Origin of the sequence: Natronoarchaeum mannanilyticum, from assembly GCF_039522665.1 — an archaeon.
GTDB lineage: Archaea > Halobacteriota > Halobacteria > Halobacteriales > Natronoarchaeaceae > Natronoarchaeum > Natronoarchaeum mannanilyticum.
Window position 1 is genome coordinate 218,951 of record NZ_BAAADV010000001.1, and the last position, 53,551, is coordinate 272,501.

Sequence of the window (53,551 nt, forward strand, 5' to 3'; positions counted from 1 at the left end):
CGGGACACGATCCCGCCCGGCGAGCGCGAGCGGGTCGATCGGGCGAAGAAGAACCTGCGACGCGAGCGCCTGGAGCGCCGCCAGAAGATCGAGGAGGGCGACATCACGTTCGAGGAGGGCGAGCGCCTCGTGCGGTCGATCGTCGGCATCGACCGGGCGCTCAACGGGTTAGAGAGCCTCGGCCCGACCGACCTCGAACGAGAACAGCAGGCGCAGGAGGCCGCCGACCGGAAGCGCTGGATGTCGTTCCTCAAGCAGGCGCTGGGCCACGAGGACGCCAGCTCCGGACGCCTCGGCGGGGGCGCCGGACGGGGGCGCGGCGGATGACGACCGACGACGCGGTCGCCGGCGCCCTCGAAGAGATGGCCGACCTGCTGGAGGCCAAGGACGTGGCGTACAAACCGAGAGCCTATCGCAAGGCCGCGGAGAACATCCGAGACCATCCCGCCTCGGTCGCCGACCTCGCCGCTGAAGATCCCGACCAGCTGGACGACATCGACGGCGTCGGCGACGCCATCGCGGACAAGATCGTCGAGTACGTCGAGACGGGCACGATCGGCGAGTTGGAGGAACTGCGCGACGAACTCCCCGTCGAGATGGGGGCGCTCACGCGCGTCGAGGGCGTCGGCCCGAAGACGGTGGGGACGCTGTACCGCGAGCTCGGCGTCCGGACGCTCGCCGACCTCGACCGAGCGGCCCGCGAGGAAAAGATTCAGGAGGTGTCGGGCTTCGGCGCCAAGACCGAACAGAACATCCTGGAGAACATCGAGTTCGCGAAGTCCGCCCGCGAGCGCGAGCTGCTGGGCGACGGCCGACCGCTCGCCGACGCCCTGCTGAACCACCTCCGAGCCCGCGAGACGGTCGAGCGCTGCGAGGTCGCGGGCTCGATCCGGCGCTGGAAAGCCACGGTGGGCGACGTCGACGTGCTCGCCGCGAGCGAAGACGGCGAGGCCGTCGTCGAGGCCTTCAGCGACTGGGAGCGCGTCGAGGACGTGATCGAGGCCGGCGAGCACAAGGCCAGCGTCCGCGCGGGCGGCGGCGTCCGCGTCGACCTGCGCGTCGTCGTCCCCGAGGAGTTCGGCAGCGCGCTCCAGTACTTCACGGGGAGCAAGGACCACAACGTCACCCTGCGAAACTACGCGCTCGACCGGGACGTCAAGCTCAACGAGTACGGCGCGTTCGACATCTCCGACGTCGAAGATCCCGATAGCGGCCAGCGCGTCGGCGAGCGCATCGGCGGCGAGACCGAGGAGAGCATGTACGACGCGCTCGGGCTGCCTCAGATGCCGCCGGAGCTCCGCGAGGATCTCGGCGAGATCGAGGCCGCCGCCGAGGGCGACCTGCCCGACCTCGTGACCCAGAACGAGATCCGGAGCGACCTGCACACCCACAGCGACTGGTCCGACGGCGGCTACGCGATCGAGGAGATGGTCGCCGCGGCCGCCGAGTTCGGCCACGACTACCTCGCGGTGACCGACCACGCCAGCGGGCCCGGCATCTTCGGCGACACCGGCCTGGACGACGACGAACTGCTGGAGCAGATCGACGTCGTGCGCGAGGTCGCCGAAGACGCCGAGATCGACGTGCTGACCGGCGTCGAGGCGAACATCGACGCCGAGGGCGACCTCTCGACCGGCGACGACGTGCTCGACGAGCTCGACGTCGTGATCGCGTCGCCCCACAGCGCGCTCGACGCCGGTATCGACGAGGCAACCGACCGCCTCGTCAGGGCGGTCGAACACCCGTCGGTGGACGTGCTGGGTCATCCCCACGGCCGGCTGCTCAACCAGCGCTCGGGACTGGATCTGGACGTGCCGGAACTCGCCGCCGCCGCGGCCGAAGCGGGGACCGCCCTGGAGATCAACAGCAACCCCGCGCGCCTCGACCTCTGGGGCCGGACGGTCAAAGCGGCGATCGACGAGGGCGCCGCGATCGCCGTCAACACCGACGCCCACAGCCCCGGCGAGTTCGAGCACGTCCGCTACGGCGTCCACACCGCGCGTCGCGGCTGGGCCGAACAGGACGACGTGCTCAACGCCTGGTCGGTCGAGGAACTGCGCGAGTTCCTCCACTGAGAGCCCGGTCGATGGCTCGCATCCTCCTGGACGCGATGTGCGGCGGCCTGCGCGGGTTTCTCCGGATGTGCGGGCACGACGCCGCGTACGCTCTCGATCGCGGTGTCGAGGAGGACAAAGCCGTCCTCACCATTGCAGACGCCGAAGATCGAACGGTCGTTACGCGCGACGAGCGACTCGCCGCCCGCGCCGACGACGCCATCCTGCTGACCGAGCGCGAGCCGGTCGACCAACTCGTCGAACTCGCCGCCGCGGGACTCGACCTGACGCTCGACGCCGAACCGTCGCGCTGCGGGCGGTGCAACGGTCGACTGGAGCGCGTCGCGGAGGGCGACGCCAACGATGCCGACCGCACCGCCCGCCCCGACTACGTCCCGGACGATACCGACGACCTGTGGCGCTGTGCGAGCTGCGGACAGTACTTCTGGAAGGGAAGCCACTGGGAGCGCGTCGAGCGGACGCTCGCGGAGGTTCGAGGGCGTGCGGAAGAATAGCTGCTGTCGAGGCCCGATCAGCTGTTGGGCTCCCACTCCTCGCAGGCGTCCATGTCGTCCATGACGGTGCCGTGGTAGCCGCAGTAGGGCTGCATCCCCTCGCTCGATCGCTCGTACCGGAAGTGCTCGCAGTTGCCGCAGTACCGATCCGCCAGATCGCGGTTCTGGTTCGTGCCGTCGGCGTCGGACTGCTCGTCGAGCGGGAACGAGACGTCCGCGCTCGTCGCGCCGCCGTCGCTCGCCGTCCCGCCGCGGGTCGCGCCGTACGCGCCCCTGCCGTCGCGGCGGCCGTTCGATCCGGTCCCGGTCGTGTCGCCCGCGGTCGATCCGGACCGGTTCGACGCGCCCCCCGCCGTCGATCGGTCCGCGCTCGATCGCCCGCTCGAACGTCCCGACTGGCCGGTCGATCGCCCGCGGCCGCCACTGTCGGAACGGGCGCTCCCCGGCCGATTCGTCTGGGTCTCGACGTCGCCGTCCGGCGTCCCGCCGAGCATGCCGACGCCGCCGAGGCCGCCGTCCTGAACTTCGGAGCGGTCGACTTCGACGACTCTGGTTTCGCCCTCCTCGGTGGTGTACTGCACCGAGACGGTTCCGCCGGGGGAGTTTCGCTCCTTGAAGTTGGCGATGCCGACGAACAGGCAGCCCAGCGTCGAGATCACGCCCAGGAAGTAGACGCCGATCACGACGAGCGTCAGGTTCTGGCCGTAGCCGTCCCAGTGGGCGGGGTAGGCGTACCAGAACAGCGCGACGCCCAGTAGCGTGACGCTGGATCCGATGACGGCGGCCGCGCGAAGCCGCGCGCTGGCCGGCAGGACGGTCGAGACGCCGACGAAGATGGCGGGGACGCCCAGGCCCGCCAGCAGGCCGGCGTAGCGGTACGGTGCGAACTGGCCGTCGATGCCCACGAGCGAAGCGAGGCCGGTCGTCGCGACGAGCATCCCCACGACGGTCACCACCGCGCCCGCGAGGAACAGGCCCGTGCCGAGGTAGAGCCGCCGGACGTTCCGGACCTCCCCGACGTGGCCCTCGTAAACGTCAGCGAGGCTGGTCATGCTCGACGCATTGTTGCTCCGGGTACATAACACTACGTCAGACGCTCACTCGCCCGCGGCGCCGTCGCGTATTGGCCGAGGGCGTCGATCCTGAAACAAAACCGGCGCGAGCGGTCGAATCGCCCCCTCGGGCGGCCGAACGCCGATCCGGCGAGCCGAGAATCGTACCCGCTCGGCGCCGTCGCCGAGGTGGAGAAACGAAAAGCATAATCGCCGCCCCGACGAAGCCGACCACATGTCAGACGACGCCGAGGAGGACGAGGAGGAGTCGCCCGCCGTCGAACTCGGCGAGCGCACGCCGGTCGAGGGCGCGCCGCTCGCGCGGGTCGCCTCCCGACTCGAGTGGCCGATCCAGAAGAGCGAGGTCGTCCGCAAGGAGGGCGACGTCGCGATCCGGACCCCCGACGGCCCGCAAGAACTGAGCGACGTGCTCGACGACGTGGAGACGACGTACTTCTCGCGGCGACAGGAGTTCGTCGACGACGTCGAGGGCGTCGTCGGCACCGGCCCCGTCCAGACGAGCTGAGACTCACCGTTCGTGACGAGTTTCACCCGAACCGCTCGCAGCCGCGTCGAAGCGCTCACCTGGGTCCAGCGGGCGTTCCTCGGAGCGGCGCTGATCCTCTTTGCCTACGTGCGTTGGCAGACCGACACGCTCGACGAGCGGGTCGTCCACGACGTCCTCCTGTACATCGTCGGCCCGCTCGCGCTGGGCCTGACTCACGGTCGGCGTATCGGCTGGACGGTGGATCGGACGGCGGTCCGCAACACCGTCCTGCTCGCGCTGTTCGTGCTCCCCTTCTACGTCGTCGGCTCGTCGCTCCCCTCGATCCGGACGTTCTACCCGCTCTGGGAGACGACGCTGGCGCCCGGCGACTTTCTCCCCCACGCGATCAAGTTGTTCCTGCTCGCGCTGGCGACCGAGACGTACTTCCGGGGGCTGCTCTGCGTCGGCGTCCGCGATCTGGGCCCGAAGGCGGTGTTCGTCAGCCCCGTCGTCTACGCGCTGTTGCACTCGGGGAAGCCGCCGATCGAGCTGGCGCTGTCGGGGCCGACCGACGTGCTGTTCGGCGCCGTCGACTACGCCAGCGACTCGATCCTGCCCTCCGTCGTCGCCCACGGCTGCGGGCTGGTGCTGCTCGACTACCTCGTGCTTCGTCCGCCCGTGTTCCCGCCCGAGGCCGTGTTGCGCTGGCTGCGGTGGGTGCCGGTGCCGCTCTGAGAACGCATTCAAAAACGGTCGAGCCGCCTACTCCGGCTCGAACTGCCCCTGCTTCAGCCCGCGGCGCACCGGTTCGTGCTCGGCGTCGGTCGGCGGCGGCGCCGTCACGAGCGTCGCCTCCAGTCCCGCGTCGCCGGCTTTGATCCCCCGGTCCTCGTCGGCCGGCACGACGACGACGTCGCCCTGCTCGACCGAACGGTCCTCGTCGCCGTCGCGGACGATCCCCGAGCCCTCGACGATCGTGACGACCAGGTCGCTGCTCGGCGCGTGGACCGGGATGAACTGCTCGGGCCGGAAGAACCCGAGGACGACCTTCACCCGGTCGTTCCTGTAGACTGGTTGCGCTGAAAAGCCCTCCTCGAACTCTCGCTCGGCGTCGAAGTCGGTCGCGACCATACCCGACACTCGGGGCCTGCCGTCGGTAGGGGTTCGGGGGAAGATGTTCGGCAGCCCTCGGGTTGGCAAAGCGGCGCCGTCACAGCGGCGTCCCGACGCCGCAACGGGGGGCGCCGCCGCTGGAACCGAAGGTCGCCGACGGACGCCGATCACCGCCGTTGGCGCATCGGCGCCGGCGCCTCCTCGCCGGCGCCCGCGAACTCCTTGACGATCTTCTCCTCGGCGCGGTGGAGCGTCTCGCTGATCGTCGAGGGCGCCATGTCCAGCTGCTCCGCGAGCTCGGTCAGCGTACACTCTCGGGGCGTGTCGTAGTAGCCCCGCTCGATCGCCTCGTCGACCAGCTCGGACTGGGTGTCGGTCAGCAGCTGGCGCAGGTCGACGTTCTGCTGGACGTGGTGGACCTCGAAGGGGATGCCCAGCTCTTCAAATAGCGTCGCGAGCTCCGAGAGCCGCTCGTGGGGCGCCGTGATCTCCCAGTCGAGTTCGCCGTTCGAGATCGTGAAGGGGAGCTGGATCGGGATGCCGGTGCGCTGGATCGGCACGAGCAGGAGCGGCTCCGTGGTGCGGAACTGCACCAGGGCGCGCCCGTCGTGAACCTCGAACACCTCGACGGCGGTGACCGACGCCTCGGCGCGCATCGCCTCGACGATCGACTCGGCGTCGGGGTGCAGGATCTCGACGTGGCCGACGCCGACGTCGTCGTCCGGTAGCGCCGCCAGTACGCGGATCTCCGCCTCGGGGTTGGCCCGCGAGAGGTCGCCGATCCAGACCCCCTCGGGCAGTGTGATGGTAAAGGCCGCCGTCGCCATTGGTATCGCACCTAGTCGGCGACACAATGCGTAGCCTCGGCCGAACGTGTTCGGTCGGGATGCGGGGGTCGACGTCCGTCGCCGGGGGCTGCCGGCGTCAGCCGCCCCGGGCTCGCCGCCCCAGATTGCGAAGCCGCAGCGGCAGGTTCGACAGCGCCGTCGCGACGCGCTCGTGTGGCGCCTCGGGGACGCGTTCGAGCGACCAGCCGAAGTCCTCGCAGTCGTGATCCGCCCGCAGGTGGTCGGCCACCGCCGAGACGGAGTCGCGCTCGTACCCGCAGCGCGCGCAGCGGAATCTCACGCTCGACCGTCGGCGCCGCTTCCGCGTCACTCTGATCCCGAATATGTCCGGGCGTCGAGGACGGACGCGTCGCCGGACGCTACGCGAACATGTTGGGGGACAGCGCTACCCGGCGAGCGAACTCACTTTCGGGTATGGCGGGCTTCCCATCGCCGTTCGGCGGCGGCGACGACGACGCGCTGTTCGACGGGTACGACGAGTTCGTCCCGGAGCACGTCCCGGATCCGGGGCCGTTTATCGAAGAACAGGACGTCCTGACGGACGAGGACCATCTCGCGTTCCACGAGATCACCCGGGAGTTGTTCGAGGAGCGCACGGTGTACGACATGACGTTCAACTACAACCTCGCCCGGCTGAACCTCGACACTCGACACACCACGGCGGGCTACCGCTACGCCGAGGAGACGGCGCCCGACGCCGACGTTCTCGAGGCGGGCGACCGGTCGGTGCTCCGCGCGGAGTTCACGCCGACGACGCCCTTTTGCCCGCAGACGCACACGCTGACGATCGGCTCGTTCCGGGCCTGGAACGGCCTCGCCGAGCGCCACGACTACGATCTGGTGCGGGTGCGCGCCGCGCCGATGCACCACCAGAGCGTGGCGATCAACGAACAACTGGAGAATCTCGAAGCGGAGTTCATCGAGACGGGCGAGGTGCCGGAGGGCGACGGAACTGACGGCCTCGGCGCGATGCCCGAGGACGATTCGATCGACGATGACGCCGTTCCGGGGCCGAGCGCGCCGTTCTGAACGCTGCCCCTCACCGGTTGCACTCTCGCGTCTCCTCGATAGTCAGTGGATTCTGCCTGAAACGCCGTTCCGCCGATCACGCCACACCGACAGGAGCGCCAACCCAAAGAACGTCATAAATCCGCCGAGCAGCAGAACCGCGGCCGTGAGTCCGACGAGACGGGGAATCGGAACGAGTGAGCCCGCGTATACACCGATTGTCAGCTGAAATGCGAACCAGCAGAGAAAGCTTGCGAGAAAATAGTACCAGCTCCGGTGTGGATTGGCGTAGGCCCTGATCAGCAACAGCGAGATGACGCCGAGCACCGGTACTGCGAGATTCACGAGGGTCGTTTCTCCACCGATCCAATCCATCGTCCTGCCAATTCAGGAACGAATCTCTTATCGGTTGTGCTCGGACGCGGCGGCAGCTTCGGCGTCCGCCTCACCGCCATTGGTCCCGACGCCGAACAGCAGCCCGCGGAACGTGTGCGGGCCGTGCTCGTACAGGACCAGCACGACGTTCACGACAAACACGCTGGCGCCCAGCGTCGCGAGGACGCCGCCGACCGGCACCAGCCAGTCGGGCGCCGCCAGCGCCGCGGCGCCGAGCGCGCCGCCCGCGAGCCACTCGGAGACCGAGATCGCCGCGAAGCCGACAAACAGCAGCGCGAAGTCGGCCGCCGCGAGCCGGTCGTCGTACAGATCGTCGATCATCGGCACGTCCTCGAACCCAAGCAGGTCGCTGTACCGGTGGACCCAGACGATAAAGGGGACGACGTGGTACACCGTCCCGAGCACGACGAAGCCGACGACGCCGAACGCCAGCAGGTGAGCGGCGCCGGGCGCGCCGAAGCGCACCGCGGGATCGAGCGGCGTCCGGAGCCACGCCGGCAGCGTCGCGAGCGCCCACAGCGCCATCGCCGGCGCGGCGACGGCGTACCGCGAGAGCATCGGCGTCCACTCGACGCGCGTCTCGTAGAGCCGCTGCGCGAGGATGCCGGCGACGCCCAGCAGACTTAGGGCGACGAGCGCGCCGCCGAGACGAGCCAGCGGTGCTGACGCGAGCAGCCGGCCGGCCGCGAGTGTCAGGACGCCGAAGGGGTAGGCGACCTCCTCGAACCGCCGAATTTTGAGGTCGACGCCGCGGAGCTCGGTCTGGGTGAACATCGTCGCGAGCTGGTAGAGCGCGCCGATCACGGTCGTCAGGACGGCGCCGAACACCGCTAGCGTGGCGTGGGCCGCGACGACGCCGCCCCGGTCGATCCCGCGCTCGAACAGGAAGGGATTCGCGAAATCCAGCGCGAGGACGAATCCGAGCAGCGTGAGTAGGACGAAGAATCCGAGGGCGGCCGCGAAGTGGCGCTCGGTGACGTCGTAGTCCTCGACCGCCGCGAGCGTCCGGCCGACGTTGTACGCGAACGTCCAGAACCCCAGCAGCATCAGCCCGCCGAACCAGGGAAGCAGAGCGGGACGCCACTGCAGGAGGCCGACGACGAATCCGACGAGGCCGACGACGACCAGCCAGAGCTGGGCGACCGCGAGGCGCCGGGAGTGCAGCTCGACGCCGGACCAGACCGGCACGAACTGGGTCATCGCGCCCATGATCGTCACGCAGACCCAGCCCGCCAGCAGCAGGTGGACGTGGGCGAGCGACGCCATTCCGGGGACGTTTCCGCGCGCAGCGCCGACGCCCAGCGCCGTCCCCGCCAGCAGAAAGGCCAGCGCGACGACGAAGTGGCGCAGCGGCACGGTCATCGGGGGCTGCCGGTCGGTGTCTACGTTCCCGGGGACGGCGCTCATGCCCGCCTCTAGCGTCCGGATTTCCGTCCGGGTGGCCCCGAACATATTCGGCGCAGCTCGTCCGGTCGTCAACATCGTCGCGGTGCCCGTCTTCGGCATCGAGACGCCGACGCGGAGCCGACTGCGATCCTCGCGTCGGCGTCACCGCGCATCCTTTTGACGGTTGCCGACCAACCAGCAGTCATGAGTCTGCCCATCGACCCCCAGAAGCTGACCGAGGAGGACGTCGGCGAGAAGCGCGCGACCCTGGAGATGGACCACGAGGACGCCGTCGAGTTCGTCCGCGAGACCTGCGAGGACGTCGGCTTCGGAATCCCCGTGGAGTTCTCGCCCTCCGAGCTGCTCAACGAGAAGGTCGACGCCGACCGGGACCCCTACTACGTGCTCGGCGCGTGCAACCCCGCCGTCGCGGATCGGGCGCTCGACGTCACGAAGTCGATCGGCGGCCTGTTTCCCTGCAACGTGATCATCTGGGAGGAAGAGCCGGGCAAGCAGGTCGTGTACCACGTTTCGATCATGCGGATCGCCCGGCTGACCGGGCTGGCACCCGAGGAGAGCGAGGAGTGGGACGCGATACTGGAGGACACCGGCGAGCTGGCCGAGGAGCTGTTCGAGAAACTCGAATCGGCGGCCTGAGTCTCACTCGAACGTCGCGACGAGCTTGCCGTCGTCCAGTAGTTCCGGAAGCTGTTCGACCAGCCCGCGGGGGTCGGCGCCCTGCTCGTCAGGCACTTGGGCTCTGGCCGTCCCGGTCTCGTCGACGCCGTACACCACGCCGCGAAACCCCAGATCGGCGGCCCACTCGATTCCGTCCTCGGTGACGCCGCTGCTCGCGCCGCCGGCGTAGTAGAGGTAGACGGCGGTGGCTTCGCCGTCCAAGTCGAGCGCCTCGCTGTTTTCGACGCTGTACGCGACCTCGAGAATGGCGTCCGAACTCTCGCAGATCGCGTCGTGTCGCACGTACGCCGCCTCGAACGATTCGACGTAGTCGAGGACGGCCTCGTCGTCGAACGACGACGGCGGGTCGGGATAGGGGATCGTTTCGGCGGTTTCTCTCTGCTCGGTTTCGTCGCCGCGATTCACGGTGACGGTTTCTGACTCGCGTTCACACTCCGGTCGGGTCGGTTCTCCCCCGAAGTGGTCTCGGATACTGTCGGAGGTCCAGTCGCCGTCTTCTCCGCTATCACCGTTTTCCGAGCCAGGAGCGGTGGCGTCGCCTAGACAGCCGGCGAGCGCAGCCGTCGCTGTGCCGGCGGCGGCGGTCATGAGGGTTCGCCGTTTCATACCACTACGTTTCTCGGCCGGCGTATAAGGCGTGATGTTGGGTGAAACGGGCGCTGTAGTCTCCCGGGCGTTAGTCAAGGCGTCTCCAGGCAGTCGAACTGACTTCTCCGACCACGGTAACGCTTATGCAGGTGTGGGTACAACGTAATTACAGAGGGTGCGAACGGGATGGGAACGAGACACGTCAACTTCCGGCTGCCCGACGAACTGCTAGAGAAAGCCGACGTCGCCGCCGAAGTCACTCACAAAAATCGGACGGAGATCGTCACCGAAGCGCTCCGGGAGTACCTCAATACGGTCGAGGACGACGAGGCGTTCCGCGAGGCGGTCGTCGAACTGTATCTGGACGACGAGATCGAATTCTCGACCCTGAAGGAGTTCGTCGGCCGGCAGGACGCCGAAGCCGTTCGATCCTCGAAGGCGCTGCTTGACCAGGGCGAGGAATTGGCCGAGGAGCTCGCTGACCTGTAGATGATCGTCGCCGACACGAGCGCCCTGCTCTCGCTGGCTACCGGCGAGATCGTCGAAACCGTTCTCGACGAGTTCGATGTCTATACCACCGAACGCATCGTCGAAGAACTCGAAGAAACTGGGGAGTACGACGACGAGCACGGCGCGGCCGCGCGGACGGTCCTCGACTGTCGAGACCGCCTGACCGTCTGCACTGTCGACGACCCGCGCGTCACGTCCACGCGAATCGACGCAGGCGAAGCGAGCTGTGCGGCGCTCGTCGACGAGCGCGACGCCGACTTTCTGGTGACCGACGACCTTCGCGCGCTTCCCGAGTTACAGCCCCTCGTCGACGCGAAAGTCGCCATCTCGCCGATCGTCCTCCGGGCGCTCGTCGAGCGCGGCGTCCTCGACGGCGACGAGGCCAGAACCCGGTTAGAGACGATCGCGGAACAACGGGACTGGCTCGGCGCGCCGATCTTCCGGCGCGCCGAGCAGCTGTTCGAGGATCTGGACGACGAGTAGTGGCCAGTCCGCTCAGAAGTCGGTCAGCTGTGCCTGCAACCCCGCAACCATATCCGATTTCCGCCGGAGGTCGGCGATCGAGACCGGCAGCCGCGGGCCGAGCCCCTTGATCGCGTCGTGGAAGCTCTCCGCCGTCGCGTACTCCCCCGCAAGCTCCGGCGGCGTCTCCGGGCCGGCGGGCGACTCGCGGCCGGCGTCGGGGTCGAACGCGTTCCGGACGCTCTCGCGGATCTGCCAGACGCCGACGGGCGCCCAGTAGTCGTCGGTGACCTCCCGAAGCACGATGCACTTGGCCTGGCGGTCCTCGTCGACGAGGTGTTCGAGGACGCCCAGCCGGGAAGCGTAGTACGCGCCGGCGGTCTCGTCGACGTAGCCGGTCCGGCCCTCGTACCCCTCCGAGGCGCTGGACATCCAGTAGCCGGTGTCGGTGTTTGGGTTCCAGACGCTGCCCGGCGCCTTCATCTCGACCAGCTCGAACTCCCACTGACCGGGAGAAAGAACGATCCAGAACCGGTTGCCCATGAACTCGTTGTACCAGACCTGCGTCTCGTCGATCGACGGCGAGTTTCGAATCTTGCCACGCAGGTACTGGCCGATCGTGTCGTCGACCGCGGTGATCGACCAGCGCGTCGGGACGAGCTTGCGATTTTCCCCCTGTCCGAGCGCGCCGGCCGAAAGGATCTTGTTGATGTCGTACACGTCGAACCCGCGCCGGTAGAGGTACGTCATCGCGCCCTGAGCCTGCCAGTCGTCGTCTTCCAACGTCTTCTTGACCGGTCGCGGGACGTAGGGGTTCTCCGTGAGATCGACCGACTCGGCCGAGACGTTCGGCCCGGTCGGCGCGGCGATCTCGTCGACGTCCATGTCCAGTTCGGGCCGGCCGTCCAGTCCGATCTCGACGTCGACCGGGCGATCGGCGATGGCGACCTCGCGCTGGGCGCCGACAAAGCCGTCCCAGACGTCCTCGACGTCGACTTTCGAGCGTCGCTGGGAGTTCATCAGCCCCGTCCGGCGCTGGAACACGTCGTCGATCGAGTACCCCTGCTGGTACCAGTTCCCGTCGGTGACGTAGTCCTCGGCGTCCTCCTCGTCGCCGACCGGCGAGAGCACGCCCGTCGAGACGTCCGGGTAGCCCGATCGGCCCACGAAGATCGAGGGCGACGTCGAGCCGACCAGCGAGTCGCCCGTCACCACGTCGTCGAAGCGGTCCTCGACGCGGTCGATGTAGTCGGTGATCTCGTAGGACTTCTCCTCGGCCAGGCGCCGCCGCTCGGCGGCCTCGTCGTACCCCAGTCCCTCGACGAACTCGTCGAGCCGCATTCGCCCGTAGTTGGGGCGTGGCGACTATGAATGTTCGTTTCGCGACATCGATCTGAACCGGGTGTCCGCAAAGTTATTAGATATAGAACATAAACGTCGGCCCGTGAGACGAGCCCTCCTGCTCGCGGTAGTACTCGTGGTCGCAGCCGCCGGGATGTCGCTGGCCGGCGCGGGACCGTTCCAGGGCGATCCGGATCCGGACCGCCCGCCGGCGATCGGGTCGTTCGAGATCACCGATCGCGGCTGTCAGGACGAGGTCCGCGAGTTCGCTAGCTCGAACAGCGCCGGCGACGGCGACGGCGTCGACGCCGGAACGATCGACACGGACTCGCCCGAGACGGAGCTATCCGCGGAGATGCGTCGGACCTCGCCGGAGAGCGCGGCGGTCGTTACCTACCGGATCGACCTGCGAACGCACGAGCCCGCCGGCGCGAACGAGAGCTGCGCCGGCCGCATCGCGTATCGGGTCGAGTACGACGCGCCCGTCAGCGAGGCCGCCGTCGGTCATCGAGTCGCACTGACCGTCGACGGTCGGACCAAAAGCTGCGGCGGGAGCACGTCCGGCCCGGACTTGGGCTGTCACCGACTGATGACCGAGACGACGACCCACTACACGAACGCGTCCGACGCCGCGGCGTGAGCGGGGCGACGCCGAACCTCGGGCATTGACGCCGAAACTGAGCGGCGCGACGCCGACGCGGACTCGGTGCAAGACGACACCGAACCGGCCCGAACGCCAGCGGGTGCTACGAAGCGGGAAAGCCGCGAGGAAAGCGGGAGCGGAACTAGCTGTGGATGCCCATCGCCTCGATCTGCTCCTGGTAGCGGTTCCGGATCGTGACTTCCGTCACCTGAGCGACGTCGGCGACTTCGCGCTGGGTCTTCTTCTCGTTGCACAGCAGCGAGGCGGCGTAGATGGCCGCGGCGGCGTAGCCGGTCGGGGATTTGCCGGAGAGGAGCCCTTCCTCGGCCGTGGTCTCGATGATCTCGTTGGCCTTCGTCTGGACTTCCTCGGAGAGTTCGAGTTCAGAACAGAACCGCGGGACGTACTTCTTCGGGTCGACGGGTTTCATCTCCAGGCCGAGTTCCTGGGAGATGTATCGATACGTACGGCCGATTTCCTTCCGTTCGACGCGGGAGACTTCCGAGATCTCTTCGAGGCTGCGCGGGATGCCTTCCTTGCGGCAGGCGGCGTACAGCGCCGAGGTGGCGACGCCCTCGATCGAGCGTCCCCGAATCAGGTCCTCCTTGAGCGCGCGCCGATAGATGACCGACGCGACCTCGCGTACCGAGCGGGGCACCCCCAGCGCGGAGGCCATGCGGTCGATCTCGCTGAGCGCGAACTGCAGGTTGCGCTCGCCGGCGTCCTTGGTCCTGATGCGCTCTTGCCACTTGCGCAGGCGGTGCATCTGGCTGCGCTTCTTCGAGGAGATCGAGCGACCGTAGGCGTCCTTGTCCTTCCAGTCGATCGTCGTCGTCAGGCCCTTGTCGTGCATCGTCTGCGTCGTCGGCGCGCCGACGCGCGACTTCTCCTGACGCTCCTGATGATTAAAGGCGCGCCACTCCGGACCCGGGTCGATCTTCTCCTCCTCGACCACGAGGCCGCAGTCGTTACAGACGAGTTCGCCCCTGTCGGAGCTCTTGACGAGGTTGTCGGAATCACACTCCGGACATTCCCGGACCCCCTCTTCCTCCTCGTCTCCTTGCTCCGTCTCGTGTTCGCGCTCCCGCTGGCGGGTGGACCGTGTCATCGCACTTTTATAGTAGTATCACGGACACACTTAAACCCTCGGTCGGGTGCGTTCGACCGCCGTTTCGTCGGGATCGGTCTGACGGCCCGAATCGCAAGACTACGGCGTGTTGCCGGCGGTAACGGCCGTCCCAAAACGGAAACACATATATTCCGGATAGCTTGACCTACGGTCAATGCCGACGATCGAATGCGACGCGGAGCGAGCCCGCGAGCGGCTTCGCGACGCCGGCGTCGAGGTCGAGGACGGCAACACCGACCACGAGCGCTGGCGCGCGTCGCGGGGCGACGCCACCGCGGTCGCCTACGACGGGAAAGTCGTGATCCAGGGGTCGAACCCGCAGGACGTGGAGGCGATCCTGCGCGAGGAGGGCGGGCGCGCCCACGTCTACTTCGACGGGGCGAGCCGGGGGAACCCCGGCCCCGCGGCGGTCGGCTGGGCGATCGTCAACAGCGACGGCATCGTCGCCGAAGGGGGCGAACGCATCGGCGAGACGACCAACAATCGCGCGGAGTACGAGGCGCTCGCGCGCGCCCTCGAAATGGCCCGCGACTACGGCTTCGACGAGGTCGACGTGCGGGGCGACTCGGAGCTGATCGTCAAGCAGGTCAACGGCGCGTGGTCCGCGAACGACCCGGGGATGCAGGAACGGCGCGTGCGCGTCCGATCGTTGCTCGAGGAGTTCGACTCCTGGTCGCTCGAACACGTACCGCGGGAGATAAACGAGCGCGCCGACGAGATGGCCAACGAAGCGCTGGACGGCAACTGACCGCCCGCGATCCACTACGATGTCAGAACTACCGGACGACGTCAGCGAGGAGGTCGAGCGACTCACTCGGCTCGCCCGCGAAGCCGTCGACGCCGACGAGGCCGCGGCGTACCGACGCCGCCGCGAGGATCGACTCGACGAGCACGGGTTCACCGCCAGGGTCCGCGAGGACGACGACGGCGACGTGCTCGTCTTGCATCCCGAGGAGTGGATCGACGACGGCGACATCCACCCCGACCGCATCGAGGACACCGGCCGGGCCGTCGAGATCCGGCTCGAAGGGGTCGGCGACCCGGACGAGTGGGACGAGGTCCGCGAGCACAACGACCGGATCGTCGAGCAGGTTCGCGAGGCCCACGGCGACGTCCACGGCGACAACGCCGCGGCGTTCGCCGACTTCATGCACAATCACCTCGCGAAACCCGTCGAGTCGGCGACCGCCGAGGAGATTCGAACTTTCCGCTCGGAGTACTTCCCGCGCAACGCCTGGCCTACGGAGGAGCAGCTCGCCGTCCTCGATCGGTCGATAGAAGTAGTGTTCGAAACCGCCGACGCCCGCGTCCCCGAGTTCTAAAGCTGGTCGTCGACGATCGTCCGGACGTCCTCGGCCCGGTCATCGTCGGTGACGACCTTCGAGAGCGCCCACTCGAACTGGTCGAACACCGCCGCCTCGCCCTCGTCGGTGAGCTCGTACTGGTTGGTGCGCTTGTCGAGTTCGCTCTTCTCGACGAAGCCCAGCTCGACGAGTTCGTCGAGGTTCGGGTACAGGCGCCCGTGGTTCACTTCGCCGCCGTAGTACTCCTCCAGCTCCCGCTTGATCGCGAGCCCGTACATCGGCTCCTTCGAGAGGATGATCAGTATATTTCGCTGGAACGCGGTCAGGTCGCGCGCGGCCTCCGCTTCCGTGATTGTCCGTGCCTCTGACATGGCTGGCTGTGTGAATGAAGCCAGGATATTTAACACTTCTTAACTATTCTCCGATATTGTTGCGTAATATACAGCGCAGCGGCTCTCGAACCGACGGACTGCGAGCCGGCACGCCGGACACGCCGCTGTGATTCCAGCGCTACGCCCGTCCCCGACGTCGTCGCAATGCCGAAAATGCTTTTTGGCCGCCTCGCCGATCCGTACCTGCAATGACGAACCTCTGGGAAGATCTGGAAACCGGACCGAACCCGCCGGAAGAGATCTACGCCGTCGTGGAGTGTCTCAAGGGCGAGCGCAACAAGTACGAGTACGACAAGGACGTGCCCGGCGTCGTGCTCGACCGCGTGCTGCACTCGAACGTCCACTACCCCTCGGACTACGGGTTCATCCCGCGGTCGTACTACGACGACGAGGACCCCTTCGACGTGCTCGTGCTCGTCGAGGACCAGACGTTCCCCGGCTGCGTGATCGAGGCCCGCCCCGTCGCCCTGATGAAGATGGACGACGACGGCGAGCAGGACGACAAGGTCATCGCCGTCCCCACCGAGGACCCCCGCTACGACCACGTCGAGGGGCTGGAGGATCTCTCGGACCAGCAGCTCGACGAGATCGAGGAGTTCTTCGAGACCTACAAGAATCTCGAGGCGGGCAAGGAAGTCGAGACGCTCGGCTGGGAGGACAAGGAGTCGGCCAAGGAGGCCATCGAGCACGCGATGGACCTCTACGACGAGAACTTCGACAGCCCGCGTAACTGACGGCGTCCGCGCTTTTTCGATCTGCGCTTTTGGCGGTTGCTTCGTTCGAGTTGGCGCCGCGCAGCGGCGTCTCCGGCGCCGACATCGGAAAGCGTCGCGGCAACGTCGACGCCGCGGTTCGGCGCGACGCCGCTCTCGAACCGGCGATACCCGGCGATAATACTCGGCCGCTCGGCTCATGTGTTATGATCATGGGTAATCTTTTGGGCGTCGCGGGCCTACTACGATATGAGATGGCAACGAGAACGCCTCCGTCGGACGATCGTCGCGAGGACGGCCCCAGCGTCGGAATGGCCCACCCCACAGTCGTCCCGGTCAACTTCGACCCCGAGGCGACGGACGACGAGGAGTGACTGTCTTCCGAACGCCAGGGGTGCCAACGGTTGGCGTACCACCGGGGGAACCTTTCTTTACCACACCCACACTCTTCCGGTATGGGACGACCGTCTGACGGCGAGCTAACGCCAGCCGACGTCGATTTCTACTACCACCAGCAGGTCATCGACGTCTGGCAGGCAGTACACGCCTGCGTGTCGACTTCCTCGGAGGAAGATCGATTCGAGAGCGTCTGCGGGTTGACGTCCGGGCACGTTCACGATCTCGATGACGCGTCAGTGTATGACTCCCTGAGTACCGCGCTCGGCTGCGATTGCAACCCCTGTGCCCTCTGTAGAGAGTCGGGTGCGTTCGACGTTCGCGACGGCGGCAACGGCGAGTGATCCGCTGACTCGTGGGGCGTCTGCGGCGTCGGGCGGTGAGCTGCGAACCGGAGGGGCGATTTGCGACGGTCCCCGCAAATTGTGCCGGAATCCGCGACGATCGGCGGTTCCGGCCGCCGAAAAGAAGGTTCTTGTATCCGGTCGCTCAAGGGGGCAACATGGGTCTCTTCGATCGGTTGCGCGGCGACGACGCCCCGCGCGTCGCCTTCTTCGGCATCGACGGCGTGCCGTACAGTTTGCTCGCGGACCACTACGACGAATTCGAGAACTTCGCGGCGCTGGCCGACGAGGGCGCCGCCGGGCCGATTGACAGCATCGTCCCGCCCGAATCCTCGGCGTGCTGGCCGAGCCTGACGACCGGGAAGAACCCCGGCGAGACGGGCGTCTACGGGTTCCAGGACCGCGAGGTCGGCTCCTACGACACGTACGTTCCGATGGGCCGGGACGTTCAGGCCGACCGGGTCTGGGACATCGCGACCGAGGAAGGACGGGACGCGACGGTGATGAACGTCCCCGTCACGTTCCCGCCCCAGCGCAACGTCCAGCGGATGGTCTCGGGCTTCCTTTCGCCGGGCATCGAGAAGGCCGCCTACCCCGAAGATCTCGCGGAGTATCTGGAGGGTATCGACTACAAGATCGACGCCAACGCCAAGCTCGGCCACTCCGAGGACAAATCGGAGTTCATCGAGAACGCCCACGAGACGCTCGACGCGCGCTTCGAAGCGTTCTCGAACTACATCGAGCAGGACGACTGGGATCTGTTCTTCGGCGTCTTCATGACGACCGACCGGGTCAACCACTTCCTGTTCGAGCACTACGAGAAGGACGGCGAGTACAAGGAGGAGTTCCTCGACTTCTACCGCAAGCTCGACGACTACATCGGCCAGCTGCGCGAGCAGCTCGACGACGACACCACGATGGTCGTCGCCTCCGACCACGGGTTCACGACCCTGGAGCACGAGGTCCACTTCAACGCCTGGCTCCAGGAGGAGGGGTGGCTCGACTTCGAGGACGACGACCACGAGGAACTGGGCGACATCTCCGAGGACACCACGGCGTACTCGCTGATCCCCGGCCGATTCTACATCAACCTCGAAGGGCGGGAGCCCCGCGGGAGCGTCCCCGAGGAGGACTACGAGGAGGTCCGCCAGGAGCTCAAAGAGGAGCTCGAAGCGCTCGAAGGCCCCCACGGGCCGGTCGCGGACCGCGTGGTCGAAAAGGAAGACGCGTTCCGCGGCGACCACGACGACATCGCGCCGGACCTGGTCGTGATCCCGAACCACGGCTACGATCTCAAGGCCGGCTTCAAGGGCCACGACGACGTGTTCGGCAAGGGCCCGCGCAACGGGATGCACAGCTTCGATAACGCCTGCCTGTTCGTCGACGACGCCGACGCGACGATCAAGGAGGCCGACCTGTTCGACATCACGCCGACGCTGCTGGACCTGCTCGACATCGAGTACGGGCGGGCCGACTTCGACGGCGCGACGCTGCTGTAGGCCGCGATCTCGATTCTGCCGATTCTCGATCGACCGACCAGCGGCGTCGTCACCGAACCAGTGCATCCAGCCCGACTAACGGCGTCGCTCGACGCCGAAGCCGACGCGTCGAAATTCTGTAGCGGCCGGATGCCGACCCCCCGGCCGAATCAGTCGACGCCGAAATCCGGCGTCAGAACAATCCGTCGAGCTCGTCGTTCTGGAACTGCTCGGCGGGATCGCGGTCCGGTTCGTTTTCGGCCTTCTGGGCCTGCTTGGCCCGCTCCATGAACGCGTCGATCCGGTCGGAGCGCTCGACGCCGCCGAGCAGCACCAGCGCGGCGAGCTGGTCGGATTCCAGCGGGAAGTCGCCGCCCCGGACCTGCAGGCTGCCCGTCTCGTCCTCGACCAGCCGGCGGGCGCGCTCGACGCCTTTGCGGGGGATGGCCTCGGGCTTGCCGGCGACGACCAGCAGCGCGGCGTCGGCCGTGTTCGCGTCGGGGAGGCTCGTCCCGGTAAAGAGCGCCTTCCGGGCCGTGCTCGTGACGGTGTTGATGTTGTCTGCGCTGTCGTCGCTGGCGGCGGCGCTGGCGTAGCCCAGCGCGGCGATGCCGCCCTCGCGCAAGGTGTTGATCACCTCGCTGGAGTCGACGACGCTCTCGCCGACGCCCTCAGTCGCTTCGCCCGAGGCCAGCAGCAGGCCGACGCGGCGCGCGATCTCCTGGTTGATGGCGTCGAACGCCCCCTCGACGCTCTCGCCGGCGTCGTGCCAGGCGTCGTTGTCGATCAACAGCGTCGCGTCGGCCTCCCGAGCGAGCGTCATGAGCGAGCGGCCGGCGTTGGCCTGGTAGAGCGACCCCTCGTCGCGGCCCGGCAAGATGCCCAGCGCGTAGACGGGAACGCTGTACACGCGGGAGAGCTCCCGTGCGAGCACGGGCGCGCCGCCGCTACCGGTTCCCCCGCCCAGCCCGGCGACGACGAAGATCGCCTCGGCTTCGGCGGTGATCCGGCCGTCGAGCGACCCCATCACCTGATCGACGTCGGACTGCATCACCTCGGCGCCGAGTTCGTTGTCGCCGCCCACACCGTGGCCTTTCACCCTGTCCTGGCCGATCAGCACCGTGTCGAGCGAGAGCGACTGGAGGTCCGCCTCCGCGCTGTTGACCGCGAGCGCGCCCCGCACCGCCCCGAACTCCATGCGGTCGTCGAACGCGGCGATGGCCTCGGTCACCTTGCCACCGGCCTGTCCGACGCCGACGAGAGCGACTTTCATACAGTTGCCATTTCCGCCCGCCGGCATCAACCTTGTGCTACGCCCCCTCGCGGCGACGCCCTCCGAGACGACGCTACCCCACCGGACACGACACCCTTTTGACGGATCGGACGGCGATGCGGGCTCCGTGACAGATATCGACGCGATCGAGGAGCGACTCAGAGCCGTCGAGCGGGCGGTCGCCGACGGAGAGGTGGAGCTCTCGGACTCGACGGGGGAACTGGAGTCGCGCATCGACGAACTGGAATCGACCACGACCGAACTCGAATCCGGTCTCCAGGCGGTCCGCGGGTACGTCGGCCGGGTCAAGTCGGTCGACGACGAGATCGAGCAACGGGCCGACGCAGCCGCGACGGCCGTCGACGACGTGGAGGATCGGGTCGCGGCGCTGGAGCGGCGTCTCGACGGCGAGGGCGCCGACGCCGACGACGCCGAGCCGGCGCCTGATGAGGACCAGCGCCATTCCGACGGCGTCGATCAGCGGGGCCACGACGAAGCCCGCCGTGCCCAACAACGCGACCGTGCCGAGGTCGCCGCGTCCGGCGATCAGCGGAGTCGTGACAGTAACTCGGCGTCCCGTGGGCGACCGGAGCGACGAGCGACGCGTCGGCGTCCTGACGAGCCTGCGAGTCAGGGCACAGTGAGCGAAGCTCAGCGGCGTCCCGCCGCCGCAGCGTCCCAGCCGGCTCGGGCGCACCCACAGACCGACCCCGACACTCACGACCGGAACTCCGGGTGCCCGCACTGCGGCGCCGTTGCGAGCCAATCGGGCGGAAGCGATCACGAGCGGACGACACGACGACCCCGGACGGTCGACGTCGACGACTCGCCCGACGGCGACCCGGTCGACGACGTCGACGAGCGGAGCGTCGTCGCCCGGCTCAGGGACGCGCTGTGATCCGGCGGACGCTGCTAGCCGCCCTGCTATCGACCGCACTGGCGGCCGCGGCGACGCCGGGAATCGACCACGCGCGGGTGCGACGCTCGAACGGCCGGATCGAGTCGGTCGTCGCGTCGGTCGAGGCCGCCGCGCGCTCGCTGGCGGGCGACGAGGCGGTTCCGGCGGGCCGTCCGGGCGCCCGCCGAGTCGTCACAGTTACCCTGCCCGGCGCGGCGTGGGACGAAGCCGCGGTCGACGGCGTGCGTCTCGCAACCCCCGCGGAGCGCACGCTGACGCTGCGCTACCGGATCGCTGGCGGCGGTCGGCGCAGCCGGACGATCCGCTTTCCGGAACCGGTGCAGACCGCCGACGGAAATCCGATCGATCTCGATGGCGACGGCCCCCACGAGCTCGCGCTCTCGCTGCGAGGAGACGAGCGTCGCCGCCGAATCCTCGTCGAGCGCGTTTCGGCGGGCGCGTAGTCGGTCTGGCGCCGCGGCCCCAGGTTTATCCCGGATGTCGCGGCGAGAGCGGGCCATGCGGGAGCTACTCGACCGACTTCGAGGTGGGGACGCCGATTCGGAGGGCTACTGCGACTGTCGCCCGGCGTTCGATGACGAGGCGCTCGCGGTCGACGCCGAGGACTGTGCGGGCGCCGGCGCGCTCGCCGAGAGCGAGGCGTGTCGCGCGACGGTCGTCGACGCGCTGACCGAGCAGGACGCCGAGCGCGTGGTGACCCGCTCTGGGGGCATGGAGCGGGCCTACGAGGACGGCGCGGCGGCCCTGCTGGTCGCCGCCGGCCGATTCGCCGAGCGCATCGCGTTCCGCGACGAGCGGCTTGCCGAGCGAGCGCGGCGCGACCCGCTGCGGGCCAGCCGGGACGCCGAAGCGCGGACCGCGACGATCGCGACCGTGGCCGCCGAGACCGGACTCGCCGCGGTCGCCGAGTCGGTCGACGGCTACGAGACGGCGCTGCGGCCCTACGTCGGGCCGACCGTCGCGAGCGCGCGAGTGGCGGCGCGGCCGCCGGCGAACGGCCGGCTCGTCGAGACCAGATCACTCGCTACGAGGAGCGACGCCGATACCGGGAGCGATGTCGACGCCGGGGGCGAGCCCGGCACCGGCGGCGATGCCGACGCCGGGGGCGAGCCCGGCACCGGCGGCGATGCCGACGCCGGGGGCGAGCCCGGCACCGGCGGCGATGCCGACTCCGGCAGCGAGGCGCGGATCTACGAGCGACCGGGCGGCGACCGCACCTACCACTTGCTGCCGGCGGCGTGGCGGCTTGACGCCGACTCGCAGGCGACGCTCGCGGCGGCCTACCGGCTGCTCGCGACCGGCGGGGTCGACGGCGAGGAGCGCGCCCCTGGCCGGGCCGTCCGGCGCGTTGCGGCCGAGAACGACCCGGTCACCGAGCTGACTGCGATCCTCGAAAAACACACGCGGGGGTTCGGCGCCGTCTCCGATCTGCTGTCCGATCCCGCCGTCTCGGACGTGTTCGCGACCGCGCCCGTCGAGGAGAACCCGGTGCGCGTGCTGTTCGACGGCGATCGGCTGGCGACGAACGTCCGGCTCACGGACGGCGGCGCCGCAGCGCTGGCGTCGCGGTTCCGCCGCGCAAGCGGTCGCGCGTTCTCCAGAGCCAGCCCGACGCTCGCCGCGACGGCCGACGCCGGCGGTGACCGATCGGTGCGGGTTGCGGGCGTCACCGAGCCGGTCAGCGACGGCGAGGCGTTCGTCTTCCGCGATCAGGCCGACGAGCCGCTGACGATCCCGGCGCTCGTCGCGAACGGCACGCTCCCGTCCGACGCCGCCGCGCTGCTGTCGGTCGCCGTCGAGCGCGCCTGTGCGGGCCTGATCGCCGGGACGCGCGGCGCGGGCAAGACGACGCTGCTGGGCGCGCTGCTGTGGGAGCTCCCGCCGACGACGCGAACCGTCGCGATCGAGGACACGCCGGAACTACCCGTCGAGGCGCTCCGGGCGACCGACCGGGACGTCCAGCAGCTCACCACCGCGGTCGACGCCGACGACGGGCCCGGCATCACGCCGACCGCGGCGCTCAGGACGGCGCTCCGGCTGGGCGAGGGCGCGCTCGTGCTCGGCGAAGTGCGCGGCGAGGAGGCGCAGGTGCTCTACGAGGCGATGCGCGTCGGCGCCAGCGGCAGCGCCGTCCTCGGGACGATCCACGGCGACGGCGGCGCGTCGGTCCGCGAGCGCGTCGTCGCCGACCTCGACGTGCCCGAGTCCTCGTTTGCGGTCACCGATCTCGTCGTGACAGTCGGCGTCTACGAGGGACCGGACGGGCGCGCCCGCCGCGTCGAGCGGATCGAGGAGGTGCTCGACCGCGAGGACGGCGTCGAGTTCGCTCCGCTGTACGAACTCGACGACGGCGAGCTCCGTCCGACGGGTCGGATCGACCGCGGCGAAAGTCGGTTGATCGACCGACTCCGAAGCTCCAACGAGTCCTACGCCGCGGTCCGCGAGCTACTGGAGAGCCGCGAGACCGAACTCGCCCGCCTCGCTCGCGAGGACTGCACGCGTCCGGTCGACGTCGCGCGCGAGTACGGCGTCCGCCGGCGCGGCGTCAAAGGCGGCGACGAGCGGCGGGCCGACAACGAGGCGGCCGAGTGATGCTCGCTCGATTGCTCCGGACGCTCGCCCGGTTGTCCCCGACAGGCGTAAGTGACGACGGCCCGGGAGCCGCTCCGCGAGCAGCGACGAACGGCGATCCGTCACCGGGCACGGACGGAACCGGTTTCGGCGTCGCGTCCGCGAGCCAGCGCGCGGACGACGAGTCCGACGCCAGCCCAGAACTCCGGCGGTCGCTCTCGTTCCTCGACCTTTCGGTCGACGCCGGAACCGTCGTCGAGGCGGGCTACGGCGCCGCGGTAGTGATCAGCGTCGCGCTCGCCCCAACTGTTCTCCTCGCACCGCCCGCGTTCCGGCCCGCCGCCGTCCTGTTCGTGCTGGTCGCCGCTCTCGGCGTCACGCACGCCGTCCACCGGCTACCGGCCGTGCTGGCGGCCGCCAGGCGAGCGCTGGCCCTCGGCGCGGCGCCGAGCGTCGTCGGCCGGGCCGTGCTCCGGATGCGCGTCACGCCGACCGCCGAGTCGGCCGCCGCGTTCGCCGCAGAGACGGGGGACGGTCCGCTCGCGGATAGTCTCGCGACCCACGTCAGCCGCGCCGAGGGGACCGCGGGATCGGGGCTCGATCGGTTCGCCGCCGAGTGGGAGCGGTGGTTCCCCGAACTGGGACGGGCGGTGACGCTGCTCGACGCCGCCGCGACGGCTCAACCGGGGGAGCGATCGCGCGCGCTCGACCGGTCGCTCCGGGCCGTCCTCGACGGGACGCGCGACCGGATGGCACGGTTCGCCGGGACGATCCGGGAGCCGACGACCGCGCTGTACGCGTTCGGCGTCCTACTCCCGCTGGCGCTGATCGCCGTCGCGCCGGCCGCGCGGCTCGCCGGGATACCCATCTCTCCGGCGGTACTGATAGCGCTGTACTGCGTCGCGCTGCCGGGCGTCGTGTTCGCAGGGGCGTGCTGGCTCCTGCTCAGGCGTCCGGTCGCGTTCCCGCCGCCGCCCGTCGACCGCTCGCATCCCGACGTGACCGGCGGGCGCTGGCGGCCGGTCGCGGTCGGCGTCGGAGCGGCCGGCGGCGGTGCCGCGCTCGCGACAGCTGCACCGGGAGTCGGAACCTGGGCCGCCGCGCTGGCGGCGACCGGCTGCGGCGTCGGCGCCGGGCTGGCGTGGTGGTATCGGCCGATCACGAGCGTCAGGGATCACGCGCGCGAGGTCGATGAGGGGCTGCCGGACGCGCTGTACCTCGTCGGCCGCGGAGTCAGGAACGGCGCCGCCGTCGAGACGGCGATCGAGCGGGCCGGCGCTCGCCTCGACGGCGCGACCGGCGCGGTGCTGGCCGACGCCGCGCGACGCCAGCGCCAGCTTCGGATCGGCGTCCGGACGTCCTTTCTGGGCGACCGCGGCGCGCTCGCGGACGTGCCGAGTCCCCGCGCCCGAAGCACGGCGTCGCTGCTGGCGCTGGCGGCTCGCGAGGGCAGGCCCGCAGGAACGGCGATCGTTTCGATGGCGGGCCACCTCGAAGAGCTCCAGTCGGTCGAGGCCGACGCCCGCCGCGAACTGGCGACGATCACCGGCACGCTCCGGAGCACCGCGACGATCTTCGGTCCGCTGGTCGCCGGTGTCACCGTCGCGCTGTCCGATCGGATGGCGGCGCTGGGCGACGGCGCCGAGGCCGTGCCGACCGCGGTGCTGGGGCCTGTCGTCGGGTTCTACGTGCTGGCGCTGGCGGCGATCCTGACGGCGCTGGCGATCGGACTCGAACGCGGGCTCGACCGCGCGCTCGTCGGCTACCGCGTCGGCGGCGCCGTGCTTTCCGCGACCTGCATCTACCTCGCGGCGTTCGTCGCCGCGGGGCTGGCGGTCTGAACCCCTGACGGCGACCGAGTCCACAGTGCAGTGGGTAGCGACGAACGAATGACGAGATGCTGCGATCGCTACCGGCGTGAGAGGCCGGCGATGGACCGGGGGATCGTGTCTCCCGTCTTCGAGAACGGAACCTCCGGGAACTCTCGTCGCGTCCGGGACGTCGGTGGCATCTCCGTCCGGAGAGAAAGGTCGCAGTTTTACTTGCTCTCGTGCGATACGTTCCCACGATGTCCCGCACGACAGTCTCGCACGAGGACGGCGTAATATACGAGTTCGCACCCGACATGGAGGCAGTCTACGAGGCCGAACCGGGCGAACGGCTGACGATCGCCACTCGCGACAGCCTCGACGGCGCGGTCCAGAGCGAGGACGACGTGATCGAGGAGGTGCCGGCGGAGGTCAACGCCGCGACGGGGCCGATCGCCGTCGAGGGCGCCCGGCCCGGCGACGTCCTGGCGGTCGGAATCGAGGACGTCCGTGTCGCCGAGGATCAGGGGCGCGCGATCACGATCGAGGGGTTCGGCCTGCTCCAGGACCACCCGGACGTGGAGGCGCCGCGAACGCGGATGACGCCGGTCGAGGACGGGACGATCCGCTTCGACGACCTGTCGGTGCCCATCGATCCGGTGGTCGGCACCATCGGCGTCGCCCCCGCCGAGGAGTCGTACACGACGCTCGTCCCCCACGACCACGGCGGGAACCTCGACACGACCGACGTGACGATCGGGAACACGATCTACTTCCCCGTGTTCCGGGACGGCGCGATGCTCGCGATGGGCGACTGCAAGGCCGCGATGGCCGACGGCGAGATGTGCGGCACCGGCGCGGAGATCGCGACCGACATCGACGTCACGGTCGACGTGCTGTCCGACCCCGACGTTGCGATCGATCGGCCGGTCGTCGAGACGCCCGACGCCTGGAAAGCGCTCGCCAGCGCCGAGACCGCGGAGGAAGCCTGCGAGCGCGCCAATCTGGACGCGATGGCGCTGCTCGAAGCCGAGCACGGGTTCGACGCCACCGACGCGCACCTGTTTTCGAGCCTCGTCGGCGGCCTCGAGATCAGCCAGGTGGTCGATCCGCTGGTGACCGTCCGAAACGCGATCCCCAAGGAGTACCTGTCGGAGCCGTTCTGAACGACGCCCGATACGCCGGTTCGACTACTTCGAGATTCCGTAGACGTCCCGCGTCCAGTCCTTCTTGCGGGTGTCGTACACCGCCTGATCGCGGTCGAGATCGTCCAGCCGCTCGCGGTCGGCCTCGTCGAGCTCCCAGTCGAACAGCTCGAAGTTCTCGCGGATGTGCTCGGGCGAGCCCGACTTGGGGATGACGACGACGTCGTTCTCCAGGGCCCACCGGAGCACGATCTGGGCGGGCGTCTTCTCGTACCGCTCGGCCAGTTCCTGGACGGTGTCGTCGCCCAGCACCTCGGTCCGGGCCAGCGGCGCGGCAGCCTCGACGACCGTGTCGGTCTCTCGGATGGTCTCCACCCAGTCGGGCCGCTGGAGCCACGGGTGGTGCTCGATCTGGTTGACGGCGATCGGCACGTCCGAGACGTGGTTCGCCGCACTGAGCTGGTAGGGGCTGAAGTTCGAGACGCCGACGTTCCGGACCTTCCCCTCATCGTGGAGCTGCGCCATGGCGTCCAGCGTCTCGCGCAGCGACACCGCGGGGTTGGGCCAGTGGATCAGGTACAGGTCCAGGTAGTCGGTGCCGAGCTTTTCGAGCGATTCCTCGCAGGAGCGGCGCACCGACTCGTACTCGAGGTTCTTCGGAAGCACCTTCGAGGTGAGGAACACGTCGTCCCGATCGTAGTCGGCGAGCACCTCGCCGATCTCCGCCTCGTTCATGTACCCCTCGGCCGTGTCGACGTGGGCGTAGCCGGCGTCCAGCGCCGCTCGGACGCCCTCCTGAACCGTGTCGCCCCCGATGTCCCACGTTCCGTAGCCGACCATCGGCATCTCGTCGCCGCTCGGTAGCGTCACTGTCGGTGCAGTCATGGTCGAACAGAGGAGCGGTTCGCCCTAACCGCTAGGGGTTCCGGCACGCTCGTCGGGGAGTCGGAACGGCGACGAGCACGATCGTCCTCCGGTGCCGACGCCGGAGCTCAGTCTGCGTGCCGGACGATGTGAACGTCGTAGCGCGGGTCCTCCGAGAGCGGGTTGCCGACGCTGGTCAGCGGCGTCGAGACGCGCCCGGCGTTCTCGCTGCCGACGAAGATGATCGACGCCCGCAGATCGGCGGCGACCTGCCGGATCGTCCGGGTGACGTCGGTCGTCAGCGTCGCCCGGTAGTCGGTCTCCTCGGTCTCCTCGCAGCGGAACCGCGCCTCGGGCGAGACGTCCTCGACCTGCTGGCGGAGGCGCGTACAGATCATCTCGGTGTCGAACTGCTCGCCGGCGTCGAGCCAGCCCCGGTCGCGGGCGAACTCGGCGTCCGGCGGGATCACCGCCAGCGCGACGACGTCCTCGCCGGTGAACTCGCCGAACTCCGTCGCACGATCGAGCGCCGCCGCCGAGAGCTCCGAGCCGTCGAACGGCACCAGGAGAGTCATGGTTGCACGCTCGTCGGGGCGGATGTTAATCCTTTCCACGGCTGGAGTGCCGGGTCGCACGTGCCGTCTCGCCTGCGCCGCCTCGTCGAGCGCGCCACTTCGTCGCCCGCGCCGCCTCAATCCTCACGCTCGCGGACGGTCCCGCCCGAGAGCCCCGCCCACTCGACGCGGTAGCCCAGTTCCGCGAGCGCCGCGCTGGCGTCGTCGACGCCCGCCTCGTCGAGCGCGGCTTCGGCGTCAGCGTAGTCCATCCCCGCCGCGATCTCGCCGGCGAGGGCGTCCAGCACGGCGGGGCGGATCAGCGTGCGCCCGACCAGCTCGTGCTCGGGGAACGCCTTCCCCTCGATCGCAGCCTCGCTGACGCCGCGGCGCGCCGCGAGGGCGTCGATCCCGATCACGTCCTCATCGGGGACGAGTTCGTCCGGCAGGTCGGCTGCGCTCGCCGCCACGAGGTCGTCCTCGTAGCTCCTGAGCGCGTCCCGGACGTCCTTGATCCGGACAGTCTCCGAGTAGGGGATCGCTCGGTGGTCGCGGGCCTCGATCCGCTCGCCCGCGCCGAGGCTCTCGTCGACGGCGACCAGCAGCTCCTCGTCGTCGACGTCGTCTAGCTTTTCGAGCTTCGACTCGACGTACTCCGGCGTCCAGAAGCCCATGATCTCGAAATAGATCGTGAAATCCGCGTGGCGATACTCGAAGGCGAAGTCCGGGATCATGACGCTCGCGCCCGCGGCGAGGGGCTCGGGCTCGCGAGTGAGATCCCAGTCCAAGTCCAGCGACTCGAATCGGGTCGCAAAATCGGCCTCGACGCCGCTGTCGTAGCTCACGTCGGCCACCGGCTCGACGCCGGGCACCCGCACCGGATCGGCGTCGGACAGGCGCAGCTCGCGCTCGGTGCCTCGGTCGTCGATCGTCGCCGTCAGCTCCCACTCGTCGGCCTTCGCGATCGTTCGGAGCAATCGAGCGAAGCGAGTGCCGTACCGGCGGGTCGCCCGGAACAGCCGGTCCGGGCCGGTGACGACGACCTCGCGGGCGCTGCCGGACCCCGCTCTGCCGCTCGACGCCGCCTCGTCCTCGGCCTTCCGCACTTCGTACATCAGCCGCAGCCGCTTGACGGCCGAGACCAGCGCCTTCGGATCAGACGAGCGCACGCGGATCTCGGTCGCATCGAACAGGGCCGTCTGGGCCAGCGACAGGTTGTACTGTGCTAACAGTTCGTCGGGATCCCAGCGCGCGTCGACCGCGTCGAGCACCTGCCGCGGTTCGAGGTCGGCGTACAGCGACCGCTCGACGGACTCGGCGTCGGCGCCCAGCGTATCTGCGGCCCGGTCGAGCGCCCGCTCCCGTTCGGTCGGCGTGACGACGCCCTCGGCCTCGGCGGCCGCGAACGCCGCGGTGCGGGCGCGCTCGGGCTCGATCGGCGCGCGCGTCTCGAAGGTCGCCTCGCGTTCGAGCAGCTTCGCGAACCCCCGGACCAGCTTGAAGTCCTCGGCGTCGCGTTCGAGGTCGGAAAGCGCAGCGGTCAACTCCTCTCGGCGATGGCCGACGTGGCCCTGGTACGTGCCGAGGACCTTTGCGGCCAGCGGGCGGTGGCGTCGCTCGGCGAACTGCGGGTGGTAGCCCCCACCGGCCCGCGAGACGCGCAGCAGGTCCTTGGTCAGCATCGGTTCGATGTCGGCAGCGGCAAGCCAAAAACTACACGACGAGCGACCCTACTCGGCCGCCGGTTCCTCGAACTCGCGGAACACCGCGCGGAAGTCCCGGTCTTCGAAGCGGTACAGCGTCGTCTCGAGATCCTCCTCGATCTCCTCGATCCGCCGCTGGAGCCGCTCGTAGGCGTCGCTCTGCTGGAGTTCGGCGTCGGTGACGTGTTTCTCGAGCACCGAGCGCTTCGAGACGTTCGCGAAGTACTCCTGGAGCCCGTCACGGTACTTCGTCCGATCGAGCAGGCGCTCGATCGCCTCGACGAGATCCTCGCTGTCGACGGGTTTGACGAGGTACTCGTCGAACCCCATCTCGATGGTGTCGATGCTGGGGTCGACCGCCGTGACGATCGCCACCGGGCACTCGGCGCCCCGTTCCCGCAGTGCGGACAGCACCTCGTCGCCAGAGACGTCGGGCATCCGACGATCGAGCAGCACCACGTCGACCTCGGCGTCCCACGCCGCCAGCGCGGCCTCGCCGCCGTCGGCGACGCTCACGCGGTAGCTGTCGTCGAGCCACGAGGTGTACAGTTCGGCGACCTGCGGCTCGTCCTCGACGATCAGCACGTCGACGGGCGGGCCGTCGTCCGCCTGCTCGGACGGGCTGTCGTCGCCGCCGGCCGTCGGTCGATCGCTCATGGCCCGCGCTCGACGCGGGCGGTCGGTCGCCCGTCGTCTCCCGGGATCGGTCGTCGGCCCGCGCGACTCGCTCCGGTGGCGCTCATGCTACAACGGTGGTGACGTTACGCACGGCCCGTTATAGCTCTGGCGGCGATTCGACGCCCCTACGGCGTTGACCCGGGCATCAGCCGGCGAGAAACGCCGCGAGCAACTCGTTGAACGCCGCCGTGCGCTCCCTGGGTGGCCAGTGCCCGCAGTCCGAGAGCAGTTCGAGACGGGCGTCAGGAATCCCCGACGCGGCGTTGCGCGACCACTGCGGGGGAAACACCGGATCGTCGGCGCCGTGGACGACCAGCGTCTCCGCGGCGACGTCGTCGAGCCGGTGGGAGTAGTCGGTGCGAAAGCCCGAGCGCCGGACCTCGTGGCGGCGCCACCGGCGGTAGGCTTTGCCCACCTGCGGGTGCTGGAGCAGCCGGTAGTACTCGTCGACGACGGGTCCCGAGAGCGAATCGAGATCAGCGACGATTCCCCTGAGGCTCTGCTTGGCGAGCGTGCGGTTGCGCTTGAGGAGCGACAGCGAGAGCTCGTTGAGTTTGGGAGCTCGGGAGAGCGCGTACGTCGCCATCCCGTTGGGCAGCTCGCGGCCAAGCCCGTAGCTGTCGACCAGCGCGAGCTTCCTGACCCGATCGGGCTCGCGGAGGGCGTAGCCCAGCCCGACGCCGCCGCCCAGCGAGACGCCGACGACGTCGACCGCGTCGAACCCGAGCCGATCGACGACGGCGTCGACGACGTCGACGTGGAACGCCGTGCTGTAGCTGGCGTCGGGCCGCGCGCTGTTGCCGTACCCCGCCATGTCGAGCGCGACGACGCGCCGGTCGGCGGCCAGCGGGCCGATCGTCGCCCCCCACGAGAGCGACGCGGCGTCGACGATCCCGCCGTGGAGCAGGAGAACCGGCGTCGACCCGCTGCCCGCCGAGAGGTAGTGTAACTGCAGACCGTCGACTTCGAGCCACTCGTCGACGGGCGCTACTTCGGAAGGGTGCTCCGTCGCCATCGTGTGGGACGTCGTGGCGCGCTCTGAAATACCTTGCAACGGCCGGGAGTTCGCGGCGGGGACAGTCCGGCGGTCGGGGCAGCCTCGACGCGGCGTCTCGACGCCGCGTTGCGCTCGACGGACGAAAGCTCGCAGGTAAATCAGTCGGTGTGCGCGCGCTCGAACCGGCTCGCCGAGAGGAGTAGCTCCTCGACCTCGGGGAGGTGCTTGACGTTGTAGACGACCTTCGTGTCGGTCGTGACGGGCGAGGTGATACACGACAGCCGGATCCCGCGGTCGATCATCTCCTGGGTGAGGACGTGGCTCGTCGGCGGGGGAATCTCGCCCTCGATCACCGCGACCGCGCAGTTCGAGCAGGCGCCGCCGCGGCAGGCGAAGGGCCACGCCCGGCCGCTGTTCTCGGCGGCCTCCAGCAGCGACTCGTCGGGTTCGACCGTGATCTCGCCGTGGTCGACGCGGTCGAGGCCCGCCGCGTCGGCCTTCTCGAACAGGTCGTCGTCGTCCAGCGACCAGCCGTGATCGTCGAGCACCTCGTAGTTGAGGTACTCGACGCGGTACTCCGGCTGCTCGGGATCGGCGTCGACGCCCGACTCGGGGTTGGCGTTCGCCGCGCTGTCGAGCTCCGCGCGCCCGTCGCCGTTCCGGATCCGCTCGTAGGCCGTCTTGACGGTCTGGAACTCCTCCGCGGAACCGCCCTGATCGGGGTGGGCTTCCTTGACCCGTCGGCGGTAGGCGTCGACGAGGTCGTCCTCGCTCGCGTCGGGATCGACACCCAGAATCTCGTATGGGGACGCCACGGGCGCCACTAGCGAGCGAACGAATATATTCTCTCGCCCGCCGGCGATATCTCTCGCTCGTTCGACGCCGATATACTCACTCGGCCGACGCCGCTCCCCAACGCCTAAGACGGACATCTTCGCCACGTTTGCACGGGGAGAGAATGTCAGCACGCAGTCGTCCGGCCGACGCCGGACTCGGCGGTGCAGGGGGAACCGTCTCTGAAAGATCGGTCGGCGACGGGTGGGGCTAACCATGTCGGCAGACGCTGTCGATACGGACGAGGAGCGGTCCGCGGCGGAGACCGCGGCGCCGGTTCGCGAGCGGTCGGACGCGGGCGGCGGGCAGTGGCTGCGAGCCGGAACCGCCGCGGCGGGCGCGGCGCTCGTGGCGTTCGGCCTCAGGCGTCGGTCGCTCGGCGGCACGGCGATCGCGCTCGTCGGCGGGTGGCTGTCGGCGCGCGCCGTCTGGGGGCTCGTTCGCCCGGATCGCGATCCGAGCGCCGCCGCCAGCCAGAGCGATCCCGAGGTGGCCGACGAGCCGCTGACGATCGCCGACTCGATCACGATCGCGAAATCGCCCGACGAGCTTTCGGAACTGCTGCGCGACGCCGAAACCCTGTCGCGGCTCGCGGGGCCGGTCGCCGAAGTGGAATCGGACGGCGAGGATCGCCAGCGCTGGATCGTCAGCGGACCGCTCGACCGAAACTTCTCGTGGGAGACGGAGGTGGCCGCCGAGGACGACGGGCTGCGCTGGGAGCCGTCCGACGGGTCGGCCCTGTTCGAGGAGTTGGCGGTGGACTTTCGCGAAGCACCGGGCGGTCGGGGAACGATCGCGACGCTGCGAGTCGAACTCGACCCGCCGGGCGGGGAGGTCGGCAGGTCGATAACGGAGCGGCTCGACGCCGTCCCGGGATCGCTCGGCGGCGTCGCGCTCGACCGGTTCAAGAGCCTCGCCGAGACGGGGGAGATTCCGACGACCAAGGCCAATCCCTCGGGGCGGGGTCGGGGTGATCTCGTGTGAGCCGCGAAACGATGGAAGCGCTCACCTGGCACGGCGACCGGGACGTCCGCGTCGAGGAGGTGCCGAAGCCCGAGATCGTCAACCCGACCGACGCCGTCATCGAGGTCACGGCGACGGCGATCTGCGGCTCCGACCTGCATCTGTACAACGACAACGTCCCCTCCATGCGCGAGGGCGACGTGCTCGGCCACGAGCCGATGGGCGAGGTCGTCGAAGTCGGCGACGAGGTGGAGAGTCTGGAGGTCGGCGACCGGGTCGTCGTTCCCTTCACGATCAGCTGCGGGGAGTGCTGGTTCTGCGAGCGGGGGCTGTACTCGCTGTGCGACAACTCCAACCCGAACGCCGAGATCGCCCGCAAGATGATGGGCCACTCGCCGGCCGGGCTGTTCGGCTACTCCCACATGATGGGCGGCTACACCGGCGGCCAGGCGGAGTACCTGCGGGTGCCCTACGCCGACGTGGGACCGATAAAGATCGAGTCGGATCTGCCCGACGAGCAGGTGCTCTTTCTCTCGGACATCTTCCCGACAGGGTACATGGCCGCCGAGAACGCCGACATCGAGGAGTCGGACACCGTCGCGGTCTGGGGCTGCGGCCCGGTCGGCCAGTTCGCGATCCAGAGCGCGCAGATGCTCGGCGCCGAGCGCGTCGTGGCCATCGACCGGATCTCCGAGCGCCTGGAGATGGCCCGCGAGCACGGCGACGCCGAGACGATCGACTACGCCGAGGCGGACGTGTACGACCGGTTGATGGAGCTGACCGGCGGGCGCGGCCCCGACAGCTGCATCGACGCTGTCGGCACGGACGCCCACGGCGTGGGACTCGACGGCGTCACCGACCCGCTGAAACGCGACGTGAAACTGCAGGACGACCATCCCTACGTGCTCCGCGAGGCGATCGAGTGCTGCCGAAAAGGCGGAACGCTGTCGGTGCCGGGCGTCTACGTCGGGCGCGCGAATATCCCGTTCGGCGCGGCGATGAACAAGGCGCTGACGATCAAGACGGGCCAGACCCACGTCCAGCGCTACCTCGACCCGCTCCTGGAGAAGATTGAGGACAGCGAGATCGACCCCTCGTTCGTGGTCACCCACGAGGAGCCGCTGGACGCCGGTCCCGAGATGTACCGGACGTTCAACGACAAGGAAGACGACTGCATCAAGGTGATCCTGACGCCCTGACGGCGGCGTCTGTCAGCGTATTATCTTCGCCGACTCGCCACTCCCTCCTCCGCGGTGTCGTCGGCGATCACCTCGTACAGCAGCGCCCGATCGGTCTCCTCGCTCGGTCGAAGGATCCGCCCGAGGCGCTGGGTGAACTCGCGCTCGCTGCCGCTGCCCGAGAGCACGACCGCGACGCTGGCGTCGGGCACGTCGATCCCCTCGTCCAGCACGTTCGAGGTGACGACGCGCGTGTACTCGCCCGCTCGGAACTTCTCTATGATCTCCCGGCGCTCTCGGGTCGCGGTCCGGTGGGTGATCGCCGGCACGAGAAAGCGCTCGGCGATGCGGTAGGCGAAGTCGTTGTGGGCGGTGAATACGATCGTGCGCTCGCCGCGGTGGCGGTCGAGGATCTCCGCGAGGGCGTCGATCTTGGCGTCGCAGCTCATCATGATCTCGCGGGCGCGCTGCTTTGCCAGCAGCGCCTCGCGAGCGGCCGGGTCCGACCCCGAGCGCTTGACCAGCTCCTGGTAGTCGCTGCCGCTGCGCAGTTGGATGTTCGAGCGGGCGAGATAGTCGGTGAACATCTCCTGATTCCGCTCGTATTTCTCGCGTTCCGCGTCGGTCAGCTCGACCGAGAGCCGGCGCACGTCGTACGGCGAGAGGTACTCGCCGGCCAGCTCGTCGGGATCGAGCGAGTGGACGACCGGCCCCACGAGCTCCGCGACGACCTCGTGAGCGTCGTCCGGGCGCTCGAACGTCGCCGTCAGTCCGAGCCGGGCGGGCGCCGCGAGCAGGCGGGCGATCTCGCGGTAGCCCTCGCCGCCGAGGTGGTGGACCTCGTCGAAGACGACCAGGCCGAACCGATCGCCCAGCTCGTCGGCCCGGAGGTACGCCGAGTCGTACGTCGCGACCGTGATCGGCCCGACGCGCTGGACGCCGCCGCCGAGCTGGCCGAGATCGACGCCGGCCGCGGAGCCAGTGCGGACGTCGCTGCCGCCTTTCCCATCCCCCGCCCCGAACTCCGTCTCCAGTTCCTCGCGCCACTGTTCGAGCAGATCGATCGTCGGCACCACGACGAGCGTCGGCGTCGACAGGTCGGCGATCGCGGCGACGCCGATCACCGTCTTGCCGCTCCCCGTGGGCAGTTCCAGCACGCCGCGCCGCGGCGCCGATCCGGAACCCTCCTCGCGCCAGGCGTCGAGCGCCTCGGTCTGGTACTCGCGGAGCTGGTAGCTCGACGCCAGTTCCGGCATCTCGGGAAGATCGAGCACCCGATCGTCGTACTCGGTACCGCGCTCGTCGAGCCAGTCGCGGATCGCGCCGTACCGGTGGGCCGGCGCCCGGTAGGTCTTCGAGCGGGCGTCGTACTCGGCGTGGGGGACGGCGTCGGCGCCGTCGCCCCCGATCCGGAGCGTCCCCTCCTCGAACGAGAGCGCGATCACGGTCGGTCGTAGGCGCCCGACGACAAAAAGCCACGCCACCCGGCGGCGTCGCCGCGAGGACCCGCGATCCGCGCCGCAGCGGCCGCCCGCCGGTTTCCTGAACCCTTATACTTGCCCGGGGGTTTGTACCGGCCATGAGCGAGGACGAGGGAACGGAGGCCGAGCCCGCCGAGCCCGAGGTCGACGCGGACGGCGAGGCGGACGTCGAGATCAGCGAGGATCTGGTTGCGAAGGTCGCCGCCCACGACGCGGAGCTCGGCCAGGAGGTCAAGTCCCTGGCCCAGATTGCGATCGAGCTGAACAACTCGGTCTCCGAGCTGGAGGACGAACTGGAGGAGGTTCGTTCCGAGCGCGACGAGCTAAAAGACGAGCTCGAAGAGGCCCGCGCGGAGGCCGAGGACTACGAGGACCGTCTCCAGCGCAAGCAGGCCGACTTCAAGAACTACAAGGAGCGCCAGCAGCGCGAGCAAGAGCGCATCAAGGAGCGGGCCACCGAGGACCTCGTCGAGCGACTCGTCGAGGTTCGCGACAACCTCACGCGGGCGGCCGAGCAGGACCACGACAACGTCGAGAGCATCCGCGAGGGCGTCGAGATGACGCTCAAGCAGTTCGACCGGATCCTCGACGACGAGAACGTCACCGCGGTCGAGCCCGATCCCGGCGACGACGTCGACCCCCAGCGCCACGAGGTGATGATGCGCACCGACAGCGCCCAAGAGGAGGGGACCGTCGTCGACGTGTACCGGCCCGGCTACGAGATGGCCGACAAGGTGCTCCAGTCCGCGCAGGTGACCGTTTCGACCGGCGAAGCGGCCGACGACCCAGAGCAAGCGGACGAGAGCGGTGATGCCGAGGAGGCGGCCGACGCGGACGCCGAAGCGGAGGCTGACGCGGACGCTGAAGAGGTTGCCGAGACGACCGACGAGGAGCCCGACACGGAAGCCGAGGCGTCAACGGCCGACGACGCCGAGGAAGCCGACGAAGAGGACGCCGACGCCGAGCCTGCTGCTGTAGGCGAGGATGGTTCCGAGGACGAGGAGTCCGACGAGACCGAAACCGGTGACGACGAGGACGAAGCCGACGCGGCGGACGCCGAAGGCGACGACGAGAGCGACGATGCCGACGCGGAGTCGGACGACGAGGCGACGGGTGACGAGGAGGAGACCGACGCCGAGGACGCTGACGATGAGGATACGGAGGCCGAGACCGCATCCGACGACGAGGAAGCGGACGACGATGAGCAAACGGAGGCGTCGGCCGAGGACGAGGACGCCGAACCTGACAAGGATCAGAGCGAAGTCGAGCCGACGCCTGAGGACGACGAGTAGGATTTCGCGGTCGGCTTCGCGGCCGCCGCGAGGCGCATAAAAACCGCAAGATCGGCGGCGCGGAGAGGGCCGCTCACACCCCCATCTCGCCGCTTTTAATTCGCATAACTGCCACTGTGTAGAAAGGTTTATACGGAACAGCCCACAAAGCTCTTTCAAGATGGCCAGCAACAAGATTCTCGGTATCGACCTCGGTACCACGAACAGCGCCTTCGCAGTGATGGAAGGCGGTGACCCCGAAATCATCGTCAACAGCGAGGGCGAGCGGACGACACCCTCGATCGTCTCCTTTACCGACGACGAGGAACGCCTCGTCGGCAAGCCCGCGAAGAACCAGGCGATCCAGAACCCCGAGCGCACGATCCAGTCGATCAAGCGCCACATGGGCGAGGAGGACTACACCGTCGAGATCGACGGCGAGGAGTACACGCCCGAGCAGCTCTCGGCGATGATCCTCCAGAAGATCAAGCACGACGCCGAGGAGTATCTCGGCGACGAGGTCGAGAAGGCAGTCATCACGGTGCCGGCGTACTTCTCCGACCGTCAGCGCCAGGCCACGAAGGACGCCGGCGAGATCGCCGGCTTCGAGGTCGAGCGCATCGTCAACGAGCCGACCGCGGCGTCGATGGCCTACGGGCTCGAGGACGATCAGGACCAGACCGTGCTCGTGTACGACCTCGGTGGCGGGACGTTCGACGTCTCCATTCTCGATCTCGGCGGCGGCGTCTACGAGGTCGTCGCGACCAACGGGGACAACGACCTCGGCGGCGACGACTGGGACGAGGCGATCATCGACTGGCTCGCCGACGAGTTCGAGTCGGAGCACGGCGTCGACCTGCGCGAAGACCGCCAGGCGCTCCAGCGACTCAAGGACGCCGCCGAGGAAGCAAAGATCGAACTCTCCTCGCGCAAGGAGACGGAGATCAACCTGCCCTTCATCACGGCGACCGACGACGGCCCGATCCACCTCGAAAAGAGCCTGACCCGCGCGAAGTTCGAGTCGCTCACCTCGGATCTGATCGAGCGCACCGTCGAGCCGACCGAGCAGGCCCTCGAAGACGCCGGCTACGAGAAAGAGGACCTCGACGAGGTGCTGATGGTCGGCGGCTCGACGCGGATGCCCCAAGTCCAGGAGCAGGTCGAGGAGATGACGGGCAAGGAGCCCAAGAAGAACGTCAACCCCGACGAGGCCGTCGCGCTGGGCGCGGCGATCCAGGGCGGCGTGCTCGGCGGGGAGGTCGACGACCTCGTGCTGCTGGACGTCACGCCCCTCTCGCTCGGGATCGAGGTCAAGGGCGGCATCTTCGAGCGCCTCATCGAGAAGAACACGACGATCCCGACCGAGGAGTCGAAGATCTTCACCACCGCCGCGGACAACCAGACCTCCGTGCAGGTCCGCGTGTTCCAGGGCGAACGCGAGATCGCCAACGAGAACGAGCTGCTCGGCGAGTTCCACCTGACGGGGATCCCGCCGGCGCCGGCGGGAACGCCCCAGATCGAGGTCTCGTTCTCGATCGACGAGAACGGCATCGTCAACGTCTCCGCCGAGGACAAAGGCTCCGGCAACTCCGAAGAGATCACCATCGAGGGCGGCGCCGGCCTCTCGGACGACGAGATCGAGCAGATGCAGCAGGAAGCCGAGGCCCACGCCGAGGAGGACCAGCAGCGCCGCGAGCGCATCGAGGCTCGCAACGCCGCCGAGGAGGCGATCCAGCGCGCCAACACGCTGCTCGACGAGAACGAGGACGCGGTCGACGACGCGCTCCGGGAGGACATCGAGGCCGAGATCGACGAGGTCGAGGCCGTCCTCGAGGACGACGACGCGACCAAGGAGGACTACGAGGCCGCCACCGAGAGCCTCACCGAGGCCCTCCAGGAGATCGGCAAGCAGATGTACGACCAGCAGGGCGCCGCCGGCGGCGCCGCGGGCGGTGCGGGCGGCATGGGCGGTGCGGCCGGACCGGGCGACGCCGACCCGACCGCTGGCACTGACGGCGGCCCCGAGGCCGGCGACGGCGACGAGTTCGTCGACGCCGACTTCGAAGACGTCGACGACGAGGACGTCGCCGACGACAAGTAACGCGAGAAGTCGCCCGATTTAGTTCGGGAGGCGAGAATCATTTTTCGAGCGACGAACCGCACAGCCGAGGCGTCCAGCAGCGAGTAGCCGTCAATTCGAGAACATCGCACCGACTCCCTCAGAAGAACTCGTCGGCGCGCCGCTCGTTCTCAGGACGCATCGCCGCAGGCGGCTCCGCGAACCACGCAGCACCGGCCAGTTCGCCGGGCTGAATCGAGACCGTGCCGCTCTCGTACTCCGCGTCGAAGAACACGCGCAGGCCGTGCAACACGTCGTCGTGCTCGCCCGCGGAGACCGCCCGGACGCGCTCGACGAGGAACGGTTCGGTCGGTCGACAGTCGATACCGGTTTCTTCTCGCACCTCTCGTACCGCCGTCTCGTCGAACGTCTCGCCGCTCTCCAACCCGCCGCCGGGGAGTCCCCATCGATCGCCGCCCCGCGAGAGGATCATCAGCGCCCGAGGTCGGTCGTCGCGGGCCTCCGCGCTCATCGACTCGGTGAGTTCGGGGCGCTGTTCCGTCCGCCGGACGACCCAGGCGTAGGCGCCGCCGACGTAGCCGTCGCAAAAGTCCTCGCGAACGCTCTCGAACTGTTCCGCGGCAATCTCGTCTCGCACCTCCTCGATCGGCAGATCGCCGTACGTCTCGCGGAGATGAGCGAGGTGATTCGCGACGGCCTCTCGATTGATCTCTCGCCCCATGAGCTGGAAGAAAGCGAGGCGGCACTTATCGGTATCGGGACGGGCCGTCGGCACTGGGTGTCGTCGCCGAGTCAGTTCGGAGTCCCGTCGGAAGCCATACACCACCTGACGGTGATCCAACCGTCGCTACCGGCCGTGACCTCGCAACCGGCGTAGGAGAACGTGATCCGCCCTTGTTCGGATCCGGTGTTCGATCGCAGCGGCCGGAAGACGGCGTCGAGCGCCTCGGGATCGACGGCGTCGTACAGCGGTTCGAGCGCCGCGTCGCCGTCGGCGGCGCCGTCGGGCATCGGGGCGACGTCGGCGGCCTCGGCCACGGCTTCGATGACACCGCGGCTGAGCGGTTCGTCGGGGCCACAGCGGTACGTCACCGCGTGCCCGCTGTCCTGATGATCTGTGGTCGTCATACGAGTTCCTAGTCTTTTCGAGCGGTTCAGCCGCGCCGTTGCATACGTAACGCGTTCATGATTCGTCGTCCCGGTGTCCGCGGACGAGCGTGCTCTCGATGAGGTTGCGATAGCCGCGCCGCAGTCGGGCCGACAGCGCCTGTCGGGAGATGCCGAACTGCGCCGCGAGCGCGTCCTGATCGGGGCGGCCGGCGTCGTCGTAGTACCCCTCGCGGTAGGCCAGAACGAGCGCCTCGCGCTGCTCGGGCGTGAGGTTGTACTCGTCGTCGGGCGACGTCTCCGAGAGACGGGAGAGGCGAGTGAGATCCACGTCGATGTCGTGATCGTCGCAGTAGCGCTGGAACTCGGAGAACTGGTCCATCGAGGCGGCCCGCAGCTCGAACACCCAGCCGTCGGTAGAGCCGGTCGCGGAAAGGACCGTCACGCCGGTGGCGCCGACGGCGGCCATGATCCCCATGTACTCGGGCTTCCACTCGGCGCTGAACAGCCCCCGATCGTCGACGATCTCCATCAGGGTGGCCGAACGGAGTTCCGGCAGGTCCTCGAACAGGTCGCGGATCGACCCGAGATCGCCGGTGGGGTCGGTCACCCAGAAGAAGGGCATGACGGTGTCGCCGGTCGGGACGACCCGGTCCAGTTCCAGCGTCACGTCGGGACGCTCCTCGAACACCCGACCGAGCGGGAAGTCGGCGGCCGGTAGCGTGAACTCGGCGATGGCGGCCATAGTAGCAGGTGGCTTCGGCGCGGCGTAAAGAACCCGGGGGCGCGCCGTCCCCGGTCGCGGATCGGTGATCCGCCGGCGGACCGCTATCCGAAGCTCTCGACTTTCGCGCGCTCGAAGTCGCCGCCCGCGGCCTCGATGGCGTCGCGGACGTCCTCGACGAACTCCTGGAAGCCGAACACGTACACCTGGCCCTCGTCGGCGACCTCCGCGACGGCGTCGGCGAGCGAGCCCTCGCCGACGATCGCGACGTTCGAGCCCGAGGTCGCGAGCGCCGAGAGGCGCTCTTCGTGAGCAGGTTCGTCGTCGCGGTAGACGATCGAGACCTCGCCGCCGTCGCTCGCGACCGCCTCGCCGAGGCCGACCGCCGGGCCGACGCCGGGGCCGCCGGCGACCACGACGACGCTGGGCTCGTTCTCGTAATAGACCTCGCCGAAGGGCCCCTCGATCGTGACGTCGTCGCCGACCTCGCGGTCGGCCAGCCACGGCGAGAGGTCGCCCTCGGGATCGACGCCGACCGTGATCTCGAACGTATCGTCGACGCCCGGCGAGGAGAGCGTGTAGTACCGCGAGAGCTCCTCGCCGTCGACCGTCGCCCGCACGAGCACGAACTGTCCGGGCTCGGCGTCGAACCCGGCGGGCGTCTCGAACGTGATCGCGATCGTGTCGGGACCGACGGTCTCGACGGCGCTGACCGTCACCGCTGTTTCGTCCATGTCCGAGCCTAGCACCGGTGGCCGCCTAAGGACTTGCGTTCGGCGCCGAACGTCGACGGTTCCCGGCGAGTTCCCCCGACATCCTCCGAACGTTCGTCCATGCAAGGGGGCTTAATCCGGGGATATTATGGGCGTACGTAGTATTTTGTGGGCCAGGCCAGCCGCAACTACTGTATAAATATTTCTGTTCATGCAATTGTTCGGCAACGAAGGCAAACGCCGTTGTCGTTTCAACCGGCCCTTCTGGTGGTGTTCCAGAAGGTTTTTCATTTGGCGCGGGCTACCTCCGCGCCACTACCATGGCCGAGGATTTAAACTGGGCAATCGGCGGGGAAGCCGGTGACGGGATCGACTCCACCGGTAAGATCTTCGCCCAGGCGCTCTCGCGCGCTGGACGGCACGTGTTCACATCGAAGGACTTCGCGTCGCGGATCCGAGGGGGGTACACCGCGTACAAGATCCGGACGTCGACCGAAAACGTTCAAAGCGTCGTCGACCGGCTGGACCTGCTGGTCGCGCTGACTCAGCGGACGATCGACGAGAACCTGGACGAACTTCACGAGGATAGCGTCATCATCTACGACGGCGAGCGCTCCTGGGACGCCGAGATCCCCGACGAGATGCACGCCGTCGACGTACCGCTGAAGTCGCTGGCGGAGGACGCCGGCGGGGCGATCATGGCCAACACGGTCGCGCTGGGGGCGGCCTGCGAGATCGCTTCGTTCCCGATCGAGAACCTCGACGAATCGCTGGAGAAGCGCTTCGGCGCCAAGGGGGAGAAGATCGTCGAGAACAACAAGGAGGCCGCGCGCCTCGGTCGCGATCACGTCCAGGAGAACTACGGCGAGTTCGACTACGAACTCGAGACCACGGACAACGACTACGTCCTGCTCAACGGCGACGAGGCGATCGGTATGGGGGCGATCGCCGCGGGCTGTCGGTTCTACTCGGGCTATCCGATCACGCCCGCGACGGACGTGATGGAGTACCTGACCGGCCGGATCGAGCAGTACGGCGGCACCGTCGTCCAGGCCGAGGACGAGCTCTCGGCGATCAACATGGCGCTGGGCGCGGCGCGGGCCGGCGCCCGGTCGATGACGGCGACCTCGGGGCCGGGGATCGACCTGATGACCGAGACGTTCGGGCTGGTCGCGACCTCCGAGACGCCGCTGGTCATCGCCGACGTGATGCGTTCGGGCCCCTCGACGGGGATGCCGACCAAGCAGGAGCAGGGCGATCTCAACATGGCGCTGTACGGCGGCCACGGCGAGATCCCGCGGTTCGTCGTCGCGCCGACGAACGTCGCGGAGTGTTTCCACAAGACCGTCGAGGCGTTTAATCTCGCGGAGAAGTACCAGACGCCCGTGTTCCTCGTCTCTGACCTCGCGATGGCGGTCACCGAGCAGACGTTCGCGCCCGAAGAGTTCGACATGGACGAGGTCGAGATCGACCGCGGGAAGGTCGTCGACGACGAGTCGGTCGACGAGTGGCTCGACGGGCAGGGCCGGTTCCGCGCCCACGCCGACACCGAGGACGGGATCAGCCCGCGAGCGTTCCCCGGCACGGTCGACGGCGCCCACATGTCGACCGGCCTGGAGCACGACGAGCTCGGCCGACGAACCGAGGACACGGACATGCGCGTCCGGCAGGTCGACAAGCGCGAGCGCAAGGTCGAGACCGCTCGCGAGCGCGAGGACTGGTCGCCCCGCGAGTTCGGCGCCGAGGACTCCGATACCCTCGTCATCTCGTGGGGCTCGAACGAGGGCGCGATGCAGGAGGCCATCGAGTTCCTCGAAGACGACGGCATCGACGTGCGATTCCTCTCGGTGCCCTACATCTTCCCGCGGCCCGACCTCTCCGAGGAGATCGAGGCCGCCGACGAAGTGATCGTCGTCGAGGAGAACAAGAAGGGACAGTTCGCCGATCTGCTCGAACACGACGCCCTTACCCGAGTGAAGCGCGTGAACAAGTACAACGGCGTCCGCTTCAAGGCGGACGAGCTCGCAGACGATATCAAGGCCGCGCTCGCGGGAGACGCGGAGGTGAAAGCATGAGTTCAGACGTTCGATTCACAGACTTCAAATCCGACAAGCAGCCGACCTGGTGTCCCGGATGCGGCGACTTCGGGACGATGAACGGCATGATGAAGGCGCTGGCTAACACCGGCAACTCCCCCGACGACACGTTCGTCGTCGCGGGAATCGGCTGTTCCGGCAAGATCGGGACGTACATGCACAGCTACGCGCTCCACGGCGTCCACGGCCGGGCGCTGCCGGTGGGCGCGGGCGTCAAGCTCGCCAACCCCGACCTCGAAGTGATGGTCGCGGGCGGCGACGGCGACGGCTACTCGATCGGCGCCGGCCACTTCGTCCACGCGGTGCGCCGGAACGTCGACATGACCTACGTCGTCATGGACAACCGCATCTACGGGCTCACCAAGGGCCAGGCCTCGCCGACCTCGCGCGAGGACTTCGAGACCTCGACGACGCCGGAGGGCTCCAAGCAGTCCCCGGTCAACCCGCTGGCGCTCGCGCTGGCGTCCGGGGCGTCCTTTATCGCCCAGTCGTTCAGTTCGGACGCGATGCGCCACACCGAGATCGTCCAGGAGGCCATCGAACACGACGGGTTCGGGTTCGTCAACGTGTTCAGCCCGTGCGTGACGTTCAACGACGTCGACACGTACGACTACTTCCGCGACTCGCTGGTCGACCTCTCGGAGGAAGAGGATTACGACCCGACCGACCGCGAGCAGGCCAAAGAGACCATCCTCGACGCCGACAAGGAGTACATGGGCGTGCTCTACAAGGACGAGGACTCGGTGCCCTACAGCGAGCGCCACGGGATCGACTCGGACATGTCCGAGATCCCCGACGGCGCGCCCGAGGACGCGATGGATCTGGTGCGGGAGTTCTACTGATCCTGCCGCGGTACTGAAGCTTTTTACTCGTTCCCGCGCAGGTCGTGAGCGTGACGTCCCCGTCGCTCGGACTCTCGTGGCTGGCCGCGCTCACCGTCGGCGCCGGCTTCGCGAACCTGTCGCTTCTGTGGTTCGTTCGTCGGTACCGCGGTCGGCCCGGCGGGACGTGGTTCGTCGCGCTCGTCGGGGCGATGGCGGCGGTCTGTTTCAGCTACGGCGCCGGGCTGACGGTGTTCGACCCGATCGCGCTCCGCGCCGGGCTGGAGGCGCTGTTCTGGCTGACGGGCGGCTGGGCGGCGTTTTGCTGGTTCGCGTTCGCGCTCGCGTACACCGGTCGCGGGCGTCTGCTCCGGTCGGCGCCGGTGGCCGGCGTCGTCGTCGCGGTCGGCGTCCTGACGGTGCTGGTGGCGACGAACTCGTTCCACCACCTCGCGTGGAGCGAGTTCCGGGTCGAACCGGCCTACGGCGCCGCGACCGCGGACTACGACCGAGGTGTCGGCCTCGTCGCCGGCTTCGCACTGATCGCGACGCTCATCGCCGCCTCGCTCGTCGTCCTCCTGGAGACGATCGTCAGCTACGGGCGCCTGTTCCGACTCCAGACGATCGCGCTCGCGCTCACGCCGGTGCTCCCCACGCTCGCGCTCGTGTCGTACGTCTTCGAACTCGGTCCGGCACCGCGCGTGAACGTGTTGCCCCTGACGCTCGTGCCCCACATGCTGCTCGACGCCTACGCGCTGTTCGGCGGCGACATGTTCGAGTTCGATCCTGCGACCCGACGCATCGGCGAGCGCACCGCGATCGACGACGTCGACACGCCGGTCGTCATCGTCGACGACAGCGGGCGGATCATCACGTTCAACGCGGCCGCCGCCCCGCTGCTGGACGCCGACGACCAGCCTATCGTCGGCGACCCGCTCGACGACCACCTCTCGGCGACAGTCGATCTCGACCGGAACGAACAGGACGTCGAACTGCTCGAAGACGGACGGCGCCGCCACTACCGCGTCACCGCGTCGCCGTTCTACGGCGCCGACGAGCGTCGGTTGGGCTACACGGTCGCGCTGCAGGACGTCACCGACATCGTCCAGCGCGAGCGCCACTTCGCGGTGCTCAACCGCGTGCTGCGACACAATCTCCGGAACGACCTGACGGTCGTGTCCGGCCACGCCTCGCGGCTCGAATCGGGGATCGACGACCCGGAACTCGCCGACGCGGCGTCGATCGTCGTCGACGAGAGCCGACAACTGCTCGACCTCGCGGACCGGGCGCGCGAACTCGACCGCTCCGTCCGCGAGGGGACCGAGCCCTCGGTCGTCGATCTCCGATCGCTGATCGAGCGGCAGGTCGCCGAGGTCGACGCCGCGGTGCAGGTCGCTTCCGGCCCCGGCACGGAGACGGCTCGTCGGGCCGACGTCGAGATCGACGTTCCGCAGTCACTCCAAGTGCGCACCGACCCGACGCTGCTCGGCCTCGTCGTCGGCAATCTGGTCGAAAACGCCGTCCAGCACAACGACGCCGCCGAGCCTGCCGTCACCGTGCGAACGATCGGAACGGTCAGAGACGGACGAGCGATCCGACTGGAGATTGCCGACAACGGCCCCGGCATCCCACGGACCGAAGTCGCGGTGCTCGAAGACGGCTCCGAGACGTCGCTGGAACACGGCAGCGGGCTGGGGCTGTGGGTCGTCAAGACGGGCGTGACCGCGCTCGGCGGCGACCTCTCCTTCCGCGCGGACGAGCACGGGACGACGGTCGAACTCGTGATACCCGACCTAGTCGACGACGACGCGGGCGAGCGCTAAAGCCCGATTACGGCCACAGCTGCCGTTCGAAGCGGTTTCGGCGGCGACCGCGCGCCGGCGGCTTGCGTCAATTATTTCCCGACAGGGAGCCACCCTCCGGGTATGTTCGGAGGAGGCGGCGGCGGAATGGATCCGCGCAAGATGAAGCAGATGATGGAACAGATGGGCGTCGACATGGAGGAACTCGACGCCAACCGCGTGGTCATCGAGACCGACGACGCCGACCTCGTGTTCGAGGACGTCGACGTCAACAAGATCGACGCGCGCGGCCAGGAGACCTACCAGGTCGTCGGCTCCCCCGAGGAGCGGGATGCCGGCAGCGCCGCGGGAGCCATCGAGAGCGGCGACAGCGAGGACGCTACCGACGAGTCGGCCGGCGTCCCGGACGACGACGTCGAGATCGTCGCGATGCGGACCGGCGCCAGCGAGGACGCCGCCCGCGAGGCGCTCGAGGAGAACGACGGCGATCTCGCCGCCGCGGTCGACCAGCTAGAGTGACGGTCCTGGTGGTCCGCGGGGACCGCGAGTTCCTCGTCGAACCCGGCGAGGACTTTGGCACCGACCTGGGCGTGCTGGACGTCCCCGAGGACGTCGAACCCGGCGACACGATCACGACCCACCTCGACGAGCCGTTCGAAGTCCGGCGGCTGCGCTCGCCCGACCTGTTCCACCACATGGAGCGGACGGGCGCGCCGATGATGCCCCGCGATATCGGACTGCTCGTCGGTCACGTCGGCGTCCAGTCGGGCGACCGCGTTCTGGACGCCGGCACCGGAACGGGCGTGCTCTCGGCGTACCTGGGTCGCATGGGCGCCGAGGTGACCACGTTCGAGCGGAAAGCGGAGTTCGCCGAGGTCGCCCGCGAGAACATGGAGCTGGCGGGCGTCGCGGACCGCGTCGACGTCAACAGCGGCGACGTGCTCGACGCGATCGACGAGCGCGACGACTTCGGAGAGTTCGACCTGCTCACGCTGGACACGCAGGACGCCCCCGACGTCGTCGAACGCGCGCCGGACCTGCTCGCCGACGGCGGGTTCGTCGCAGTGTACTCGCCGTTCGTCGAGAACACGCGCGAGGTCGTCGAGGCGGCCCGCGAAACCGGGCTCTCGAACGTCGAGAGCCAGGAGACGATCCAGCGCGAGATGGACTTCGACGACCGCGGATCGCGCCCCTCGACCCGCGGCGTCGGCCACACGGGCTACCTGACGTTCGCGCGGAACGTCTGAGGGACGATTCCGGAGCTGCGATTTTTCCTGCGCAGAAGTGGGGATTTATTGCTCACCCCTTACAGTGTCCTGACATGCTCGGCCTCATCCTCTTATTCATCTTGTGCCTGCTGTTCCTCCAGTGGACGGTAGAATATGTGCTCAAGAGCCGGGTCCGAGTGTGTACGGACTGTGGCAACTTTTTCAGCAAGGAGGGCTGGCTCCTGGGCTATCCCAGGCCGCACGATTCGTGTCCCGAATGCGGGAAGGACGTTCCCGGCCTCGACTGAACTCGATCGCGGCGCGGGCGACCGCACCGACGTCCCGCTACGCGACGCCGCCGATCAGTTCTACCAGTTCGTCCTCGTAGCGCTCCGCTTCGATCTCGACGCCGAGCCCGCCGTCGCCGACCGGGTGGGCGCCCCCAGCGATCGTGAAGCCGTCGTCGCGCCACACCGCGATCAGCCCCTCGATCGGCAGCGTCGCACCCTCGACCTCGTAATCGGCGGTGAACGCCACCGCACTCGCGCGCCTGTGATCACCGAGCGTGATCTTGCGGCGCCCGGCGCGCTGGATATCAGTCAGCCCCCGGTCCTCCAGCCGATCGGCAAAGGCGCCCTGAGCGGCCGAGGCGACCGTGCGATGGAGCAGCGCCTCGACCCGCGGCGAGAGCGCCGGCTCGAAGGCAAGCTGCGTCGCGAAGAAAAAGCGCGTCACGTCCTCGCCGGTCGCCCGTCGCAGTTGCTCCCGGAGCGCGGCGTCCTCGTAGACCAGCGTGTACCCCTCGACGGCGACCACGGGCAGGTCGAACAGCGTATCGACCGACGCCTCGACGCACTCCCACTCCTCGATCCCCTCCGCGGTCACCTGCGGCGGCGTCGCGGCCATCAGTTTCGGCTACGGCGTCCAGCCTAATGATGGCTGGTGTTCGTTAGCAAATATCACTGTTGCGAGAGCATCCGCGCGAGCGAAGCGAGCGCGGTTCACTGCGCCGAGCGGAACGAGGCGCAGCGTTTTTGGCCGAGCTTTTTGGCCCGAGCGAACCCGAGGGCGAAAAAGGTCGTAATTAGTGGTCGTCTTCGCGCCACTTGTGCTCGCACTCGGTGCAGACGAAGAAGCGAGTCTCGGACTCGTCCGCGGCGCGGATCTGCTGCATGTACCAGTACGCGCGATCGTTCTCGCACTCGGGACAGCGCGCGTCAGTTTTCGGCAGGCCGCTTTCGCCTTTACCCGTCTCGATGATCTCGCTGGCCTCCTGATCGTCGGTGATGACGTAGTTGGCGTCCGGATTCTTCGGCTGCTTGTTGCCGCAGCTGTCGCAGATCCAGAGCTCGTCGTCGGCTTTCATCATCGAACCGCACTCGTCGCAAAACTCCATTGTTGGCCCACCTTATCCGCGGCGGGGTTTTAACACCCGCGGTCGCCGTTCGCCGTCGCGACCGCGGCGGCCGGACGACCCGGCGCGCCCGCCGAGACGGGAGCTATCCTTCCCCCTCCGACTGGTACGGCTCGCCGACGGCTTCCCGCGGAAGTGCGTTGTTGAGGTCGCTCTCCAGTTCCTCGGCCGACTCGAACGAGTCGCTGGACGTCTCCGAGACGATTTCTCCGAGGTTCACCTCGCCGTCGGCGAGTTCGAGCGTGACGTCCGACAGCTCGTCGGCGGCGTCCGCGCGTACCACGGGGTAATCCAGTTCGGCCAGTACCTCCTCGACGCGGCTGAGTCTGGTAGTTCGACTCATGGGAACACCTACGACAGCACCGCCCTTCTACGTGTGCCCCGGCGGACGCCGGATCCAGAACTGGCAAGTACTGGCGCCCCGATACCACGACGCGATGACGCTCTCGGAGGAGGCTCGCGACCGGCTCGCCGACGTCGTCGAGCTCCAGCCGACGAAGAACGGCGAGTTGCAGGAGCGGTGGGAGCTCGACAGCGGCAGCGAGGTCCACCAGTTCCTCGAATCGGAGCTGAGCGACTACTACTACCGCGACGACAACAGCCTGATCCGGGCGACGTCGGAGGCCAACGACATGGTCGACGTCGAGCCGGGCGTCGAGGGCGAGGAGGACGAGGTACCGAGCGTCGTCCGCGTCCCCGAGCTCCAGGCCCAGATCATGGACGTGCTCGCCGGCCCCGACGAGCGCTCCGAGAGCGTGGTGTCGGTGCTCCACTCGCTGCGGGAGACCTACGACGTCGACCCCGACACCGAAGACGTCCGCTCGGGGCTCCAGAGTCTGCGGCGCAAGGGCGTCGTCGAGGTCGAGTACCGGAGCGTCCCTACGTTCCGGCTGACCGCCGAGCGCGAGGAGATCGAGGTCGAAGTGTCGGACTGAGCCGTTTTTCGCCGCCGTTTTCTCTCACAGCCCCGGGCGATGCCGTCGACGCCGCTCCGCCAGCAGCTGCCGCAGGCGCTTGCCCGGTCCGCCCTCGATCGGCCAGCCGCGCTGGCGCCACGCCGGCGGCTCGGGTTCGTACTCGGAGCAGGAGCCCGAACACTCCGCGCTCGTCTGCGTGCAGCCTTTCGCGGCGCAGTGTGGCAGCAACTGGCCCTCGGCGTCGCGCAGCTCGAAGTGCCGGCAGTCGGGCCGCATCGAGTCGATAAAGGAGCGCCACCCCCGCTCGTAGGCGCGTTCGGCGATCCGGAGCCGGAGCTCACGCTTTCGCTCGGGGTCGACGTACTCGAACGTCCCCGCGGACTGGACGTACTCCGAGTCGGCGTCGTCGGCCCGATCCTCGATCCGGGTGCCCGGCGCGTCGACGTCGAGCGACCGCGGGTGCCAGGCGACCGACGCCGAGCGCTCGCCGGGGTCGACGACGAGCACGCCGGCCTCGACCGAGATATCTTCGAGGATGGCAGGCTCGACGCGCTCGCCGGTCGCGGTCGTCGCGACCCACGCCTCGTCGGCCAGCGCGAGCGCGACGTCCCGCTCCAGTTGCGGGCGCAGCGCTCTGGCCGCACTGGCGTCCAGATCGGGCTTGTTCTCGATCGCGACGATCCGGTCGACCCAGTCGGGGTAGACCCACTTCCGGCGGATCTCGATGCGGTTGCCGTCCCGGCGGACGTCGAGGATCCCGCGGTCGTCGGCCTCGTGGATCGCCTCGCGGACGTAGCGCCAGGAGTAGCCCGGATCGGGCAGAGCGTCGCGGTACCACGCCCAGCCGGCCGGCGCGTTCTGAATTACGTGGAGCAGGTCGCCGTCCAGATGTTGGAAGCCGAAGTTCGCGCGCCGCCGGAGCGCCGCTCGGTCGGCCTCGATCGCGATCGTGTCCCAGCGCCGCCGCTTGGTGCCGAGCTGGCGGGCGACCAGGACGGCCCGGTCCGCGTCGCGCTCGCCGCCCGGCGGCCACTCCCGTTCGACCCACTGGCAGACCAGCAACTCGAACTCGAACTCCGAGGACGGCGCGGCTGTCACTGCTCGCACAACGGGGCCGATCGGATAAAACGATTCGGTGGTCGACGCGCGGCGCCGACCGGTGTTCGGCGTCTACCGGCTCACTTGTCGCCCGCACCGTCCCGAACCTTCACGGCCATCCCGGCGTCGAAGTCGAGCATCGCGTCCGCGGACAGTTCTGCGCGCCCGACGGCGAGCAGGCGGCCCTCCTCGTGGACCACGAGCACCTCGTCGTCCGGGCGGATCTCGGGATCGACCTCGGTGACGAACTTCGCGAACGCGTTCTTGCCCTCGCGGACGAACGGCTCGCTGTCGTCGCCCACCACGACGCGGTTTTTCGGATGGGCGAGGTCGGCGAGCCTGCGCCCGCCCTCGAGGCCGAGCGTGAACCGGCCGTCGACGCCGAGCGTGACGAGCCGCCCGCCGTCCGCGTCCTCGCGAGGCGACGCCGAGCGAGGGCTCGATGAGCTTTGCTCATCGGCGAGCACCTGGCTCGGACGCCCCGAACTGCTGCGCTTGACCTCGTACTCGTCGTCCTCGGGAAAGAGGAGCGCTCCGGCGCCGCCGCCGAACTGGTAGTCCGCGACGCGCCGAAGGTCGTCGCCGTCGTCGCCGAGGCCGCCGGCGCCCGAATCGTCGGTCATACCGCGATCGTTCGGACTCGGGGTGCGAAAGGGCTTCGACCTCTGTGTGGGTATTGCTATCGTGATCGGACGTGGTGGTTATTTGCCATTCGGTACCATCACACCCGCACGCGTTCGGAGAGAAAGCTATAAGCCGCGGGAACGTAACCCAACGTACAGTTATGGATACGACGAAGATCGGTCTGGGGGCGCTGCTGCTGGTGGTCTCCAGCGTGCTCCTGCTGGCGATCGGTACGAGAGGATCCGGGATTCCCATGTTGCTCGGCGGCATCGCCGCGCTCGGCATGGCCGCGGGCTCGCTGCTGATCGGCGTCACGAACGACGGTCCTACCGTCTGAACGGGTACCTTTCCTAGATTTCTCTACTCCGAGTAGCGGCCGCTGTTCGAATCGTTTCGACTCTTCCGGCGACGACTTCGAGCGCCCTACAGCAGGAACGTCTCGGTCCGCTCGCTCAGGTCGAGGAACGAGTCGGCGGCCTCCTTGAGCTCGTCGGCGGTCGAGGACTCGAAGCTCATCACCTCGACGCGGACGCCCTCGTGGCGCAGGTGCGAGCAGAGCCGCGAGAAGTCACCGTCGCCGGTACACAGCACCACGGTATCGACGTGGTTGGCCAGCGTGACGGCGTCCAGGCTCATCCCGACGTCCCAGTCGGCCTTCTTCGAGCCGTCGCTGAACGTCTTGATGTCCTTGATCTTCGTCTCGAAGCCGATGTCGGTCAGCGCCTCGAAGAAGCTCTCCTCCTCGGGGGAGTCCGCGCGGATCACGTACGCGATCGCTCGCGTGAGTTCCCGGCCCTGGACGCTCTTCTCTAAGAGCGAGGAGTAGTCGATGTTGTTCGAGTAGAGGCTCTGAGCGCTGTGGTACAGGTTCTGGGCGTCGACCAGCACGGCGACGCGCTGCCCGGAGTGAATGTCGGTCATGCTTGCCGTTCATCCGGGCGGCAATAAATACCTTCGTTCGAGACGCTGCCGCTCGATCCGCGGCGTCAGTAGCTTCGGAGCCGGCGGATGCGCTCCTCGGTGGAGGGGTGGGTCGAGAACAGCTTCTTCATCCCGCCGCCGTCGCCGAAGATACACAGCGCGCTGACCGAGTCGTCGATGTTGCTCTCCCGTCCCTGGGCGCCGCGCTGGATCTTCTCGAGGGCGCGGGCGAGCGGTTCGCCGCTGCCGACGACGCCCGCGGCGTCGCTGTCGGCGACGTACTCCCGGTACCGGGAGATCGCGAGCACGAAGATCATCACGAACATCTGGGTCAGCATCCCGGCGATCCAGCCGAGCACGAAGTCGGCGATCTCGTTGTCGCCGGTCGCGATCACGAGCCACTGGACGGCGATGCCGACGATGGCGGCGATCGACTGGCCGAGCGTCATCGTGACCACGTCGCGGTTCGCGATGTGAGCCAGTTCGTGGGCGAGCACGCCCTCAAGTTCGTCCTGGTCGAGCAGTCGGATCAGCTCCGTCGAGACGACGACGGTGCCCTTCCCCTTCCGGCCCGTGGCGAAGGCGTTGGGGACGCCCATCTGGGCGACCATCAGGCGCGGCTTCTTGATTCCCATCTCCTTCGACATGTCCTCGACCGCGTAGTGGATCTCCCGGTACTCGTCTTCGGGCATCTCTTCGGCGCCGACGCTCCACAGCGCCATCTTCGTCCCGACGAGGTACTGGAACCCGGCGAACGCGACCGCGAGCACCAGCACTGCGGCCAGCGGCAGGTTGAACACGATCGTCGCCACTCCCGCTGCGAACGCGAAGAACGCGAACAGGATGGTGCTGACGATCGCCATCCGTACCTTCAGGCCGAGGTGTCTCATACGCGAGCGTTCCCGCTCGGCCCTGATAAATCGTGCGAC

Annotated in this window: 61 protein-coding genes (1 of these 61 only partly in view); 32 read left to right on the forward strand and 29 right to left on the reverse strand. The window is 68.6% G+C overall.

Annotated features, from left to right (window positions below; all coding sequences use genetic code 11):
• The 3 genes in view from ABDZ81_RS01150 to ABDZ81_RS01160 are tightly spaced (at most 11 nt apart) and all read left to right on the forward strand, a layout consistent with a single transcriptional unit that may run on beyond the window.
• Positions 1–327: the 3' portion of a DUF5788 family protein gene (locus ABDZ81_RS01150; protein ID WP_343771974.1), read on the forward strand. Its footprint begins 138 nt before the window's first position; the window shows 327 of its 465 coding nt (coding positions 139–465); the start codon falls outside the window, past its left edge; the stop codon is at positions 325–327.
• Positions 324–2,075 carry a DNA polymerase/3'-5' exonuclease PolX gene (polX, locus tag ABDZ81_RS01155; protein WP_343771975.1) on the forward strand — a complete coding sequence of 584 codons (1,752 nt, stop codon included), beginning with the start codon at positions 324–326 and terminating at the stop codon, positions 2,073–2,075. The genes ABDZ81_RS01150 and polX overlap by 4 nt, the downstream gene beginning before the upstream one ends.
• A gap of 11 nt (positions 2,076–2,086) precedes the next feature.
• Positions 2,087–2,569 (forward strand): Mut7-C RNAse domain-containing protein, encoded by a 483-nt coding sequence (locus ABDZ81_RS01160; RefSeq protein ID WP_343771976.1) that lies wholly within the window; start codon positions 2,087–2,089, stop codon positions 2,567–2,569.
• A 17-nt stretch (positions 2,570–2,586) separates the two neighbouring features.
• Here ABDZ81_RS01160 and ABDZ81_RS01165 read toward each other — a convergent pair whose 3' ends face one another.
• A complete protein-coding gene (locus tag ABDZ81_RS01165) occupies positions 2,587–3,621 on the reverse strand; it encodes a cell division protein CdpA domain-containing protein (RefSeq protein ID WP_343771977.1) in 1,035 nt (344 codons plus the stop codon).
• Between the two features lie 235 nt (positions 3,622–3,856).
• Between ABDZ81_RS01165 and ABDZ81_RS01170 the strand changes: the two genes are divergently transcribed.
• On the forward strand, positions 3,857–4,147 hold the full coding sequence (locus tag ABDZ81_RS01170) for a DUF5789 family protein (protein WP_343771978.1): 291 nt from the start codon (positions 3,857–3,859) through the stop codon (positions 4,145–4,147).
• 108 nt (positions 4,148–4,255) lie between these two features.
• On the forward strand, positions 4,256–4,843 hold the full coding sequence (locus ABDZ81_RS01175; RefSeq protein ID WP_377074795.1) for a CPBP family intramembrane glutamic endopeptidase: 588 nt from the start codon (positions 4,256–4,258) through the stop codon (positions 4,841–4,843).
• A gap of 27 nt (positions 4,844–4,870) precedes the next feature.
• Here ABDZ81_RS01175 and ABDZ81_RS01180 read toward each other — a convergent pair whose 3' ends face one another.
• From ABDZ81_RS01180 to ABDZ81_RS01190, 3 genes are all read right to left on the reverse strand, one after another.
• A complete protein-coding gene (locus ABDZ81_RS01180; protein ID WP_343771980.1) occupies positions 4,871–5,239 on the reverse strand; it encodes a cupin domain-containing protein in 369 nt (122 codons plus the stop codon).
• A gap of 149 nt (positions 5,240–5,388) precedes the next feature.
• Complete coding sequence (locus ABDZ81_RS01185) at positions 5,389–6,048, reverse strand: helix-turn-helix domain-containing protein (RefSeq protein WP_343771981.1); 660 nt, start codon at positions 6,046–6,048, stop codon at positions 5,389–5,391.
• 97 nt (positions 6,049–6,145) lie between these two features.
• Entirely contained in the window at positions 6,146–6,349 is a 204-nt protein-coding gene (locus ABDZ81_RS01190; protein WP_343771983.1) for a hypothetical protein, read from the reverse strand.
• A 134-nt stretch (positions 6,350–6,483) separates the two neighbouring features.
• Between ABDZ81_RS01190 and ABDZ81_RS01195 the strand changes: the two genes are divergently transcribed.
• Positions 6,484–7,098: a DUF7998 family protein gene (locus ABDZ81_RS01195; RefSeq protein ID WP_343771984.1), complete on the forward strand. Its 615-nt coding sequence runs from the start codon at positions 6,484–6,486 to the stop codon at positions 7,096–7,098.
• 42 nt (positions 7,099–7,140) lie between these two features.
• Here ABDZ81_RS01195 and ABDZ81_RS01200 read toward each other — a convergent pair whose 3' ends face one another.
• Together ABDZ81_RS01200 and ABDZ81_RS01205 are read right to left on the reverse strand one after the other, a co-directional pair.
• On the reverse strand, positions 7,141–7,452 hold the full coding sequence (locus ABDZ81_RS01200) for a hypothetical protein (protein WP_343771985.1): 312 nt from the start codon (positions 7,450–7,452) through the stop codon (positions 7,141–7,143).
• 27 nt (positions 7,453–7,479) lie between these two features.
• Entirely contained in the window at positions 7,480–8,880 is a 1,401-nt protein-coding gene (locus ABDZ81_RS01205; protein ID WP_343773348.1) for a hypothetical protein, read from the reverse strand.
• 183 nt (positions 8,881–9,063) lie between these two features.
• On the opposite strand from ABDZ81_RS01205, the gene ABDZ81_RS01210 reads away from it, so the two are divergent.
• Positions 9,064–9,516, forward strand: a complete 453-nt coding sequence (locus ABDZ81_RS01210; protein ID WP_343771986.1) for a DUF302 domain-containing protein — start codon at positions 9,064–9,066, stop codon at positions 9,514–9,516.
• A gap of 3 nt (positions 9,517–9,519) precedes the next feature.
• Here ABDZ81_RS01210 and ABDZ81_RS01215 read toward each other — a convergent pair whose 3' ends face one another.
• The gene (locus ABDZ81_RS01215) at positions 9,520–10,164 is read right to left on the reverse strand and encodes a hypothetical protein (RefSeq protein WP_343771987.1); all 645 of its coding nucleotides are present in this window, start codon (positions 10,162–10,164) and stop codon (positions 9,520–9,522) included.
• 168 nt (positions 10,165–10,332) lie between these two features.
• On the opposite strand from ABDZ81_RS01215, the gene ABDZ81_RS01220 reads away from it, so the two are divergent.
• Both ABDZ81_RS01220 and ABDZ81_RS01225 read left to right on the forward strand, forming a co-directional pair.
• Positions 10,333–10,635: a CopG family ribbon-helix-helix protein gene (locus tag ABDZ81_RS01220; RefSeq protein ID WP_343771988.1), complete on the forward strand. Its 303-nt coding sequence runs from the start codon at positions 10,333–10,335 to the stop codon at positions 10,633–10,635.
• Positions 10,636–11,139: a PIN domain-containing protein gene (locus ABDZ81_RS01225; protein ID WP_343771989.1), complete on the forward strand. Its 504-nt coding sequence runs from the start codon at positions 10,636–10,638 to the stop codon at positions 11,137–11,139.
• 12 nt (positions 11,140–11,151) lie between these two features.
• On the opposite strand, the gene nreA is transcribed toward ABDZ81_RS01225, so the two are convergent.
• Entirely contained in the window at positions 11,152–12,459 is a 1,308-nt protein-coding gene (gene nreA / locus ABDZ81_RS01230) for a DNA repair protein NreA (RefSeq protein ID WP_343771991.1), read from the reverse strand.
• A gap of 103 nt (positions 12,460–12,562) precedes the next feature.
• On the opposite strand from nreA, the gene ABDZ81_RS01235 reads away from it, so the two are divergent.
• Entirely contained in the window at positions 12,563–13,099 is a 537-nt protein-coding gene (locus tag ABDZ81_RS01235) for a hypothetical protein (protein WP_343771992.1), read from the forward strand.
• 145 nt (positions 13,100–13,244) lie between these two features.
• Here ABDZ81_RS01235 and ABDZ81_RS01240 read toward each other — a convergent pair whose 3' ends face one another.
• Positions 13,245–14,210, reverse strand: a complete 966-nt coding sequence (locus tag ABDZ81_RS01240) for a transcription initiation factor IIB (protein WP_256392556.1) — start codon at positions 14,208–14,210, stop codon at positions 13,245–13,247.
• Between the two features lie 175 nt (positions 14,211–14,385).
• Between ABDZ81_RS01240 and rnhA the strand changes: the two genes are divergently transcribed.
• Together rnhA and ABDZ81_RS01250 are read left to right on the forward strand one after the other, a co-directional pair.
• The gene (gene rnhA / locus ABDZ81_RS01245) at positions 14,386–14,979 is read left to right on the forward strand and encodes a ribonuclease HI (protein ID WP_343771993.1); all 594 of its coding nucleotides are present in this window, start codon (positions 14,386–14,388) and stop codon (positions 14,977–14,979) included.
• 19 nt (positions 14,980–14,998) lie between these two features.
• Positions 14,999–15,553: a DUF7108 family protein gene (locus ABDZ81_RS01250; protein WP_343771995.1), complete on the forward strand. Its 555-nt coding sequence runs from the start codon at positions 14,999–15,001 to the stop codon at positions 15,551–15,553.
• Here ABDZ81_RS01250 and ABDZ81_RS01255 read toward each other — a convergent pair.
• The gene (locus tag ABDZ81_RS01255) at positions 15,550–15,906 is read right to left on the reverse strand and encodes a PadR family transcriptional regulator (RefSeq protein ID WP_343771996.1); all 357 of its coding nucleotides are present in this window, start codon (positions 15,904–15,906) and stop codon (positions 15,550–15,552) included. The genes ABDZ81_RS01250 and ABDZ81_RS01255 overlap by 4 nt on opposite strands.
• A 209-nt stretch (positions 15,907–16,115) precedes the next feature.
• Between ABDZ81_RS01255 and ABDZ81_RS01260 the strand changes: the two genes are divergently transcribed.
• From ABDZ81_RS01260 to ABDZ81_RS01270, 3 genes are all read left to right on the forward strand, one after another.
• Positions 16,116–16,661, forward strand: a complete 546-nt coding sequence (locus tag ABDZ81_RS01260; RefSeq protein ID WP_343771997.1) for an inorganic diphosphatase — start codon at positions 16,116–16,118, stop codon at positions 16,659–16,661.
• Positions 16,662–17,095: 434 nt separating this feature from the next.
• Positions 17,096–17,380: a hypothetical protein gene (locus tag ABDZ81_RS01265; protein ID WP_343771998.1), complete on the forward strand. Its 285-nt coding sequence runs from the start codon at positions 17,096–17,098 to the stop codon at positions 17,378–17,380.
• A gap of 158 nt (positions 17,381–17,538) precedes the next feature.
• Entirely contained in the window at positions 17,539–18,879 is a 1,341-nt protein-coding gene (locus ABDZ81_RS01270; RefSeq protein ID WP_343771999.1) for an alkaline phosphatase family protein, read from the forward strand.
• A gap of 172 nt (positions 18,880–19,051) precedes the next feature.
• Here the strand turns inward: ABDZ81_RS01270 and ABDZ81_RS01275 are convergent, their stop codons facing one another.
• Positions 19,052–20,131, reverse strand: a complete 1,080-nt coding sequence (locus tag ABDZ81_RS01275; protein ID WP_343772000.1) for a tubulin/FtsZ family protein — start codon at positions 20,129–20,131, stop codon at positions 19,052–19,054.
• 127 nt (positions 20,132–20,258) lie between these two features.
• Between ABDZ81_RS01275 and ABDZ81_RS01280 the strand changes: the two genes are divergently transcribed.
• The 5 genes from ABDZ81_RS01280 (at position 20,259) to ABDZ81_RS01300 (ending at position 26,595) form a co-directional block, all read left to right on the forward strand.
• On the forward strand, positions 20,259–21,029 hold the full coding sequence (locus tag ABDZ81_RS01280; protein ID WP_343772001.1) for a DUF7310 family coiled-coil domain-containing protein: 771 nt from the start codon (positions 20,259–20,261) through the stop codon (positions 21,027–21,029).
• Positions 21,026–21,493, forward strand: coding sequence for a DUF7311 family protein (locus ABDZ81_RS01285; RefSeq protein WP_343772002.1), 468 nt, complete (start codon positions 21,026–21,028; stop codon positions 21,491–21,493). The genes ABDZ81_RS01280 and ABDZ81_RS01285 overlap by 4 nt, the downstream gene beginning before the upstream one ends.
• A 55-nt stretch (positions 21,494–21,548) precedes the next feature.
• The gene (locus tag ABDZ81_RS01290; protein ID WP_343772003.1) at positions 21,549–23,642 is read left to right on the forward strand and encodes an ATPase, T2SS/T4P/T4SS family; all 2,094 of its coding nucleotides are present in this window, start codon (positions 21,549–21,551) and stop codon (positions 23,640–23,642) included.
• On the forward strand, positions 23,642–25,462 hold the full coding sequence (locus ABDZ81_RS01295; protein WP_343772004.1) for a type II secretion system F family protein: 1,821 nt from the start codon (positions 23,642–23,644) through the stop codon (positions 25,460–25,462). The genes ABDZ81_RS01290 and ABDZ81_RS01295 overlap by 1 nt, the downstream gene beginning before the upstream one ends.
• Positions 25,463–25,689: 227 nt before the next feature.
• The gene (locus tag ABDZ81_RS01300) at positions 25,690–26,595 is read left to right on the forward strand and encodes an acetamidase/formamidase family protein (protein WP_343772005.1); all 906 of its coding nucleotides are present in this window, start codon (positions 25,690–25,692) and stop codon (positions 26,593–26,595) included.
• 24 nt (positions 26,596–26,619) lie between these two features.
• Here the strand turns inward: ABDZ81_RS01300 and ABDZ81_RS01305 are convergent, their stop codons facing one another.
• The 6 genes from ABDZ81_RS01305 to fer form a co-directional block, all read right to left on the reverse strand.
• Positions 26,620–27,459, reverse strand: a complete 840-nt coding sequence (locus ABDZ81_RS01305; RefSeq protein ID WP_343772006.1) for an aldo/keto reductase — start codon at positions 27,457–27,459, stop codon at positions 26,620–26,622.
• A gap of 107 nt (positions 27,460–27,566) precedes the next feature.
• Positions 27,567–28,013 (reverse strand): universal stress protein, encoded by a 447-nt coding sequence (locus ABDZ81_RS01310; protein ID WP_343772007.1) that lies wholly within the window; start codon positions 28,011–28,013, stop codon positions 27,567–27,569.
• A 116-nt stretch (positions 28,014–28,129) separates the two neighbouring features.
• A complete protein-coding gene (locus ABDZ81_RS01315; protein WP_343772008.1) occupies positions 28,130–29,674 on the reverse strand; it encodes a DUF790 family protein in 1,545 nt (514 codons plus the stop codon).
• 48 nt (positions 29,675–29,722) lie between these two features.
• The gene (locus tag ABDZ81_RS01320; RefSeq protein ID WP_343772009.1) at positions 29,723–30,352 is read right to left on the reverse strand and encodes a response regulator; all 630 of its coding nucleotides are present in this window, start codon (positions 30,350–30,352) and stop codon (positions 29,723–29,725) included.
• Between the two features lie 166 nt (positions 30,353–30,518).
• A complete protein-coding gene (locus tag ABDZ81_RS01325) occupies positions 30,519–31,388 on the reverse strand; it encodes an alpha/beta fold hydrolase (protein WP_343772010.1) in 870 nt (289 codons plus the stop codon).
• Between the two features lie 140 nt (positions 31,389–31,528).
• Positions 31,529–32,185 carry a ferredoxin Fer gene (gene fer / locus ABDZ81_RS01330; RefSeq protein ID WP_343772011.1) on the reverse strand — a complete coding sequence of 219 codons (657 nt, stop codon included), beginning with the start codon at positions 32,183–32,185 and terminating at the stop codon, positions 31,529–31,531.
• A gap of 235 nt (positions 32,186–32,420) precedes the next feature.
• On the opposite strand from fer, the gene ABDZ81_RS01335 reads away from it, so the two are divergent.
• Together ABDZ81_RS01335 and ABDZ81_RS01340 are read left to right on the forward strand one after the other, a co-directional pair.
• Complete coding sequence (locus ABDZ81_RS01335) at positions 32,421–33,188, forward strand: SRPBCC family protein (protein ID WP_343772012.1); 768 nt, start codon at positions 32,421–32,423, stop codon at positions 33,186–33,188.
• An 11-nt stretch (positions 33,189–33,199) separates the two neighbouring features.
• Entirely contained in the window at positions 33,200–34,366 is a 1,167-nt protein-coding gene (locus ABDZ81_RS01340) for a zinc-dependent alcohol dehydrogenase (RefSeq protein ID WP_343773349.1), read from the forward strand.
• A gap of 20 nt (positions 34,367–34,386) precedes the next feature.
• On the opposite strand, the gene ABDZ81_RS01345 is transcribed toward ABDZ81_RS01340, so the two are convergent.
• Complete coding sequence (locus ABDZ81_RS01345) at positions 34,387–35,790, reverse strand: DEAD/DEAH box helicase (RefSeq protein ID WP_343772013.1); 1,404 nt, start codon at positions 35,788–35,790, stop codon at positions 34,387–34,389.
• A gap of 134 nt (positions 35,791–35,924) precedes the next feature.
• Here ABDZ81_RS01345 and ABDZ81_RS01350 point away from each other — a divergent pair, with 134 nt between their 5' ends.
• Both ABDZ81_RS01350 and dnaK read left to right on the forward strand, forming a co-directional pair.
• Complete coding sequence (locus ABDZ81_RS01350; RefSeq protein ID WP_343772015.1) at positions 35,925–37,118, forward strand: nucleotide exchange factor GrpE; 1,194 nt, start codon at positions 35,925–35,927, stop codon at positions 37,116–37,118.
• A 160-nt stretch (positions 37,119–37,278) separates the two neighbouring features.
• Positions 37,279–39,198 (forward strand): molecular chaperone DnaK, encoded by a 1,920-nt coding sequence (gene dnaK / locus ABDZ81_RS01355; protein ID WP_343772016.1) that lies wholly within the window; start codon positions 37,279–37,281, stop codon positions 39,196–39,198.
• A 118-nt stretch (positions 39,199–39,316) separates the two neighbouring features.
• On the opposite strand, the gene ABDZ81_RS01360 is transcribed toward dnaK, so the two are convergent.
• The 4 genes from ABDZ81_RS01360 to ABDZ81_RS01375 form a co-directional block, all read right to left on the reverse strand.
• On the reverse strand, positions 39,317–39,898 hold the full coding sequence (locus ABDZ81_RS01360) for an NUDIX hydrolase (protein ID WP_343772017.1): 582 nt from the start codon (positions 39,896–39,898) through the stop codon (positions 39,317–39,319).
• Between the two features lie 71 nt (positions 39,899–39,969).
• Entirely contained in the window at positions 39,970–40,305 is a 336-nt protein-coding gene (locus ABDZ81_RS01365) for a HalOD1 output domain-containing protein (protein ID WP_343772018.1), read from the reverse strand.
• A 55-nt stretch (positions 40,306–40,360) separates the two neighbouring features.
• On the reverse strand, positions 40,361–41,029 hold the full coding sequence (locus ABDZ81_RS01370; protein WP_343772019.1) for a bacterio-opsin activator domain-containing protein: 669 nt from the start codon (positions 41,027–41,029) through the stop codon (positions 40,361–40,363).
• A gap of 83 nt (positions 41,030–41,112) precedes the next feature.
• Positions 41,113–41,742, reverse strand: coding sequence for a ferredoxin--NADP reductase (locus tag ABDZ81_RS01375; RefSeq protein ID WP_343772020.1), 630 nt, complete (start codon positions 41,740–41,742; stop codon positions 41,113–41,115).
• A gap of 299 nt (positions 41,743–42,041) precedes the next feature.
• Here ABDZ81_RS01375 and ABDZ81_RS01380 point away from each other — a divergent pair, with 299 nt between their 5' ends.
• The 6 genes from ABDZ81_RS01380 (at position 42,042) to ABDZ81_RS01405 (ending at position 47,956) form a co-directional block, all read left to right on the forward strand.
• Positions 42,042–43,796, forward strand: coding sequence for a 2-oxoacid:acceptor oxidoreductase subunit alpha (locus tag ABDZ81_RS01380; RefSeq protein WP_343772021.1), 1,755 nt, complete (start codon positions 42,042–42,044; stop codon positions 43,794–43,796).
• Entirely contained in the window at positions 43,793–44,659 is an 867-nt protein-coding gene (locus ABDZ81_RS01385; RefSeq protein WP_343772022.1) for a 2-oxoacid:ferredoxin oxidoreductase subunit beta, read from the forward strand. Before ABDZ81_RS01380 ends, ABDZ81_RS01385 begins: the two co-directional genes overlap by 4 nt.
• Before the next feature lie 50 nt (positions 44,660–44,709).
• Entirely contained in the window at positions 44,710–46,461 is a 1,752-nt protein-coding gene (locus tag ABDZ81_RS01390; RefSeq protein WP_343772023.1) for a histidine kinase N-terminal 7TM domain-containing protein, read from the forward strand.
• Between the two features lie 102 nt (positions 46,462–46,563).
• Entirely contained in the window at positions 46,564–46,959 is a 396-nt protein-coding gene (locus ABDZ81_RS01395; RefSeq protein ID WP_343772024.1) for a nascent polypeptide-associated complex protein, read from the forward strand.
• The gene (locus ABDZ81_RS01400) at positions 46,956–47,687 is read left to right on the forward strand and encodes a tRNA (adenine-N1)-methyltransferase (protein WP_343772025.1); all 732 of its coding nucleotides are present in this window, start codon (positions 46,956–46,958) and stop codon (positions 47,685–47,687) included. The genes ABDZ81_RS01395 and ABDZ81_RS01400 overlap by 4 nt, the downstream gene beginning before the upstream one ends.
• Positions 47,688–47,761: 74 nt before the next feature.
• Entirely contained in the window at positions 47,762–47,956 is a 195-nt protein-coding gene (locus ABDZ81_RS01405) for a hypothetical protein (RefSeq protein WP_343772026.1), read from the forward strand.
• Between the two features lie 37 nt (positions 47,957–47,993).
• Here ABDZ81_RS01405 and ABDZ81_RS01410 read toward each other — a convergent pair whose 3' ends face one another.
• From ABDZ81_RS01410 to ABDZ81_RS01420, 3 genes are all read right to left on the reverse strand, one after another.
• Positions 47,994–48,554 carry a DUF6517 family protein gene (locus tag ABDZ81_RS01410; protein WP_343772027.1) on the reverse strand — a complete coding sequence of 187 codons (561 nt, stop codon included), beginning with the start codon at positions 48,552–48,554 and terminating at the stop codon, positions 47,994–47,996.
• A gap of 178 nt (positions 48,555–48,732) precedes the next feature.
• On the reverse strand, positions 48,733–49,044 hold the full coding sequence (locus tag ABDZ81_RS01415; RefSeq protein ID WP_343772028.1) for a transcription factor S: 312 nt from the start codon (positions 49,042–49,044) through the stop codon (positions 48,733–48,735).
• A gap of 103 nt (positions 49,045–49,147) precedes the next feature.
• The gene (locus tag ABDZ81_RS01420; RefSeq protein WP_343772030.1) at positions 49,148–49,405 is read right to left on the reverse strand and encodes a DUF5789 family protein; all 258 of its coding nucleotides are present in this window, start codon (positions 49,403–49,405) and stop codon (positions 49,148–49,150) included.
• A gap of 94 nt (positions 49,406–49,499) precedes the next feature.
• On the opposite strand from ABDZ81_RS01420, the gene ABDZ81_RS01425 reads away from it, so the two are divergent.
• Positions 49,500–49,997 (forward strand): DUF5797 family protein, encoded by a 498-nt coding sequence (locus ABDZ81_RS01425; protein WP_343773350.1) that lies wholly within the window; start codon positions 49,500–49,502, stop codon positions 49,995–49,997.
• A 24-nt stretch (positions 49,998–50,021) separates the two neighbouring features.
• Here the strand turns inward: ABDZ81_RS01425 and ABDZ81_RS01430 are convergent, their stop codons facing one another.
• Positions 50,022–51,077 (reverse strand): DUF5787 family protein, encoded by a 1,056-nt coding sequence (locus tag ABDZ81_RS01430; RefSeq protein ID WP_343772032.1) that lies wholly within the window; start codon positions 51,075–51,077, stop codon positions 50,022–50,024.
• Positions 51,078–51,157: 80 nt separating this feature from the next.
• Positions 51,158–51,700 (reverse strand): PUA domain-containing protein, encoded by a 543-nt coding sequence (locus ABDZ81_RS01435; RefSeq protein WP_343772033.1) that lies wholly within the window; start codon positions 51,698–51,700, stop codon positions 51,158–51,160.
• Positions 51,701–51,861: 161 nt separating this feature from the next.
• Between ABDZ81_RS01435 and ABDZ81_RS01440 the strand changes: the two genes are divergently transcribed.
• A complete protein-coding gene (locus ABDZ81_RS01440) occupies positions 51,862–52,038 on the forward strand; it encodes a hypothetical protein (RefSeq protein WP_343772034.1) in 177 nt (58 codons plus the stop codon).
• An 86-nt stretch (positions 52,039–52,124) separates the two neighbouring features.
• Here the strand turns inward: ABDZ81_RS01440 and ABDZ81_RS01445 are convergent, their stop codons facing one another.
• Both ABDZ81_RS01445 and ABDZ81_RS01450 read right to left on the reverse strand, forming a co-directional pair.
• Entirely contained in the window at positions 52,125–52,622 is a 498-nt protein-coding gene (locus ABDZ81_RS01445; RefSeq protein WP_256392601.1) for a LabA-like NYN domain-containing protein, read from the reverse strand.
• Between the two features lie 65 nt (positions 52,623–52,687).
• Positions 52,688–53,512 carry a M48 family metallopeptidase gene (locus ABDZ81_RS01450; protein WP_343772035.1) on the reverse strand — a complete coding sequence of 275 codons (825 nt, stop codon included), beginning with the start codon at positions 53,510–53,512 and terminating at the stop codon, positions 52,688–52,690.
• Between the last annotated feature and the right edge of the window lie 39 nt (positions 53,513–53,551).

What these genes read in the sequence shown, in the direction of transcription:
- ABDZ81_RS01360 (WP_343772017.1), bottom strand. Translation starts at nt 39,898, where the DNA reads ATGGGGCGAGAGATCAATCGAGAGGCCGTCGCGAATCACCTCGCTCAT.
- ABDZ81_RS01350 (WP_343772015.1), top strand. Translation starts at nt 35,925, where the DNA reads ATGAGCGAGGACGAGGGAACGGAGGCCGAGCCCGCCGAGCCCGAGGTC.
- ABDZ81_RS01420 (WP_343772030.1), bottom strand. Translation starts at nt 49,405, where the DNA reads ATGAGTCGAACTACCAGACTCAGCCGCGTCGAGGAGGTACTGGCCGAA.
- ABDZ81_RS01325 (WP_343772010.1), bottom strand. Translation starts at nt 31,388, where the DNA reads ATGGCGACGGAGCACCCTTCCGAAGTAGCGCCCGTCGACGAGTGGCTC.
- ABDZ81_RS01375 (WP_343772020.1), bottom strand. Translation starts at nt 41,742, where the DNA reads ATGGACGAAACAGCGGTGACGGTCAGCGCCGTCGAGACCGTCGGTCCC.
- ABDZ81_RS01170 (WP_343771978.1), top strand. Translation starts at nt 3,857, where the DNA reads ATGTCAGACGACGCCGAGGAGGACGAGGAGGAGTCGCCCGCCGTCGAA.
- ABDZ81_RS01335 (WP_343772012.1), top strand. Translation starts at nt 32,421, where the DNA reads ATGTCGGCAGACGCTGTCGATACGGACGAGGAGCGGTCCGCGGCGGAG.
- ABDZ81_RS01405 (WP_343772026.1), top strand. Translation starts at nt 47,762, where the DNA reads ATGCTCGGCCTCATCCTCTTATTCATCTTGTGCCTGCTGTTCCTCCAG.
- ABDZ81_RS01425 (WP_343773350.1), top strand. Translation starts at nt 49,500, where the DNA reads ATGACGCTCTCGGAGGAGGCTCGCGACCGGCTCGCCGACGTCGTCGAG.
- ABDZ81_RS01300 (WP_343772005.1), top strand. Translation starts at nt 25,690, where the DNA reads ATGTCCCGCACGACAGTCTCGCACGAGGACGGCGTAATATACGAGTTC.
- ABDZ81_RS01180 (WP_343771980.1), bottom strand. Translation starts at nt 5,239, where the DNA reads ATGGTCGCGACCGACTTCGACGCCGAGCGAGAGTTCGAGGAGGGCTTT.
- ABDZ81_RS01255 (WP_343771996.1), bottom strand. Translation starts at nt 15,906, where the DNA reads ATGTCAGAGGCACGGACAATCACGGAAGCGGAGGCCGCGCGCGACCTG.
- ABDZ81_RS01415 (WP_343772028.1), bottom strand. Translation starts at nt 49,044, where the DNA reads ATGGAGTTTTGCGACGAGTGCGGTTCGATGATGAAAGCCGACGACGAG.
- ABDZ81_RS01265 (WP_343771998.1), top strand. Translation starts at nt 17,096, where the DNA reads ATGGGACGACCGTCTGACGGCGAGCTAACGCCAGCCGACGTCGATTTC.
- ABDZ81_RS01185 (WP_343771981.1), bottom strand. Translation starts at nt 6,048, where the DNA reads ATGGCGACGGCGGCCTTTACCATCACACTGCCCGAGGGGGTCTGGATC.
- ABDZ81_RS01250 (WP_343771995.1), top strand. Translation starts at nt 14,999, where the DNA reads ATGTCAGAACTACCGGACGACGTCAGCGAGGAGGTCGAGCGACTCACT.
- ABDZ81_RS01450 (WP_343772035.1), bottom strand. Translation starts at nt 53,512, where the DNA reads ATGAGACACCTCGGCCTGAAGGTACGGATGGCGATCGTCAGCACCATC.
- ABDZ81_RS01365 (WP_343772018.1), bottom strand. Translation starts at nt 40,305, where the DNA reads ATGACGACCACAGATCATCAGGACAGCGGGCACGCGGTGACGTACCGC.
- ABDZ81_RS01270 (WP_343771999.1), top strand. Translation starts at nt 17,539, where the DNA reads ATGGGTCTCTTCGATCGGTTGCGCGGCGACGACGCCCCGCGCGTCGCC.
- ABDZ81_RS01160 (WP_343771976.1), top strand. Translation starts at nt 2,087, where the DNA reads ATGGCTCGCATCCTCCTGGACGCGATGTGCGGCGGCCTGCGCGGGTTT.
- ABDZ81_RS01305 (WP_343772006.1), bottom strand. Translation starts at nt 27,459, where the DNA reads ATGACTGCACCGACAGTGACGCTACCGAGCGGCGACGAGATGCCGATG.
- ABDZ81_RS01210 (WP_343771986.1), top strand. Translation starts at nt 9,064, where the DNA reads ATGAGTCTGCCCATCGACCCCCAGAAGCTGACCGAGGAGGACGTCGGC.
- ABDZ81_RS01205 (WP_343773348.1), bottom strand. Translation starts at nt 8,880, where the DNA reads ATGAGCGCCGTCCCCGGGAACGTAGACACCGACCGGCAGCCCCCGATG.
- ABDZ81_RS01220 (WP_343771988.1), top strand. Translation starts at nt 10,333, where the DNA reads ATGGGAACGAGACACGTCAACTTCCGGCTGCCCGACGAACTGCTAGAG.
- ABDZ81_RS01275 (WP_343772000.1), bottom strand. Translation starts at nt 20,131, where the DNA reads ATGAAAGTCGCTCTCGTCGGCGTCGGACAGGCCGGTGGCAAGGTGACC.
- ABDZ81_RS01395 (WP_343772024.1), top strand. Translation starts at nt 46,564, where the DNA reads ATGTTCGGAGGAGGCGGCGGCGGAATGGATCCGCGCAAGATGAAGCAG.
- ABDZ81_RS01370 (WP_343772019.1), bottom strand. Translation starts at nt 41,029, where the DNA reads ATGGCCGCCATCGCCGAGTTCACGCTACCGGCCGCCGACTTCCCGCTC.
- ABDZ81_RS01340 (WP_343773349.1), top strand. Translation starts at nt 33,200, where the DNA reads ATGGAAGCGCTCACCTGGCACGGCGACCGGGACGTCCGCGTCGAGGAG.
- ABDZ81_RS01260 (WP_343771997.1), top strand. Translation starts at nt 16,116, where the DNA reads ATGACGAACCTCTGGGAAGATCTGGAAACCGGACCGAACCCGCCGGAA.
- ABDZ81_RS01215 (WP_343771987.1), bottom strand. Translation starts at nt 10,164, where the DNA reads ATGAAACGGCGAACCCTCATGACCGCCGCCGCCGGCACAGCGACGGCT.
- ABDZ81_RS01315 (WP_343772008.1), bottom strand. Translation starts at nt 29,674, where the DNA reads ATGCTGACCAAGGACCTGCTGCGCGTCTCGCGGGCCGGTGGGGGCTAC.
- ABDZ81_RS01320 (WP_343772009.1), bottom strand. Translation starts at nt 30,352, where the DNA reads ATGAGCGATCGACCGACGGCCGGCGGCGACGACAGCCCGTCCGAGCAG.
- ABDZ81_RS01445 (WP_256392601.1), bottom strand. Translation starts at nt 52,622, where the DNA reads ATGACCGACATTCACTCCGGGCAGCGCGTCGCCGTGCTGGTCGACGCC.
- ABDZ81_RS01410 (WP_343772027.1), bottom strand. Translation starts at nt 48,554, where the DNA reads ATGGCCGCGACGCCGCCGCAGGTGACCGCGGAGGGGATCGAGGAGTGG.
- ABDZ81_RS01435 (WP_343772033.1), bottom strand. Translation starts at nt 51,700, where the DNA reads ATGACCGACGATTCGGGCGCCGGCGGCCTCGGCGACGACGGCGACGAC.
- ABDZ81_RS01200 (WP_343771985.1), bottom strand. Translation starts at nt 7,452, where the DNA reads ATGGATTGGATCGGTGGAGAAACGACCCTCGTGAATCTCGCAGTACCG.
- ABDZ81_RS01290 (WP_343772003.1), top strand. Translation starts at nt 21,549, where the DNA reads ATGCGGGAGCTACTCGACCGACTTCGAGGTGGGGACGCCGATTCGGAG.
- ABDZ81_RS01385 (WP_343772022.1), top strand. Translation starts at nt 43,793, where the DNA reads ATGAGTTCAGACGTTCGATTCACAGACTTCAAATCCGACAAGCAGCCG.
- polX (WP_343771975.1), top strand. Translation starts at nt 324, where the DNA reads ATGACGACCGACGACGCGGTCGCCGGCGCCCTCGAAGAGATGGCCGAC.
- ABDZ81_RS01440 (WP_343772034.1), top strand. Translation starts at nt 51,862, where the DNA reads ATGGATACGACGAAGATCGGTCTGGGGGCGCTGCTGCTGGTGGTCTCC.
- ABDZ81_RS01165 (WP_343771977.1), bottom strand. Translation starts at nt 3,621, where the DNA reads ATGACCAGCCTCGCTGACGTTTACGAGGGCCACGTCGGGGAGGTCCGG.
- ABDZ81_RS01310 (WP_343772007.1), bottom strand. Translation starts at nt 28,013, where the DNA reads ATGACTCTCCTGGTGCCGTTCGACGGCTCGGAGCTCTCGGCGGCGGCG.
- nreA (WP_343771991.1), bottom strand. Translation starts at nt 12,459, where the DNA reads ATGCGGCTCGACGAGTTCGTCGAGGGACTGGGGTACGACGAGGCCGCC.
- rnhA (WP_343771993.1), top strand. Translation starts at nt 14,386, where the DNA reads ATGCCGACGATCGAATGCGACGCGGAGCGAGCCCGCGAGCGGCTTCGC.
- ABDZ81_RS01195 (WP_343771984.1), top strand. Translation starts at nt 6,484, where the DNA reads ATGGCGGGCTTCCCATCGCCGTTCGGCGGCGGCGACGACGACGCGCTG.
- ABDZ81_RS01225 (WP_343771989.1), top strand. Translation starts at nt 10,636, where the DNA reads ATGATCGTCGCCGACACGAGCGCCCTGCTCTCGCTGGCTACCGGCGAG.
- dnaK (WP_343772016.1), top strand. Translation starts at nt 37,279, where the DNA reads ATGGCCAGCAACAAGATTCTCGGTATCGACCTCGGTACCACGAACAGC.
- ABDZ81_RS01295 (WP_343772004.1), top strand. Translation starts at nt 23,642, where the DNA reads ATGCTCGCTCGATTGCTCCGGACGCTCGCCCGGTTGTCCCCGACAGGC.
- ABDZ81_RS01240 (WP_256392556.1), bottom strand. Translation starts at nt 14,210, where the DNA reads ATGACACGGTCCACCCGCCAGCGGGAGCGCGAACACGAGACGGAGCAA.
- ABDZ81_RS01380 (WP_343772021.1), top strand. Translation starts at nt 42,042, where the DNA reads ATGGCCGAGGATTTAAACTGGGCAATCGGCGGGGAAGCCGGTGACGGG.